Consider the following 57,671-nt stretch of genomic DNA (forward strand, 5'->3'; position numbering starts at 1 on the left):
AGGTCACGAGATGCTGTTCGATGCCCACACGAGGTCGTTTGCAGCGCTGGGTGGTGTGGCGCGCCGCGGGATCTACGACAACATGCGCACTGCCGTCGATAAGGTTCACAAGGGTAAGGGTCGCACCGTCAATGCCCGCTTCGCCGTGATGTGCGCGCACTACCTGTACGACCCCGACTTCTGCAACGTCGCCTCGGGCTGGGAGAAGGGGCGCGTGGAGAAGAACGTACAGGACAGCCGTCGGCGCATCTGGATCGAGGCGGGCCGGCGCCGCTTCGGCTCCTTCGTCGAACTCAATGCCTGGCTGGCGGAGCGATGCCGAGCACTGTGGAACGAGGTGCGCCACCCCGAGCACAGCCAGTTCAGCGTGGCCGAGATGCTCGAGCACGAGCGTCCCCACCTGATGCCCATGCCTGAGCCCTTCGATGGCTACGTAGAGAAGCCTGCCCGGGTGTCGAGCACGTGCCTGGTGTCGGTGGCACGCAACCGCTACTCGGTGCCCTGCGAGCTGGCCGGGCAGATGGTCAGCACGCGGCTGTATCCGGGCAGCGTCGTGGTGGTCGCAGAAGACGCGGCAGTGGCGCGCCACGAGCGCCTGAGCGCCTCTGGCGGCACCCGCTACGACTGGCAGCACTACATTCCGCTCATCCAGCGCAAGCCTGGTGCATTGAGGAACGGTGCGCCCTTCGCAGACATGCCCGAGGCACTGCAGCAACTGCGCCGCGGCCTGCTGCGCCAGGCCGGTGGAGATCGCGTGATGGCGCAGGTGTTGGCCATCGTGCCGACGGCGGGGCTGGACGCGGTGATCGTGGCGGTCGAGTTGGCGCTGGAGAGTGGTCCGCCATCGGGCCGGGTCAGCGTGGAGCACGTCGTCAATGTGCTCGGGCGGCTCACCGCACCGGCAGCACCGCAGAGTGCGCAGACGGCACTGCAGATCGTCACCCCGCCGCTGGCCAACACGGCCCGATACGACGGCTTGCGTGGACAGGAGGTGGACCATGCGTGACGTGACAGTCGAACTCAAGGCGTTGCGCCTGCACGGCATGGCCAGTGCCTGGTGCGATCTGGCGGAGCAAGGTGCCGCGTCCGGCTTGGATGCCTCTCGCTGGCTGGTCGAGCACCTGCTGCAGGCGGAGACCACAGACCGTTCGATGCGTTCGGTCCAGCACCAGATGAACTCGGCGCGCTTCCCCGTGCACCGGGATCTGGCCGGCTTCGACTTCGATGCGTCGGTGGTCGACCAGAAGCTGGTCCACCAGCTCGCGACGCTGGAGTTCACGGAGGCCGCGCACAACGTGGTCTTGGTCGGTGGTCCGGGCACAGGCAAGACCCATCTGGCAACGGCTCTGGGCGTGTCGGGCATCGTGCGCCACAGCAAGCGCGTGCGGTTCTACTCGACGGTCGATCTGGTCAACGCCCTGGAGCAGGAGAAGGCTCAGGGCAAGGCCGGGCGTATTGCGCTGAGCTTGCTGCGAATGGATCTGGTGATCCTGGACGAACTGGGCTACCTGCCGTTCAGCCAGGCCGGCGGTGCGCTGCTGTTCCACCTGCTGTCCAAGCTTTACGAGCACACCAGCGTGGTGATCACGACCAACCTGGACTTCGCCGAATGGTCGACGGTGTTCGGGGACGCGAAGATGACGACCGCCTTGCTCGACCGCCTCACACACCACTGTCACATCGTGGAGACAGGAAACGAGAGCCATCGGTTCCTGCACAGCAGCGCCACCGCGAAGAAGCGCATCAAGGCCAGAGAGCAGACCCGCAAGACAGGCGCCAAGGCCGATCCACCAGACGCCACCGATTGACGACTACCGCTCGTGGCAAGGCGCTACGGGCTTCGCCCTTCGCGCCTTATGAGTTCGATCACAAGAAGCGAAAGGAGGTCACAGAACAAGGCAAGGCATACACTTATCCACAGCCGACCATCACAGCGTCGGCTTCCACCCCTGGCTCACGATTCAAGCGGCGCGGTGGCTCAGTTCTACTTCGGCGCGGACACATCGACCCCAAACCCGAAGGAGTGAAGACCATGAAGACTGAGAAGCCGAGGCTGGACGTTTAGCCGGGCTCGTTTCCGCGGAACCGGTCGGCCTCCGGCGTTCCGCTGTACCAGGTTCGCGCGTCAACGCGCGTTTGAGTCCGTGCCAGTCGCCCAGGCCCAAGTAGTCGAGGCGAGCGGTCGATGAGCGGTTCGGCGCAATCGGGTTTGCCGAGTCGATCTCCGCAGCAAGAAGGCCTTGGACCGCGCCGGCCCAGCCCTACGCGCACGAGGTCGGGCGCGGTCTTGTTATGAAGATTGCAAAAACGCTGAGGTCGCAGATTTCTCGGAGCGCTACTTCTTCCAAAACCCGCGCATCGCCTTCATGCGCTCGTCGCGTTCAGTGGTGAGGTACATCGAGGTTGTGCCGACCGATGCATGACCCAGATTATTTTGGACGACCTGGATCGGAACGGGATGCTGCCCTGCCCTCCCCTGCAACGCGTGCGACCCATGGGAGTGCCGCAGCCAGTGCGTGCTGGCTTTTCTCAGTTGTTGTGCATCTGCCGGTTCAAGATTTTCTGCTGCGTCTGTTAAGAAGGCCTTGATGGCTTGATAGAGCCCTGAGTTCGACCAGGCGGAGGGACGCTCCAGCTCCGAGTCGAACCGTGCAAGCACATGCGTTCCCTGGTTGCTCACGGCCCCCACCTGCCGCTCGAGGCCATGGCGAGCGAGTTCGTCACCCAGTTCATCCACCAGATCGCTGGGTACCGGCACCTGCCGGCTGCGCCCTCCTTTGCCGATCACCGACAGCGCCCAGTCGGCAGCGGCAGCGCCCTCCTCCGTGCGGTACTCAACGCGCTCGAGGTCCTCGCACTTCGCCCGCGTGATCTCCGCCAGGCGCAGCCCGGTTGCATAGAGCCACCGCAAGGCACGTCGCAGGCGTCGCTCTACCTCGGTGTCGCCGCGGTCCTGCAGCAGTGCCTCGATGTGGTCCCACTGTGCGAACGTCAGTGTCCGGTTCGAGCCCAGCGGCCTTTGCGGATTAGACGGTAGCGCCACCGCCGCGAACGGATTTCCCATGAGGTAGCTCTGACTCATCAAGAAAGCAAACAAGCTCCTCAGAATGATCAAGGCTTGGCGCAACGCAACCGGATGCAGTGCCCCTTCAAGCGGCCGCCACATCGGCGACCAGCGCTGATGGTGCCGTGGTCCACACCAGCTCGCCGGCGGATTGGCCAGGAAAGCTCTGTATTCCGTCGCGTCTTCCACCGATAACGACGACAACGCCTTCTTGCGCTCCAGGATTGCCCACAGCAACAGACGCTCCGCCTCCTTGCGATAGGCCCGCTGCGTCGACGACAACTCCCCAGGCTTGTCCCCTGGCTTCTTCGAAGCCAACCACGACCCGATCGCCTCGTGATCGTTGCCCGCCATGAGCAGGCATTTCTCAGGCGGTGCGCGGAAGCGCCCTGCACTCCCGTCGAGCGCCGCAGGCAGCAGGAATTTCTCAAACGGTCTGATCGCTGTGGCTGGCGCCACGACCGCCGCCAACGTCGTCGCCGGCAGCTGCGTCCGGGGCAGCTGCACGTGCGAGCCCACCCGCATGCCTAGGATCTCTTCGTTTGCCTGCAGCCACTCCAGGATGCGCTGCGCCTTGAGCTCGCCGACCCCGGGCACCTGGGCCCACCACCGGGCGCCGATGCCGTTGATGCGCTCGACCAGGGTGAAAAGCGTGGGCACGCCGGCGCGTTCCAGCCGACCTGCCAAGGAGGGATTGAGCCAGGCCGCCACACTGTCGCCGGGACGCGGATCCTGGGCCACGAGCGCTTGCAGCCAGCGCAGCGCCTCGAGTTGGCGCTCGATCACGCGGCCACGACGCGAGGCCTTCGCACCGCCGCCCTGCCCTGCGCCGCCCTTGCTCGGATAAGCGTCTTCGTAGGCCTCGAGCTGCTCGTCCACCGAGAAGTCCTCCAGGCCTTGCGCCGCAGCAAACTCCTCCAGGCTGGGCTGCGCCGGCGCTGGCGAAAACCGATCAGCATCCAGCAGGATCAGGCGCGCCGTGCCCGGCTTTTGCTCCCGCTTGGCCGCGGCCGCAAACTCGTCCCGAATCCAGGCGATCGTGCGCCGCACGGTCCGCAGGTCCGTGTGTTCGCCTTCGAGCCGCAGGTAACGGTCCCAGCTGTCGCGTTCGTCTAGGCCTTGGGCGAGCGAGCGCATGAACGCGAAATGTCCGCTGTGCAGCTTGCGCGGCGGCGTTTTGGGCGTGCGGGGTGACTTCACGCGGGCGACTGCGGGCTGCTGTGGGCGGACGGGTCCGCTTCCCAGAATTTCCACCATGGCCTTGTAGCCGGTGCCTGAGTGCCCTCTGGCCCCTTGGTGGGCCTGGGGCCGCGGCGTCGCCTCTGTTCGACTTCGAGGGCGTGTGCCGGCCCGTAGGCCTTGCGATCACCACGCAGCGCCCGGGCGCGCCATTCCCCGGCTAGCTGGGCGAGTTCTCCGTCTTCAAGGTGAGCCAGCGGCGAATTGGCTGTTTCCGGTGTCATAGGTGAGAACGAAATCAAGTTTCCGGTCCCGGGTGGGCCGCGGAGCGCACCGTCGACCTCAGGGCCCTGCCCTACGGCGATTCTGGCACCGAACTAGCGATTTTCCACGATTCGAGTTGATGATAAATCTTATTATCATCAGTTGACTATCCTCGGGTAATTCCGGTGGTGCGCCGGCGTTCGAAACCTAAGTTGTTGATTTCGGAAGAAAATTTCGTGGTAGCGCCTGATCAGAGTTGATAGGCAGGGCTAGCACAGTCGATTGCAGCCGGCGGGCGGCCATCGCCGCCCAGAGTCGCTAGCGCTATACAGTGCGGCAGCCCTTGTTCTAGCCTCGCCTCTGGCCCTCTAGCCCAGTTGAGGAGGCCTGCGGTTTCCAAAAACGCTCACATTGAGAGCCGCGCGCCGTGCCCTTCTCTGCTCAATTCGGCCCGCGTGTTTTCAGGATTGACTCCTTGAGCGCGTTAGCAAGACTCTCAAGGTCTACCGTAGCGATGGTGTGTGCTGACAGAGTGATTGAGATCTCGCCGCTGCGGCTTCGTTTCAGGCTTCCAATCGGCTTACCAGCTAGCTGAATCTGCAGTCGCCCCTGGGACTCCTCAGACTGGGCATCGATGAGGCGGGATACGAGTTGGGCGGCCGACAGGTGGGATCCCCGCAGGCGTTCTACTCGCTTGAGGAAGCCCCGTCGATCCTTTTCCATGGCCGCGTTGATCTGTTCGGCATGGCGGTGCGTTATGTCCAAGGGACTTCTGAAACACTCGACCACCGCCGGCGGCAGCTGCGCTACGGTCAGCGCTTTTCGAACCCAGGTGTGGCTGACGCCCAGGTTCTCGGCAAGTTGCCGCTGACTGGAAAACAGATGCGCCTCCAGCGCGCGCTGGTACATCACACCCTGCTCATAGTTTGAAAGGTCCGCGCGCTCCCGATTCTCGCGATCCATAGCGGCGAACAGCGCGGCGTCCTCCAGGTCGTCCGTCCAGACAAGTGCGAGAACGGGGATGCCAAGCTCAAGCGCCGCCCGGTGCCGGCGGTGCCCGAAGACAAGCTCATACTGGCCAGGTTCGTCCTTCAGAGTACGCACGAGAATCGGCTGGATATTTCCGCCAGCGTGTTCGATATCGGCTTTGAGGCCAGCAAACTCGCTGGTCTTGAAAGACGCCTCGTGGCGATTCGCCCAACGGCTCGGTCGTATATTTTTTGGGTCCACTTTGAGGGTGGGCTGCGAACCGTCGTATTGACGGAGGCGCTCCCGCAAGGCCGTCAGCTCCCCTTCTACCTGCTGCATCTGCCCCCTGAAGGCCAGCATCTGCCCAGGTCCGGTGCGGGCAGAAGCCATACCTGTGAGGGCGGGAGGAAACCTCGTTTCCACGGTTTCGGGAGCCGACGGTGGCGTGGGTAGTGGCGCTGCAGCAGCTTGTTCGGCGCGGAGCGTGGGTTCTGCCGGGGGCAGGATTAGGCCGGCAGTTAGGGCTTCCAGGCGCTTCCTCGTACTAGACATGAGCGGTGCTCCAAGTAATGACGGGCAAGGTAATCGGGCGTAGAGTGATAAGCGTTCGGCGCAGCGTCTGAGATGCTTGCAGCCGCTCCCATGGGATTAGAGACGCGGTTTCCAATGCCTTTTCGACGGGCCGGGGAAATCGACCCAATTCAGGCATTTTGTCTTCGGTAAACTTTCGTCCCGACAGCGTTGCGCACGAGTGGAAACCCGGTTTCCATGACCTTGGACGCGTCAGGGGGCCCAGTCCACCATCCCTTGCTGCAGGTGAGTGACGGAAACAGCCACCTAGCGCTCGCCGCCGGCGTAGGCTCTCCGTCAACTTCGATGGGTGCCCCCGGCTGGCAGTTGGTTTGCGCCCAGGTGCGGGTGGAAACCAGGTTTCCACATAAGCGACCAGGCTTTCGCCGTGGAAGAACTCGCAGTAGAGCCAACCATCCAGCAGCCCGGGATGCCAATCCACCGCCGACGCAGCCGCCACGGCACCCCAAGACTCAACGCCAAGTGGAAACCAGGTTTCCACCCCCTTCCCGCCTGTCCGGCGTGGCACCGAGATTTTCATGGTCTTGCCTTTCCTGAAGCCGACCAGGCGCCGACCACCGATTGCTCGACGAGTTCCACGAATGCATCGTAGGCGTCCATCGCTCGCTTATAGGTCTTGGCAGCACCCTCGTACTTCTGAACGTCATAGACGGTCGAGAATTCCGCACCCTTGTTACTGGTTACGCTGGTCTTCGGGATCTCCACCGGCAGGGTGTATTCGCCGTAGGTTGCCTGGATCCATTGACGAACCACCGGCATGGCCGGATCAGCCGCGTCGACGCGGCTGAGCAAGACGTGGAGAAAGTCGAAGGCTTTGCCATCGCGGTCCTTGCTCTGCCCGTCTAGATTGCCGCCCAAGTCGGCCAGCAGGGACCAGAACTGTGCCGACGATGCGAAGTCAAGGCCAGACGGGGGCACAGGCACGACGATGCCGTTTGCCGCCCACAGAGCATTGATCGTGACATATGAAAGCGAGGGCGGCGTATCGATGATGATCACATCGTAGAGATCGCGCACAGATTCCAAGCCTTCGTTGAGCACGTCCCAGAACTTGACGCCTGGTTCCTGCATCTGGCGCGCGGGAAGGGCAAACTCTGCAGAGAAAAGGAAAGGTGCAGCGGCGACGAGGTCGAGCCCGTTCCAATAGGTCGAGCGGATCGCATAGCGGATGTCGGCCTCCGAGCCATCGCACAGAGGGCCAATGGTCATGTCCTCCGTCACCTCCGCTTCAGGCAGCAGGCCGTGCAAGGTGGTCAGCGATCCTTGGGGATCAGTGTCGATGGCCAGCACACGATGGCCACGCAGACTCAGACCCTGTGCCAGGACCATTGCGGTCGTCGTCTTCGCCACACCGCCCTTAAAGTTTCCAACCGCGATCGTGATGGCTTTGCGCCCGGCCGGGCGCATCTTGTCCGCCCGATAGGTGCGGGTCCAGCGACGCAGTTCCTCTAGGGTGAAAGTTCGCTTGCCGCCCGAGGGCGTCAGCTGCCCCGAGGGAAGATCGTCTTTTGTGATCCGATAGGCCACATGAGCCTTGTCGACACCGCACAGCGCGGCCAAGTGCGCCGTCGAATAGTTGGGCGACAGCTTGCGGGCCTCCGGAGCGAGCAGCATCCCGCGTATCTGCTCGACCATTGAGCCGGCCCGCGTGGCCAAGGCCGCGATCTTGGCCATGTCGATGGTCGGCCTAGCGCCGGTCAAGAGCTCGGCGGAAACCTGGTTTCCACCCGAGAGAGGGGAGGGTACGGACATGGTGTGTTGCTCATTCAACGAATTCCGGCCATTCTATGAGAATCCGTAGAATGAACAAGAAACGAAGAGAGCACCCATCCGGCACTCTGCGAAGTGTGAGGGAAATTGGGGACCCGCGCTATCGGATGTCTGGAACGCTCCGGTCAGGATGCTACCGGCACGCTGAAGTGCAGGAATACCGATGTGAAACGCACGATGTACGGCCGCTAAACGGCATGGCAGCCACATCAGGACGGAAGAACCCCAAATCCACACACAGTGGAGCCCAACGGATCACACATCAAACGCCAAAGAACCCCAAAGACTCTCACCTCAAACCCCAAAAGCTCTCACGTAGAAACCCAAAGAGTCTCACACGATCGGCGGTAAGTCCCTGTCGGCGTTCAGGATTCCCGACCGTCAACTCTTCAATATCCCAAGTGTTAGATACCAATAGAACCAAGGCTGCCGTAGCCTTATTGTGAATTGACCAAAACACAATACGGGGACATGATGTGAAAAGAATGAAGAACCGTACCGACATGGCCAACGACGAACCTCCCGAAGCCACACGCCGGCGCTCGCTCACCGCAGAAGAGCAAACCGTGGCCAAAGCCAACGAAGCCATTGCGATACGCCCGAAACGGGGACGCCTCACATTGCTCTCGCGCCGCATCTACAACGCTCTGCTGTACCACTCCCAACGCCAAGGTGTGGATGAACCGATCTATCGTCTCGCGCTGAGCGAACTGATCGGCGATGCCCGCTTCAACTCCAACAATACCGAACTTCTCAAGTCACATCTAAGGGATATGCAGGCCACAACGATTGAGTGGTCGACCAGCGGCAGCGAGCTGAAACGCTGGGTGTCGTCACAGCTCCTGGGCACAGTGACCATCGAAGAGCAGGGCAGGGGGCGGGCGTGCATCGTCACCTGGCGCTATCCGGAGGAAATCAAAGAGCGGCTTGTCAAACCGCACCAATACACTCGCGTGCTGCTCGAAATGAGCAGCCAAATGCGGAGCTATTCGGCCGCCGTGCTTTACGAGATCGGAGCCCGCTACCTGACTTCACCGGGCCGCTTGTCCATGCGTGAAGACGTCGTCTGGTGGGCGGCGGTGCTTACCGGGCGCAGCGACATCAAGGAAGTGGACTACCGCTTCCTGAAACGCGACGTGATCAACAAGGCCATCGCGGAGATCGACGCACTTTGCGAAGACTTCGGGCTCGAACTCGTCGAACACAAACGGGGCCGCAAGATCGAAGAAATCCAGTTCCGGATCGTTCCGAAGACGCAACAACGCTTGGATGCCCTCGGCGATCCGACCCGCAACGTTTTCGATCTCGAACTAGTTGGACGGCTCGTTGCGCTCGGGATCAAGCAGGACGAGGCTCAGGACCTGTACGCGACCACCGACGAGGGCCAGATCCGGGCCACCCTGGACCACGTCGACGTGCGACTGCGAAACGCAACGATGCCTGCCTTGAAGTCACCAGCCGCGTACTTCAAGGACGCCCTCAAGAAGGGCTACGCGGGCATTAAGGCCGACGAGGCTGGCCCGCCGGCCACCAAGGCCGCGCCACCGGAACTGGCGTCATCCGAAACGGAGCGACTGAGGCGAATCCGGGAACTTTGGGAGAACGAGCGTATGGGCGAGGCGCGTGCGCTTTACGCCGAGATGCTCGATGACATGAAGAACGATGCCAAGACACGCTTCGAGCAGATCAGGCTGGACTTCATTGCGCCCCCGATCGCGAAGGCCTGGCGGAGGGACGGACCTGACAGCCGGATCGCTGCAATCACCTTCTACAAGTGGCTGGCCCAGGATACCTGGCCGGAAGAGCCCACGGATCGTGTGCTGTTGGAGTTCGCGTTGCAGCGTGGTGTCGCGGGAGTCTGACAGGCACGGGCTTCAACCCAACCCAGAGCTACGGGCAGCACGTCGCTGTTCACACGTAGCAAAAGGCTAACTGGCTGCGCCGGGGAGGCGAGTGGAGAGGCCTCGCACACAAGCGAATGCGTCTGATCTTTCGGCCAAAACGGTGGCGAAAGAACAAGGCATACGTCAGGCCAGCTACCGCAGGAAAATGGTCGACCGGCAGTGTAATGCCCGGACGCATCCGGCTACGAGGCGGGCACGCGCGAGCTCGTCCTCTGCTTTCAATCTGGCTCATCCATCGTGCAAGCCAAACTCCAGCAGAACCGCTCCACGCGTAGGTTAGCTTGACTTTGTCCATGGCTTTATGGGTTCCAGGCCGGCCAGCAGTCGGAGTTCGTTGAACTCCGCTAAAACGGCGGCTTCGACCTTCTCCTGGGGTGCCTTGCTTGTGTCATAGAACATGGTGTGAATGACCGCGAATCGCGCATCGAATGTGCAAACTGCATATATCAGCCAGCTCTCATAGCCCACAGGAGGGCTCAGATCAAGCTCGTCTGGGGTGGGTTCATTATCGAATTCGGCCATCAAGATCTCCACATACGCGTTGTTAGTCGATCGTCATCTTGGCGCCCATGTTCTGGAAGGCGCAGAAGCTCCGCGACGACGGGCTCTGAAGGCGGAGCGGTCGATACACCGCCGCACCGCATGCCGCTGATGAACTCAGGTGGCGAGAGCTACGTTGGGACTAGTTTTCGCATGCGAAAACAGAGCAAATGTCTGCCGCTCCTCGTTCGCGTTGCAGACCTTCATTTTTCGCATGCAAAAGAACATTAGGATAGCCAGCAGGAGCCATAAGCCCGCATTCTTTACACCAGCAGTCATATTCAAGAAAGCGCTAGGCAGAAGTATTGCATGCCCGATAAGCCTCAAGCAGCATAAGAAAAATCGGACGTCGGACAAGGCCTCGGCCCTTATGAAGATAGCCATCCTGAAATCAATTGATCTCAGCGACCCTCTCTGCTCTTGATCGCTGCTTAAGGGGAAAATGCGAGCACCATCATGATCGTGATCGCAATGCCGAAAAATACTTACAGTCATGAGTTTTAGCCTTGCGTTCGGTTTTGCATTAATTATATGCTCTAGAAATTCCAATATTAAGTGCCAGGCGTCTGCTGCTACACCAATTGTGGCGCCTGCAACTCGGGCAGAGAGGCCGATCGAAAATCGTCAAGGTAAAGGAATTTAATAAAGCACTCCAAAAAATTTCATCTTCTGGCTGACTCGAAATTGTTAGATGTCAATGTGCTGATTAAACCAGCGATAGAACGTTGCGTGATGACATTTGACTGCTCCTGCCTCAGTGAGAAATCTAAAAATCGTTGCTTTTGAATATCCTTCGTGGTGAAGCGATGAAATAGTACTCTTGTGTTTTAGAAGGGCCATGGATGCCGCGCGCGCAGGAGGATTTTTGATTAACCACTCATCCAGGCGACTCAACAGTTCTTCGTTCGTCAGTTTGCTCATGATGCCTTTCCAAGAATAGCGGACATTTCGAGAAAATCACCGCGCATAAATTGCTATGGTGCGGCAGTGCGATCTCGGGAAATAAACTTCAATTCAACATTACGAGAACTATTTGTAGTGAAAACTGATTGTTGTGCGAACTTTTTCAGTGCGAGCAGGTAATGGAATATCTCTTTAGCACGCAGGTCTGCTGGAGAGTAATTCAAGGAACTCAGAGCCTTAAGAAATTGAGTTCTATGCGGTGCGAGCTTCCCGCGCACTGCCCGCATTACTGTTCCCGCGGCGCCTCATGCCTAATGGCGCCTCATACTGATCTTCGCGTCGTTTCGCGTCTGGTCTACGTGTGTCTCAGAGCTGTTTGATACAGCTCGTCGGAAGCATGGAGATTCGCACATTCTCGCGCTTAGGCGCATGGGTTATCAATCTTTGGGTCAACTTTTCCGATGCAGTCGCGGAGTTTCGCATCGTTTCGCACTCTGTCTAGATTAATCCATCTTTGTCCAATGTTGTCCAGTTTTTCGCCTTAAGTTCGCATTGTTTCGCATACCGTCCAGCTGCAATCGGACAACTTTCGTGTTCGCCTTTGAGGCACGTTTGGTATGTTTACACTCGGCTACGCCTCAGTAAAATACCGTGCCAAAGGCGTTGCCTTTGAAACCCATGGTGGATCGGCGACGCCTCGGGTACATTGGAGGAAGAGGATTCGATATGACTGACCACCCGAAAGCGACGAGCGACCGATCAGAAATAGAACTTGAAACGTGCTCGCTAGTGCTGGAGAGCGTTTACGATGTTTTGGAGCCGCGTACAGGTACAGGTTCCACCACTGGCTCTCGGGTAGCTTCGTTCCGTCTAAGCCATGAGGCCCATTCACTTCTGTACAAACAAGCGGCCGCGGCGGGTATCTCTACCAGAGCTTGGCTAGAGCAAGCCATTCTGGAAAACAAGACGGAGATCGTTGCGGTGGCCAGACCACATCCTGATCTGAAGTCGCTGATGTTCTACGCAGGCAAAAGTAGCAATAACCTTAATCAGGTGGCACATCATTTCAACCTACAGCGCATGCAAGGGAAAATCTCTTCTGCGACCTGTGAACAGGCGTTAAGGATCCTTAAATCGCTGGAATCAGCCTTCGTTACGGCTGTTGCTCATGCTCGTTCGCGTTAACTCGGCTGCCGCCGGGGTCAAGGACTATCTAGAGACGGGCCGAAAGCGTGGCAGAGAGTTCGACCGCGATCTCATCGACTTGCGACTCCCCCTCACAGGAAACATCGAGCTCCTTGATGCAGTGATCGACACGATCCATACCAAGCAGGAGGGCGATGCAAAATACCTGCACATTACAATAGGTTTCGCTGAGCAGTTTACGAACGCAGAAACATGTGGCCCAGGCCAGATCAATGCGGCTGTCATTCAGGAAGTTGTGGAGGCCTATCGAGCGGCCTTAATGGTCGCCTATGACAGCAGTGAGTACCTCTTCTATTCCGAAGCTCATATTCCCAAAGTCACGCATGACCTGAATGCGCTGACTGGGGAACACGTTACCCGCCTGCCGCATGTTCACATCGTCATCCCGTACAGGAATCTCGAGAGTGATCGGTTTTTGAATCCTTTCGGATGGCTGCAGAACATGACCGTTCCGTTTGCTCTACAGGAGAAAATCAACCGGCGCTTCGGCTTGAAGAGCCCACAAGCATCGCGGCGCGACCCTGCCAGCCCTCAGCATCCGCTTGGAAAACACAACAACTCTTTTGAAGGTCAAAGTCCGAAGCAAATTCGCACTTACCTTGCTTCGCTGGTCGAGAATAAATATGTCAATACCTTTGAAGAGCTGATCGAAGCTGCGAGTCAAATCGGGGTTGTCAGCGTCCGGAAGGGTAAGAGCAGCGAATACCTGAACGTCAAGCCCAGTTGGGCTGATCGAGGAGTCAACATCCAAGGCCTAGATCGAGGCACATTTGACGAAAGCGCTGCAAGGCTCAGGGCAAGCGCAAGACCCGTTCAGATCGATGCGGTATTTGACGAGTGGTGCGCCCGCGGCGCTTTTGAGGCACGGTACGTCAATTCAGCGCGGCTGAAAAAAGCATACCAGGCGATGACGCCCGTGCAGCGCTCTGCGTTCTTGGCAGAGCGCCGTGCCGAGACGGCCCAACGACTGGCAGCGCGCGATCAATCGTTTGAGTTCGAGAGCCACGAGCCAGCGGGTGCGGTCCTTGACCAGGCCATCAATCGCTTTGAAAGCGATGGGATGCCGTCGCCGAGAGCGGAAAATTTCGAGTATCGAGTACTGCAGGTGATCGAGAAGCTGTATGAAAGAGCTAGGGCTCCTGCGCCGATGGCTGCTCGACGTTACGCCGACGCAGAACTCAAAGCGCAGGCAGATCCCCTGGTGGTGCTGCGAGTGGCCGTGATCCGATACGGGATCGACGTCTCGTCGTATACGACGGCCTCTGGCCGCGATGGATCGCCTCGCATCGTGTACGGCGGCAAGCAATACAACCTTGGCGACTTCTTCACGAAGCATCTCAAGCGGCCATGGGCGGAGGCCCGAACGATCCTGATGGAGTGCGTCGAGCAGCCTGTGGATGAAGGCTGCGGGAGAAATGTGAACGTTGAGTCAAGGGTTCCTGCCGGGTCACCTCGTTCGGTGAGCGAGTCGCTACGGCTCGCCGGAGAGGTAATTGCTCGTGCAATGCAAAAATTCGATCCTGTCAGTGCTGCCAAACGCTTACGGCATCGGGCCGACGCGTTCGCTCTTGAAGCTCTTCTTAGACGACTAGACGGCGGCGCCCCCAGAGACGAATCCAGATCATCTTCGCAACCGTCAGACGAGCGTCCTGAAGCGACCGATCTTGCTGCGGTGCACGCCGAGAGCACCCAAGCCATCCGTGACACGCTGAAGCTTCGACGCGAGCGCGAGGCTACGGCGGGAGCGAAGAGTTCGGCGCGCGTTGAACGCGCGCGCGAGCGTCGATCGAAAACGGTGATCGAAACCATCGCCGAGTCAGCTCACGATCGATCGGTGCTCCCAGAGCAATTGAACGCTGAGACGAATCCTGCGATGGTCCTGGCGGCCGCGCACCGGCTCTACAAGGTTGACCCTGCCGATTACTTCATCGGCTCAGGAGCTGATGGATCACCGCGGATCTTTCATAAGAACAAGCAGTACAACCTGGGCGATTTCTTCACGAAGCATCTGAATCGTCCCTGGTCCGAAGCAGAGGGCGTGCTGCGCGACTGCTATCACGCGACCAACTCTGACGCGCTGCCGGCGCCTGAAGCAACATTGTGGCGCCAGTTCACCGAGTGGCGGAGGAGGGAGGTGGAGCGATCTTCCGCGCGTCGCGCGTCGGAGGGAGAGGCTTTGCGGGAGCGCGTCCTGCAGACGCGGGCCAAGTACCAAGAGAGCAAGGCTGCTGCGAAAGCTCTGCCAGCAGGTCAGCGTGCTGCGGAGATGGCACGGGCTCGGGCCGAGCAGTTCATCGCACAGCAAGCCGTCGCATTCGAACGTGCCTCGTCGAGAGATCAAACCCGTGTGCCTAGCCGCAACGCGCACTACCGGGCATTCCTCATGAAGCTTGCGTCTCAAGGTGAAACCGGCGCCCTGGCCGAGTTGCGCCGGATGGCGCCTTATGAACACGAGGCAGACGCGAAGATTTCGGGAGAGCGGAGTCAGGCAGCCTTTTCTTTGCCCTCTTACAGCGTGGACGCGAAGGGAGCCGTCACATACAAGTCCCCCGCGGGCGCGATCGTTCGGGACTCGGTGCACGGCGTGAGCGTGCTGCAAGCAGAAAAGGGCGCCTACGACGCTGCCATCCGTGTTGCCATCGCTCGATATGGTAAGAAGCTTTTGTTGTCAGGCGATGCTCAGTTCATGGCCAATGTTATTGAGGCTGCGAAGCGTACCGGGTTGGATTTGACTCTGTGCGACGCGGCTAAGCCTAACTTTATCCCGACCTTCGTGCGTGGGCGAAATCAAAGAAATTCCCAGGAGCTTGACCGATAAGGTGCCGGAATTTTCTCATCTAGCCAGAGGAATTCCGTCGCACTAGACATCAAGAAACTCCAAACCAGGTCTCGGGCCGGTGGTAGTAGATGTCAGATTCATTCAAAAGATTAAACTGCAATTAGAAGCGCAGTCATATAGCTACAGAGCGCAAGCTGCACCTCGCGCTCTGCAAGACTCAGTTGAAATTTCACTAAATAACACCGAGTCATATCCGGTGACCGGAAAGGGCTACTTCAAAATAACCTAATTTTTGCTATTGGCGTACCACGATCATGTGATCGAAGGCAGGTAGAACTTACCTCTTAAAAAAAGATCGGCGCCCAAGTACTCACTTTGACGATTTTGAAGTATATACTGCGATTTTTCTTAAGGAAAACCATGGTATCCCTCGCACAAATCAACGAGCAGATCAAAAAATCAGAAGAGCAGATGGCTGCGCTGCGCAAGCAAGCAGAAGATATTCGTTCGGTTGAGAAGCAAGGCGTGATTGCTGAAATGATCGCTAAGATCGCTGAGTACGGTCTCTCTGCTTCGGATCTTCGCCTTGCGAGCAGTGCGAAAGGCAGCCAGGGTGCACGTGCTTCCAAGGCGAAGGAAAAGGCTGCGCCGCGCTATCGCAGCCCTTCGGGTGAAACGTGGTCGGGCGGACGCGGACGCAAGCCGGGCTGGATCACGGCGGCATTGGCTGATGGCAAGGATCTTGCCGAGTTCGAAATTAAGTAAACGTCAACTTGGCGTCCTTGCCATACGCCACCAGTGGGTATCGGCTCGAGGTTCAGCGCAGAGTTTCAACGTCCTCAAGGAGAGGAGGGCCCCTGCGATGCTTAGAGTCGTAGGGCGATCGCGCGATATGGCAGGACTCAGACGCTCACCAGAATCCGATGTTTCTTGACCGCTACCCATGATCGTTCAAGGCCGAGGCCAAGAATTTAAACGGTAGCCGGCCTTCGCGTGTTGCTCGACGGCGGCAGACCGCTCGGTGGTTCGATCGACCGGGCTAACTCTAGGGCCCCAAGGGTGGCAGTAGTAAGGCATAGCGCAGCAGATGGGGAGCAGCCTCAGGGGCGAAGTTAAGTTCGACGTAGCCCCCGCCTATGGCAAGGCTTACGCCGCTTACCAATCTCATTTTTTTCGTGACCATTCGGCCGTCGCGTTCCTCAACCTCATAAATTACAACTTTCTTGAAGAGCTTGTCGCTTGCACTTCTCATTTCTTCGAAAGAGCCCGTCGGAGAGATGTTGAAGGTTCTCGCGTACTCACGCGCCAAGATTTTCACCTTCCATCCGGTGTTCGAAAGCGCTGCTCGTGGCTCGAGCATGTCCGGGTCGATCGTTTTCAGGGCGAGGGCAACAAGCCGCTTCTCCGGTAGATCCATGGATTTCAAGGAAGCCGAGATATGACCGTTCCGGATTTTCAGTTCTTCAAGTGACTCGGAGGGAAGAAGATCTGGATCGCTCACTGACGGTGAGGGGAGATCAGGGAGGAGGGCGGTATGGGCTGTGCGCCGCATGGTCATCGGTTTGTTCCAAAAGAACCCAGGTCACAGGTGCTAAGCGTTGGTGAGGGCACCGGTGCGTACAGAAAGCGGCGAGGCCGCACCGTCGCACGTACCTCGGCATGTTGCTAAGTTGAACAACTTGGGTCGATTTGCCCAGTCAATATGCGCCCTAGGGGAAGAACCGTTTTTGGACGGAACTGGGCAAAGGCTTACCGGTCACCAGCTTCAACCGCGAGCAACACGTAGCGACCATCTTCGTCACGATATCCGACACCAACGTGCAGGTCAGAAGCGCGCAAAGTCGCGAAGGCCGCCGTGGCCTTGAGCTCCACTGAGTGCTGATGGCCTGAGAACACGCTTCTCAGCGGACCGATCTTCCTCAAGTCTTCGGCGCGCTCGCTGCGCAGGAACTGAATGAACGCCTGCTGCATGCTTGCCAGGTCAGCGCGAAGGCTGCGGGGATACCCGTCTTCATCCTCGATGCCGTAGATGCTGACGGTGGTTGCGTCTTCGGCGAAGAGGATGCCTTTGAATAGCTTGGTGCCGCCGCCGCTTCGTTTTGCCTGGATGTCCGCAGCCCAGAGCTTCCATGGATCGTCTTCGCCGGGAAAGACGTCGAGAAATTGTGCATTGCTCGCGGAGAAAACGATGGGCCCCATGCTGTCGCTCGGGGATTGTGGCTTGAACTGCTCGCATTCGATCATGACACCTCTTATCGCCGCGATGGCTCGGTCTCGGACATATTGATGGTCACCAGCGATACGGCGACGTCCGACAGGTGGGACTGTCTGTCGCGTCTCTATCTCTGCAGTCAGCCTCAGCACCTCCTAGGGATGATGACTAGCGGACAGCATCTCAAAATATACGATTTTCGCATATTCTAAGATCGCATGGAAGCTCATGGGCAAAGGCCCATGCAGAAGACTCTCTACACACGCGAGTACCAGCAGCTGCTCAAGCTGCTACGGGAAAAGCGCACCTTTGCCAAGGTTAGCCAGGCAGAACTCGCGTTGCGTCTTCACTGGACGCAGGCCGAAGTTAGCAAGTGCGAGACCGGCGTACGGCGGCTAGACGTGATTGAGCTCAAGTTGTGGCTCGATGCGCTAGGTACAAGCCTTGTAGACTTCGTGGGAGAACTCCAAGACGCTTGACTCTCTTACAGGGAGTGAAGGTGCGCAGGACCTGCCGCTGTAGCGACTACTTAGAAAGGTCTTATGAAAGAAGCAAAGTCCGATCCGGACGACCAGAATCGCTACGCTCTCAGCCCGCCACCCAAGTTCGGCGATATGCGGTTAGTAAAGCTTCCAGCACACATTCCTAACGGGGGAGACTGGTCGACACGGGCGGTAGCTGTGACGAACGAGATGTCGGTGAACGAAGAATTTCGGAAGGCCGTGGCCAAGTTTCTGACCTAGCAAGGTACTAGTTCATCTAGTTCGAACGCGCATTGGTGCCCTCATCGAGCTAGTTGCGCACCTTGTCTCGTAGGCTTCAATCCCTGAGGCTCAGCTTTACTAGGCGCCACCCGGAGCGCAAAAGGACTCCCGCCGTCAACGACGCTACCGAAAATCCCGGCTCCGAACCTTCAGGCCCTCCAGGAGGTTGGTGTGGTCGCGCAGCTTCAGCGCCACCAGCGAGTGCACGCCCTTCTCCGATTGCCACGTGCCTTGCACGGTGAGCAGCTGCGAGCCGCGCAGCGCGGCCCGCTGCTCCTCCGCCACGCTGGGCCAGACAATGATGTTCACGGTCCCGGTCTCGTCCTCCAGCGTGGCGAAGATCACGCCGCTGGCGGTGCTCGGTTGCTGGCGGTGCGTCACGATGCCGCTCGCGCGCACTGTCTGCCCGTTCTTCGCCCGCTGGCGCAGCGCTTCGGCTGTCCAGATCCGGTGCACGTTCAGCTTGTCCCGGATGAGCGCGAGCGGATGCCGGCGCAGGGTCAACCCCATGGACGCATAGTCGTCGGCGACCCCGGCGCCCTCCTCCGGCTCTGCGAACGTCACAGGATCCTCAAAGGTCCGAGCCTCTCGAAGCATTTCGGTCGGCCGGGTGTCGATGCCTGCGGCTTCCCAGACCGCTTCCGCCCGATGGCCTGCCAGCGTGGCCAGCGCGTCCGCGGCCGCCAGGCAGCGCAAGTCGTGCGCGTCCAGTTGGGCCCGCATGGCCATGTCCTCCACGCTCTGGAAAGGCGCGGCCGCGCGGGCCGCGATGAGGCGCTGCGCGGCCGCCTCGCGCATGCCCGAGACGAGCGACATTCCCAGCCGGACGGCGCGCAGCCGTTCCTCGAATGTCGTGTCCCACCGCGGCGATGCCGCGGCCGACTGTGCCGGCTCCTCGAGGGCGCTCAGCCAGTCGCTCACCATCACGTCGACCGGCCGCACCACCACGCCGTGCTCTCGCGCGTCGCGCACCAGCTGCGCCGGCGCGTAGAAGCCCATGGGCTGGCTGTTGAGCAAGCCCGCGAGCAGAGCGTCCGGATGGTGGCGCTTCAGCCAGCACGACACGTAGACCAGCAGGGCGAAGCTGGCGGCGTGGCTCTCCGGAAAACCGTAGCTGCCGAAGCCCTCGACCTGCTTGGCGATCCGGTCGGCAAACTCCGACTCGTAGCCCTTGGCCAGCATGCGGCTGATCAGCTTCGCCTGGTGCTCGGCCAGGCCTCCGCGTTTGCGCCAGGCGCCCATCGCCCGCCGCAGCTGGTCCGCTTCGCCGGCGGTGAAGTCGGCCGCCAGCATCGCGATCTGCATTACCTGCTCTTGGAACAGCGGCACGCCCAGCGTGCGTTCGGTGGCCGTCTTGATGTCCTCGCTCGGGTATTCCACGGCTTCCTCGCCGGCGCGCCGGCGCAGGTACGGATGCACCATGCCGCCCTGGATGGGCCCAGGGCGCACGATCGCGACCTGCACCACCAGGTCGTAGAAGCGCTCAGGCTGCAGGCGCGGCAGCATCGTCATCTGCGCACGACTCTCGATTTGGAACACGCCAACGGTGTCAGCCTTCCGGATCATGGCGTAGGTGACGGCGCATTCGGCCGGCACGTCCTGCATGCGCATCGGCGTGCCGCGCTTCTGCGCGATGAAGTCCAGCCCGCGGTGGATTGCAGTCAGCATGCCGAGAGCGAGCACGTCGACCTTGATCAGGCCCAGCGCGTCCAGGTCGTCCTTGTCCCACTGAATCACCGTGCGGTCGTCCATCGCAGCGTTCTCCACCGGCACGAGCCGGCTGAGCTTGTCTCGCGCGATCACGAAGCCACCGGTGTGTTGGCTCAGGTGGCGAGGAAAACCCCGGATCGCGTTGGCGATCGTGAGCCACCGGCGGACCTTCTGGTCGGCGGGATCGAGGCCACTTTCGACTAGGCAGGCATCGCAGATCCACTGGCCTTCGATCCCGTAGGCCGTGCTCGAGAGGCGGTCCACCACCTCGAGCGGGAAACCCAGCGCCTTGCCCACGTCACGCAGGGCGGATTTGGTCCGGTACGACGTCACAACGCCCGTGAGCGCTGCACGGTGCCGCCCGTACTTGTTGTAGATGTACTGCATGACCTCTTCGCGCCGCTGATGCTCGAAGTCGATGTCGATGTCGGGCGGCTCGCGCCGCTCCACGCTGATGAAGCGCTCGAACAGCACGTTCATGCGCGCGGGATCCACCTCGGTCACGTAGAGGCAGTAGCAGACGGCCGAGTTGGCCGCCGACCCTCGACCCTGGCACAGGATGCCCACCGACCGCGCGAAGCGCACGATGTCCTCGACGGTGAGGAAATACGCCTCGTAGCTCAGCAGCGCAATCGTCTTGAGCTCGTGTTCGACCTGAGCGCGCACCTTGTCTGGGATGCCCGCAGGAAAGCGCGTCGACGCGCCCTCGTAGGTCAGCTTTCGCAGATGCGACGCCGGCGTCTCGCCCGCCGGCACGATCTCCTGCGGGTACTCGTAGCGCAGCTCCTCGAGCGAGAAGGTGCAGCGCGCAGCGACTGCAACCGTCTCGCGCAACCAGGCCTCAGGAAACTCCTCGGCCAGCATCGCGCGCCCTCGAAGGTAGCTCTGCGCGTTGGGCAGAAGGCCGAATCCGGCCGTGGCCACCGTGCATCCCAGGCGCACGGCTGTGAGGGTGTCTTGTATCGGCTTCGCGCCGCGCGTGTGCATGAGCGGGCTGCAACTCGCAACGATTCGCAAGCCCGACCGAGCTGCAGCCTCCTCGATCACGTAGAGGTAGTGGTCCTCGTTCAAATCCAGCGTACGCGGCGCAAGCAGCCAGGCACGGTCGGGAAACCAGGTGCGTGCCCACATGGCCTGCGCAAACAGCGCTTCCACAGTGATCTCGCGGTCAGGCAGCAGCAGCACCAGACAGCCCTTCATTCCGGCCAGGTGGACCGCCTTCGTGGTCTTTCCCTCCACGTCGGCGACGTGCGCGACGTAGCTGCCCTTCGCCGCTCGCCGGCGCGCCAACGTGATCAGCTCACACAGGTTCCCGTAGCCCTCGCGGTCCTGGGCCAGCAGCACGACGCGCGCGAACGGCGTGCCGGCGGCCGTGCTCAGCAGCATCTCGCTGCCGACGATGAAGTGCAGGCCGCACTCGCGCGCCTCCAGATGGGCGCGAACGACGCCCGACACCGAGCACTCATCGGTCAGGGCGAGGGCCGAATACATCTTCGCCGCGGCCCGTTCTACGAGATCTTCCGGCTGTGAGGCGCCGACGAGGAACGTGAAGTTCGATCGGCAGTAGAGCTCCGCGAAGGGTGGCGGCTCCGGTAGAATACTGTTCATCCATACAGTATTCGTCACCCCAACTGCCGGCCGCAAGCAGCGTTACACCTTCGTTTGATCGAGGGGATCTGTCGGGTCGGCGCGCCTCTAAACTGGTGAGTCGATCGAGACTCAGGAGACCTGATCATGCTCATCGCCTACCTCGAAACCGCTGCCTTCGCCAACGCAACCATCCTTTGAATAAACATCGCTTGGTTCATAGGAGTCACTTTGCGCGCACGCAAGGGCATCTGCAATAGGCTTCACGTCATCCCAGCGCCGAGGCGGCAGCGGCTGTTAGAAGGCTAGTTGATTGCGACGCGAGCTCGAACGGTGCGACTGGCGCGAATTCGGTGTGACGATGTGCGGCAGAATCCGGCCAGAAGCACTCAGTGGCCAGGGACCGCTTCGCGGACATGTAGCCGGCGGCTGGACGAGGAGCGAGGATTAGCCTTCCCTCGTTACGCTGTAGATCGACGTAAGCCGGTCAGCGAGCTTTCTAAGCAGCAACAGATTCGAAACGTTTGCTGCTGTCTGCTTGCGCAGAGTTCACGCGTCAATGCGCCCCATGAACATGTTTTCGAACTGAGTTTGCAGTTGAAACACCAACCTCAGTCGAAAGCTCCTTCAGGATCCCGCAGCAGGCTGCCGCGTTCGACTCTGCACATTGAGCTCGCAGTATCTTCAACTGCTTCTCGAGCAGTTTCAATTCCCGAATGCGCTCGGCTACATGACCGACGTGGGCATCGAGCAACACGTTGACCCCCTCGCAGTTGGCCTGGGGTGTTTCCTTGAAGCGAAGGAGCGAGCGGATTTCTCCCAGGGCCATGTCGAGCGAACGGCAGTGGCGGATGAATGTGAGGCACTCAATGTGCTCTTCACCATAGCTCCGGTAGTTGTTTTCCGAGCGTAGCGGCGAGGGCAGCAGTGACTCCCGTTCGTAAAAGCGGATGTTTTCAACACTGGTGCCGGTGGCCTTCGCAAGTTCTCCGATCCTCATCCGACCTCCAAAAATGCTTGACTCTATACCCGCTTCAGGGTTTCCAATTCCCCCATGCCCAAATTCCCGCCTGCGTCCCCTGTTTCCTCCGCCGAAGATTGCTGTGGGGCGAAGTCGTGCTCCGCGGCTCCCATCCCCTTGCGCCCTTCGTCTGTGTCTTCCGTCTTAAAGGACGCCCCGGAGCAACTCGCAAGCGGCGGTAACCACGCCTCAGACGCGTGCTGCGCTCCAGCGATCGAGGCTGCACCAGCGGCAGCGTCAATTCCAGCCGGTGCGAGCGTCTTTAGCATTCCCGCCATGGACTGTGCCGTGGAGGAAAGCGACATCCGAAGAGCACTGGACAAGGTCGACGGTATTCGGAGCGTGAACTTTCAGCTAGGCGCACGCACCCTGGCGATCCAGGCCCCAGACGAAGTCGTCGCAGCCGCTGTCGAGGCTATCCGCAAGGCCGGATACGAGCCCACCCCCGTCAAGGTCGGTCCGGAGGACGAAGCTGAGCATGATGACCATGATCACAATCATGGGGCTGGCGTGACGCGCCTGGCCGCAGCTCTGGTTCTTGCCATCGGCGCGGAGGCCTTCCATTTTTTCTCAAGCGATACGCCCGCATTGAGGTACGCCGGCTTGGTTGTCGCCGTGGTTGCCATCTGGCTGTCCGGTGTTGAGACCTATACAAAGGGCATGAAGGCGCTCGTTCGCGGCCGTCTGAACATCAATGCGTTGATGAGCGTAGCTGTCACGGGCGCATTTTTCATCGGCCAATGGCCCGAGGCAGCGATGGTGATGGCTTTGTATGCCATCGCTGAACTGATCGAGGCCCGTGCTGCGGACCGTGCTCGGAATGCCATCAAGGGCCTGATAGCGCTGGCGCCCGAGGAGGCGGATGTTCTCCAGCCCGACAAGACCTGGAAGTCCGTTGCCTCAAGGAGTGTCCCGCTGGAAGCGGTCGTCCGGATCCGGCCTGGTGAGCGGGTGCCACTCGATGGCATCGTCACCGAAGGGCGCAGCGCAGTGAATCAAGCGCCTGTGACTGGAGAGAGCTTGCCGGTCGACCGAACTGTTGGTGATCCGGTGTATGCAGGAACGATCAATGAGACGGCCGAGCTCCAGTTTCGGGTGACAGCCGCCGCCTCCGACACCACCTTGGCCCGGATCATCCATGCGGTCGAGGAGGCGCAAGGCACACGCGCGCCGACGCAGCGTTTTGTCGACCGCTTTGCGGCCATCTACACGCCTGCCGTTTTCGCCATCGCCGTTGCCGTCGCGGTGGCAAGCCCCCTCCTGTTCGACGTTGCGTGGCTGGACGCGATCTACAAGGCGTTGGTCCTGCTCGTTGTGGCATGCCCTTGTGCGCTCGTCATTTCTACGCCTGTCACGGTGGTCAGCGCTTTGGCGTCCGCCGCTCGTCGAGGCATTCTCATCAAGGGGGGAACATACCTTGAAGAGGCGCGAAATCTCAAGGCTTTGGCCCTGGACAAGACAGGCACCGTCACGGAAGGAAAGCCCAAGCTCGTGGAATGGCGGTCACTGCGAGGTGCGAACGACCAGGAGTCGATCGGACGCATCGGAATGAGCTTGGCCGAGCGATCCGATCACCCGGTGTCTAAGGCGATTGCCCAGGGCCTGGCGCTGCCACTGAGCGAGGTTTCGTCGTTCACGGCACTGCCTGGGCGCGGTACGGAAGGGATGGTTGAAGGTCGCAAGTACGTCCTGGGCAACATTCGCCTCATTCAAGAACGAGGCATGGAAACCCCAGAGCTGGAGGCGGAGTTGAGGGCCCATGAGGAGCAGGGCCGCACGGTCACGCTGATGGCGGACGACGAAGGGCTACTGGCCATCTTCGCAGTGGCCGATACGATCAAGGAGTCTTCGAAGCAGGCGGTCGCAGAATTGAAGGCCTTGGGCGTGGCGTCGATCATGCTCACCGGTGACAACGAGGCAACCGCCAAGACGATCGCCGCTCAAGCTGGCATCGATCAGGTGCTCGGCAACCTGCTTCCCGATGCCAAGCTGGAACAGATTCAAAGTCTTAAGACACGCTACGGCATGACCGGCATGACCGGCGACGGGATCAACGACGCCCCGGCGCTCGCCCAAGCTGACATCGGGTTCGCCATGGGTGGCATGGGCACCGACATCGCCATGGAAGCCGCTGACGTGGTCGTGATGAACGATGATCTGCGCCGTATTCCGGAAACCATCCGGCTCTCTCGCAAGACGCACACCGTGCTGATGCAGAACATCTCTCTTGCCTTGGGCATCAAGGCGGTGTTCATGGTGCTCGCCATTTTTGGCATGGCCACCATGTGGATGGCCGTCTTTGCCGACATGGGCGCCACTCTGCTGGTTGTGGCAAACGGTCTGCGACTGATGAAGGTGAAACTCGATGCCTGATCGGACACTGCCGCTCTCACATTACAGATCTGTAACCTTGCCGTAGGACAGGACGCATTTTGGCCACCTACGATTCGTGGGTTGCCATCCGGCCCTTGGTCAGCGTGATTTCCAGCAACGGTTTCAGTGGTCTTCACCCCGCTTTAGTCGACGAGTCGTCGAAAAATTGTCTTAGAGTTCATTAAATGGCTCGCTGGTTGCTCATCGCCCTGTTGTTCCTGTTGCCCGCTCAGTTTTCCGCTGCAGCAGCAGCAGGATATTGCGCGCACGAGGCGATGCCGGCGTCGTTTCATCTTGGTCACCACGTCCATCAGCACACCTCTGAAGGGGACGAATCGGCCGCAACAACGCATGCCGATGCTCCGGATGAAGCCAGTAGCGCGAACCATGGCGACTGCAGCGGGTGTCACACCAATATGGCGCAGCTCGGCACAACGGCCGAGCCCGTTGTTCAACGCGTTTTCAAGCGCGCGTTCCTCTCAGTCCCTGTAGCGCTCTTCAGCTCACAAGTGGAACAGGACATCGATCGGCCCAAATGGTCGCGCACCGGTTAACCCCGGTGCGTCTGTCACTTTCAGAGCCAAATCCCATACTCTGACGGCCGCGCCGGATTCCTTGTCTCGTCCCATGACTGGAGAATTCGATGTGCAGGTTTATCGTGCCGATCGCGCTGTCGATCACGGCATTCGCAAGCGGAGCGCTTGCTCAAGGTAGTTGGGGCGCCCCGCCGCCTGTCGCTGAACAGGCAAGAACAACGGCAAGTGCCAGCGCTGTTCCTTTGACTTTGTCGGCAGCCCTTCAACTCGCGTTGGACAACAATCCCGAGCTTTCATCGGCTCGTCGAGAAGTCGAGGCGACGGAGGGGGCGCGCGTGCAAGCCGGCGCATTTCCGAACCCGACCATGGACGTCGAGGTGGAAGACCTTCGTCGTCAAACTCGCACAACGACCGTGCTGTTCAGCCAGCCGTTGGAGATCGGGGGGAAGCGGGGTGCCCGCATAGAAGCCGCGGAGCGGGCCATTGACATTGCGCGTGCCCAACTCGATGCGAAGCATGCTGACTTACGCGCGAACGTCACCGCGGCATTTTTCGCGACCGCGATTTCTCAGGAGCGCGTCCGCCTCGCAGAAGCATCGCTAGAACTTGCAAGGACGGGCAGCAGTGCCGCCGGCAAGAGAGTGACGGCCGGCAAGGTGTCACCGGTCGAGGAAACCCGAGCCAAGGTCGCCGAGGCGAACGTCAGGCTCGAGCTCGTTCAGGCCCGAGGCGAACTTCAGACCAACCTTCAGCTTTTGCGCGCCCTGACGACACGTCAGGTCGGCATCGATGCGGTCAACGGCGACGTGCTTGCGCTCCCGAACCCAAGCCCACAAGAGTTGCTGGAAGCCCGCATCGTGAATGCGCCATCGCTGCGACAAGCCCGCCTGGAAGTTCGACGGTTTGGGGCCTTGTCGGAACTGGAGAGGGCCAAACGCGTTCCCGACATCACGGTCACTGCCGGCGGAATGCGGGACCAGGAAGCGGGTCGCAACCAGGCTGTCATCGGGATCTCGGTCCCCCTGCCGATCTTCGACACGAACAGAGGAAACATCACGGAAGCCTTGCGTCGTCAGGACAAGGCTGAGGACGACGCACTTGCTTTGGAACTGCGTCTTCGAGCCGATGTGGGTGCAGCGCGGCAGCGGCTTCTGACCGCATCTGCAGAGGTGGACACACTTCAGAAAGAAATACTCCCCGGCGCGCAAAGTGCGTTCGATGCCGCTACCAAGGGCTTCGAACTCGGCAAATTCAGCTACCTCGATGCGCTCGACGCACAGCGCACCCTTCTGCAAGCCCGCTCGCAGTACCTGCGGTCGCTTGCCGAAGCCCACAAGTCCGTGACGGACCTCGATCGCCTCCTTGGCGCCCCTGTTGCCCAAGGCGCCACCGCCTCTACCCCGTAAGGATCAACCATGGTCACCCCTTCAAAGCTTGCGCCCGAAAAGCTCGGCCGCAAGCATCTACTCATCATCGTTGCCATTGTTCTCCTGGGTCTGGTAGCTGGAGCGCTGATGCTTCGCGGCGGCGCCGGAAAGAAAAGCGTCGAGGGCCAAGGGCACAGTGCCGAGGCAGGCGGCGACGACGGCCACGGGCACGGCAAGGAAGCCGCCAAGGGCGGCAAAGACGATGGACATGGCCATGGCAGCGAGGCCGGTGGGCACGAGGATGAGCCTGCGCAAGGACCCAACGGCGGTCAGAAGTTTTCTGAAGGGGACTTTGGGTTGGAGCTCAAGCTCACCGAAGAGGGTGGCGAGCCCAGATTCAAGGCCTGGCTGACGGAGAAAGGCCAGCCCGTGCCGGCAGCTGGCAACGAGGTCTCGGTCACGCTCACCCGTCCTAGCGGCGAACAAGCGGAGATCAAGCTCACGCCTCAGGGCGATTTTCTCGCGAGCAACCAGACCGTTCCAGAGCCGCACGTCTTCGAAGCGACGGTCGCTGTGGTCACGCCGAAGGAACCGTACCTCTTCACTTTCGAGAAGCAGGAGGGCAAGGTGAACCTGACCGACGAGCAGATCAAGGCGGCAAGCATCAGTCTGGCCAACACCGCGCCTGGCGTCATCCGCAGCGCGTTGCAATTTCCCGGTGAGATCCGATTCAACGAAGACCGGACCGCACACGTGGTCCCACGTGTGGCAGGTGTCGTCGAGAGCGTGAGCGCGAATCTAGGCCAGCAGGTGAAAAAGGGCGATGTCCTGGCGGTCATCTCCAGCACGACGGTTTCGGAAACACGATCCGAGCTGCAGGGCGCTCAGCGCCGGCGGGAGTTGGCCAAGACGACCTACGAACGCGAGAAGACTCTTTGGGAGCAGAAGATTTCGCCCGAGCAGGACGTGCTGCAGGCTCAGCAGGCCCTGCGTGAGGCAGAAATCGCGACAGCCAACGCAACGCAGAAGCTCCTGACGCTCGGTGCCTCCCCCAGCAGTACATCCCTCGGCCGCTTCGAGCTGCGCGCCCCATTCGATGGCATGGTGGTCGAAAAGCACATCGCACTCGGCGAATCCGTCAAGGAAGACGCCAATGTGTTCACGATTTCGGATCTCTCCAGTGTCTGGGCAGAAATGAACGTCGCCGCGCGGGACCTGCAGCAGGTGCGTGTCGGTGAAAAGGTGGTCGTTCGAGCCGGCGCATTCGACGCAACGGCCAGCGGCACGGTCTCTTACGTGGGCTCCCTGATCGGTGAACAGACCCGCACGGCGCGGGCCCGAGTGGTGATCCCCAATCCCAAGGGCGCATGGCGCCCGGGGCTGATCGTCAACGTGGAAGTGACCGCCGAGGAGGTGAACTCTCCTGTGACCGTATCCGCCGACGCGGTGCAGACCATCGAGGACAAGCCCGTGGTCTTCCTGAAAGTGCCTGGTGGCTTTGTGCCCCAACCTGTCGAACTTGGGCGCTCGGACGGCAAGCGCGTCGAGATCAAGAGCGGTCTCAAACCGGGGGCCGGATACGCGGCGGCCGGGTCGTTTGTGATCAAGTCGGAGCAGGGCAAGAGCTCCGCGACGCACACGCACTGAGGCAGAACAAGCGCCATGTTTGAACGCATCATTCGCTTCGCCATCGAGCAACGATGGCTGGTTCTGCTCGCGGTCCTCGGAATGGCAGGACTCGGGGTCTACAACTACCAGCGGTTGTCGATCGACGCCGTGCCTGACATCACCAATGTCCAGGTCCAAATCAACACCGGCGCACCGGGCTACTCACCTTTGGAGACGGAGCAGCGCGTCACGTTCCCGATCGAGACCGTGATGGCGGGCTTGCCTGGCCTGCTGCAGACGCGCTCGCTGTCGCGCTACGGGCTGTCCCAGGTCACCGTCGTCTTCAAGGACGGTACCGACGTCTACTTTGCACGGCAGCTGGTCAACGAACGCTTGCAGTCGGCAACCGGCGAGATGCCTGAAGGCATCCATCCTATGGTCGGCCCCATCTCAACAGGGCTCGGCGAGATTTTCCTCTGGACAGTGGAGGCGAAGGACGGCGCCAAGAAGCCTGACGGCACTCCATACACATCGACGGACCTGCGCGAGATCCAGGATTGGATCATCAAGCCGCAGCTGCGCAACGTCACCGGGGTCACCGAGATCAACTCGATCGGCGGCTACGAGAAGCAGTATCAAATCGCTCCGAGCCCTGAGAAGCTCTCTGCCTACGGACTATCGATGGCCGACGTTGTCAGGGCGCTCGAGCGCAACAACACGAACGTCGGGGCAGGCTACATCGAGCGCCGGGGTGAGCAGTACTTGATCCGCGCGCCAGGCCAGGCGCGTGGCGTCGAGGATCTCCGCAACATCATCCTGTCGAGCAACGGCAGCACGCCAGTGCGCGTGCGTGATGTCGCTCAGGTGGACATCGGCAAGGAACTGCGCACAGGTGCTGCCACGGACAACGGTCGCGAAGTGGTACTGGGCACGGTCTTCATGCTCATCGGTGAGAACAGCCGCGTGGTTTCACAGGCTGTCGCCAAGAAAATGGAGGAGATCAATCGCACGTTGCCTGAAGGGATCGAGGCGATCACCGTCTACGACCGGACAGTGCTCGTCGACAAGGCGATCGACACCGTCAAGAAGAACCTTCTCGAAGGGGCCGTACTGGTCATCGCTGTGCTGTTCCTCTTTCTCGGGAACCTGCGCGCGGCGCTTATCACCGCGATGGTGATCCCGCTCTCGATGCTTTTCACGTTCACCGGCATGGTGAACCAGAAGGTCAGCGCCAACCTGATGAGCCTGGGGGCGCTGGATTTCGGCATCATCGTCGACGGGGCCGTGGTGATCGTGGAAAACTGTGTGAGACGTCTGGCGCACGCTCAGGCCAAGCATGGCAGGCCGCTGACACGCAGCGAGCGATTCCACGAAGTCTTTGCTGCATCGCAAGAGGCGCGGCGCGCGCTGCTCTTCGGGCAACTGATCATCATGATCGTGTACCTGCCCATCTTCGCCCTCACGGGGGTCGAAGGAAAGATGTTTCATCCGATGGCCCTCACCGTGGTCATCGCCCTGCTGGGCGCGATGATCCTCTCGGTCACGTTCATTCCGGCGGCGGTCGCGCTCTTCATCGGTAACAAGGTCGCCGAGAAAGAGAACCGTCTGATGCACTGGGCCAAGCAAGCGTACGAGCCTCTGCTGGACCGCGCCCTGGGCGCCAAGGCCGTGGTGCTCACGATCGCGGGTGTTGCAGTGGTGCTTTCGGGCATCCTCGCCACGCGTCTGGGCAGCGAGTTCATTCCAAACCTCAACGAAGGCGACTTCGCGGTGCAGGCGCTGCGTATCCCGGGGACGAGTTTGACTCAGTCGTTGCAAATGCAGCAGCAAATCGAACGGACCCTCAAGGCGAAGTTTCCGGAAATCGAGCGCATCTTCGCGCGGACCGGCACGGCCGAGATCGCGTCGGATCCGATGCCGCCCAATATCTCGGACGCCTACGTCATGCTCAAACCGGTCGACCAGTGGCCCGAGCCACGACGCACCCGTCAGGAGTTGGTAGAGGCCGTCCAGGCGGAGGTGTCGAAGATTCCAGGCAACAACTACGAGTTTTCCCAGCCGATCCAACTACGATTCAATGAACTCGTGTCGGGCGTGCGTGCCGACGTGGCTGTGAAGGTTTTCGGCGACGACATGGACGTGCTGAATTCAACGGCGCGAGAGATCGAGGAGATCCTCAAGAGCATCGAGGGATCAGCGGAGGTCAACGTCGAGCAGACCACTGGTCTTCCGATGCTGACCGTCAACATCGACCGGGAGAAGGCAATCCGCTATGGCCTCAACATCGCCGATGTGCAAGACACGATTGCTACCGCGGTGGGCGGGCGCAACGCTGGAACGCTTTTTGAAGGGGATCGCCGCTTCGATATTGTCGTGCGGCTGCCAGAGCATGTACGTGGTGACCTCGAAGCCATTCGTCGTTTGCCCATCCCGCTGCCGGCTAGCACGGATGCAGCGACGACCACGAGCAAAATCAGCTTCATACCGCTTGCAGAGGTGGCGACGCTCGAACTGGCGCCGGGGCCGAACCAGGTGAGCCGTGAAGACGGCAAGCGCCGCATCGTTGTGAGCTCCAACGTTCGCGGTCGGGACCTCGGTTCCTTCGTCACCGAGGCCGCTGCTGCACTCGACCAGCGCTTAAAGGTGCCGACGGGGTACTGGACCACCTGGGGAGGGCAGTTCGAGAATCTGCAGTCGGCCACCAAGCGCCTGCAGATCGTCGTGCCTGTGGCCCTGCTGCTGGTTTTCACGCTGCTGTTCGCGATGTTTGGCAACCTGAAGGATGGCCTGATCGTGTTTACAGGCATTCCCTTTGCGCTGACGGGAGGCATCCTTGCCCTGTGGTTGCGTGATATTCCGCTGTCAATCACGGCGGCTGTCGGGTTCATTGCCCTGTCGGGGGTCGCGGTGCTCAATGGCTTGGTGATGATCTCGTTCATCCGGAATCTGCGAGACGCTGGCGCGTCGCTAGATCGCGCCATCCATGAGGGTGCTCTCACCCGCTTGCGGCCAGTGTTGATGACGGCTCTTGTTGCTTCTCTCGGGTTCGTGCCCATGGCCATCGCAACAGGAACCGGTGCCGAGGTGCAGCGGCCACTGGCGACTGTGGTGATCGGCGGCATCTTGTCTTCCACCGCGCTCACCTTGCTCGTGCTTCCAGTCCTCTATCGACTCGCGCACCGCCGCGATGAAGAAGATGAGGAAGAAGAGGCTGCCGGCCGGACAAAGCATGCTTGACGCATGAAGTCAAAGCCCTGTTCTGTGAATCAACTCAAGAGGTAAACATGAAAATCGCATCGTTCATCGCCGTCTCCGCACTGGCCTTGTCCATCAATGTCCAAGCAGCAGACGATCACAAGGGCCATACCCATGACGCCAAAGGCGCAGAACACGCGCATGAGGTGAAACCTCAACATGGCGGCGTCGTCAGCGTGGTCAAGGACGTGAACTACGAGCTCGTTACGAGCGCCGATGCCATCGCTCTCTACGTGAGCGACCACGGAAAGCCTTCAGACTTGACCGGTGGCAGCGCGAAGCTCACGCTTCTCTCGGGATCCAAGAAGACCGAAGCAGCCTTGTCGCCAGAGAACGGCGCGCTGCGGGCCCAAGGGGCGTTCAACGTATCAGCCGGTACCAAGGTCGTGGCGCAGGTCACCCTGAAGGGCCAGGCCGCTCAGGCGGTGCGCTTCACGATCAAGTGATGGGATGACAGAACTGTAATGCGCCGGTACGGCATCTGAGGGTCTGGTTTTTTAAAGTTGTCTCAGCCGCGGAGATGAGCGGCAACCTACTAACCAACCATTCAAGGATCCTGAAATGAACGCTTCGACCCTCCGCCTTTCGCTTCTGTCTGTCGTCCTGGCTGCGGCTGCGGCTCCTGCGCTCGCCGGCAACTATGCCGAGGGCGACCCGCGTCCAGTGGCGATCATGTCGACGGCATCGAGCTCGGCTGTCGCTGCTGAAACCCGTGCCTGGGCCCGTACGGCACCGACGTTGGGCTACCCGCAAGGCGACAGCAAGCCGCTCACGGTGCAGGTTACGTCGCGCGCAGCCGTCGAAGCCGACACGATGCGCTGGGTTCGGGCTGGCCTGTCGACGGTGCAGTACAGCGAGGCAGGTGCGGACACCGCGCGCCCTTCGTACCGCCAAGCTGCTCAAGCCTACGCAAATGCACCAGGCGGGCAACGTGACGCCCAAGCGTCCCAGGCGCCTTACCGCGGCAAGGCGCAGTAAGAATCTACGGGGTCGGGCCAAAATCTGACCTCGCTTCCGTGCCAACGCATACACGCTTTTGCTGCACGACATCTAAGCTGGACGTCGCGATCAAGCGACGGGGTGAAGCTTGGTAGACATTTCGCATCAGAGCTTTGTGATCGCTCTGTGGATCTCCATCAGCATTGCAGCTTGGCCGTGGTGGCACCGCATATGAAGGTCAGGCGTCTCGAGTTTTGGTTCGGCTTTGGCCTCTGTGGTGTCGGAGCTGTGGTTGGCATCTGCGAAGAGGAGATTTGCCACAACAAGTGTTGGCTCGATGTGGCCTCGGATTTCTTTCTTCCCGTAGCCTTTCAGTCGTACTCAGGCGCGTTGCCGTTCGTTTTGATAGGGTTGCTTTTTATCGGCGCCTCCTTCAGAAAGATGTGACGGAGGTTGAATTCTCTTTGATCGAAGTCTTCGGGACTGAAGCTCGCCTTGCTGCATTTATGACAACCAGATGACTCGGTTGTAATCGCGAAGCACGATAAATGTGAGACTGGATTTTTAAAGTTGAGATGCCCAGGACCCGTCGGGTCCTGGCTTCAACCAAGGAGACATCCATGTCCAATCGTCAACTTCGTTCCGCACTTGCCCTGTCTGTAATCGCCGCGGCAGCACTGGCACCGCTCACGGTGTTTGCTGCGGGACCGTTCCACCCCGCGCCCACAGAGGCCGGCGTGACTTACCACCCGGATCATGCGAATACGCGCACACGTGGCGAAGTGGTCGCTGAGTTCAATCAGGCCACCAAGCATCGGTCATGGAACACGTCCATGAGCCGTGGCGCGCCGTGGCCTGTCTCGAGTACGGAAACTCCAAAAACGCGTGAGCAAGTCCAGGCCGAGCTCGCGTTCGCGATGAAGCACCCTGCATGGAACGCAGTCAGCCGCGGTGCGTCCTGGCCCGCCGGCATGATCGAAAGCAAGTAGACGCCGTCTCGGGGGAAGAGCCTATGTCCCAGCCCCCGAGGCCTGTTCCTCGTTACGGCGTCGCGTCGCCCAAGCTGAAGCCGATGCGCGTCACGCCGTGTTCGGACGCTGCGAACGTTGTGCCGCCATGCATCCGTGCGATGGCAGCCACGATCGTCAGGCCGAGTCCGTGGTGGCTCGACGAGCCGCTGCGCGATTTGTCGGCGCGGTAGAAGCGCTCGAACAGATGCGGAAGCGAAGCAGGATCGACCGCTTCGCCCTCGTTGACGACGGCAATAGTGACTTCCGCCGGCTCGCGTCGGATCACGACCCGCACCTGGCTCTCAGGCTTCGCGTAACGAATGGCGTTGCTCAGCAGGTTCGATAGGGCACGCCGCAACAGGCCGACATCGACCTGCAGGGTCGCATCCCCGACGATGTCCAATGACAGGGCGGTTTGCTCCAACTCCGCTTCATGAAATTCCCCAACCGCGCGCACTTGCTCCGCAAGGCTGACGGGCGCCGTCCGTCGAGCTTGAGCCCCACGGTCCGCCTTTGACAGGAAGAGCATGTCGGTGACGATCGCCGATAGACGGTGTGCCTCCTCTAGCTGCGAGGACATCGCTTCCCGCAAGGCCGCGACCGGCCGAGGTTGGCTCAGCTCGATCTCCGTCTGAGCAATCATGTTCGCTAATGGCGTACGAAGCTCGTGCGCTACGTCGGCATTGAAGGCTTCCAGCTGCGCATAGGCGCCTTCGACGCGGCCCAGAAGAGCGTTGAACTGCACGATCCATGGCTGCAGCTCACTGGCAAAGGTTTCCACATCGATGCGTCGACCGGGTTTGGCCGGCCCTGCATTTGCCGTCTGCTCGGCCAGCAGTTTCAACGGTTTGAGGCCCCGCCGAACGATGAGCGACCCGGTCAGTGCAACGATCAAGGAGCCAAGGCTCGCAGCGGCCACCAACGTCCATCCCAGCCGGCGCAACAACAAGTCGTCGCCCGTAGAGTCAAGGGTCAGGCGAACCTCGACTGGTTTGCCTTCGAAGGTCATGCCCTCAAGGGCCTGAGCGTGAGAGATCCAGTTGCCTTTGACGTCGGCCTGTTGGGAAAAATAGATCCGATTCTTGCCCGTCCACAAGCTCACGTTGATATCAGGATGCGTCCGAAAATAGTCATCCAGCTTGTGGCGTAGCAGATCAATGTTGGGAGGCGAGCGGGTTTCTGCGACGACGTGGCGTACCAGCTCGTTGTGCCGCTCGAACTCTTCCTCTTGCTTGAGCTGAAAGCTCCAGCGCGTTGCACCATAAACAGCGACGCACGCGATGCTCAAACCTGCGAGCGTCTGGATGGCGAACCACCGGGAAAGGGTGCTCTGAATCGACCTGGTCTTCACGAGGGATCGGCGTCGCGCTGTTCGAGAACGTAGCCCATGCCCCGCACCGTGTGAAGCAGCTTGGTGTCAAACGGGTCGTCGATCTTCGCTCGCAACCGGCGTACCGCAACCTCCACGACGTTCGTCTCACTGTCGAAATTCATGTCCCAGACCTGATCGGCCAGCAACGCCCGGGACAGGACCTGGCCCTGGCGTCGTAGAAGGATCGACAGCAGTGCAAATTCCTTCGCTGTCAGGTCAAGTCGCTTGCCGGCTCGGGTGGCTCGCCGAGTCGTCAGATCGAGTTGGAGATCCGACAGCGCGAAACGTGTGGATTCTTGCAGCATCCCTCGGCGCAGCAGGGCACGGATCCGAGCGAGCAGCTCCGAAAACGCGAACGGCTTGGCGAGGTAGTCATCTGCTCCGCCCTCCAGACCTTTGACCCTATCGGCGACGTCATCGCGCGCGGTGAGCATCAAAACCGGCGTCGACGATGATTTCCGGAGCACTTCCAGAACCTTGAACCCATCGATGCCCGGCAGCATCACGTCGAGGACGATGGCGTCGTAGTTTCCGGTGAGGGCCATGCCCAGTCCTTCGGAACCATCGCGCGACAGGTCGACGTTGAACCCGCTTTCAGTCAGGCCCTTGCGTATGTAGTCCCCGAGTTTCAGCTCGTCTTCGATCACCAAAAGATGCATCCGTCCATCGTAGCTTGGGCCTGACGGGCGTGCGATTACGTTTCTGTCATCTGGGCGGTAGCGATCAGCCACCCACCCGGCGCCGAAACTTGACGTCTTGGATTCTTCAGGTCGGAGCGGGGATGTTCCCGCCCGTTAGATTTCGTCATCGCAACAAGGCTTCGCAGCGTGACAATCCGGGGGCAGCGATGGACTCTTTATAGCGGGACGGTTGTGGCGAACGGTGTTCGCCGCAGGCCGTTTGATCTATCGCTCTTACCAGTGCCATGGGCTCCATGTCTCTGCCCACGACACCACGACACCACGACAAGAACACTACCAACATGTCAAACGGTCATTCACACGCCCCCGTCCTGGGCAAACCTGGTGCGCCTCAGCAACGATCCCTATGGATCGCCTTGGCGCTGACCTCTTCGTTCATGATCGCCGAGGTGATAGGCGGCGTCATCACTGGCAGTCTTGCCCTCATTTCCGACGCTGCCCACATGTTCACCGATACGGCAGCGCTTGCCATTGCACTAGCTGCTATGCAGATTGCAAAGCGCCCTGTCGATGCCAGACGTACGTTTGGGTATCACCGCTTTGAGATCCTCGCAGCCGCGTTCAATGCGCTACTGCTCTTCGGTGTCGCGCTTTACATCCTCTACGAAGCTTGGCAAAGAATCAGTGAGTCCCCGTCGGTCGACTCCCTGCCGATGTTGGTGGTTGCCTCCATCGGCCTGGTGGTGAATGTGATCAGCATGCGATTGCTGGCCTCGGGCAAAGACGGCAGCCTCAACGTCAAAGGCGCGTACCTCGAGGTTTGGAGCGACATGCTCGGTTCGTTGGGGGTGATCGTGGGCGCAATCGTGATCTGGCTCACTGGCTGGACATGGGTCGACTCGCTCATTGCCGTTGCCATCGGCCTCTGGGTGTTGCCCCGAACGTGGGTGCTGCTCCGGGCAAGTATCAACATCCTCTTGGAGGGGGTTCCAGAGGGCGTGGACCTCGCTCGAGTGGAGAAGGCACTTCTGTCTCTTGAGGGCGTTGAGTCGATTCATGATCTGCACGTCTGGGCTATTAGCAGCGGAAAAACTAGTTTGAGCGTTCACTTGGTAAGCCCGGAAGGAGATCCGGAAGCACTCACGCACAGCGCTTCGGAGACGATGGCAAGAACTTTCGAGATCCATCATGTCACGGTGCAGGTTGAGCGAGTGGAATGCTCTCAAGCGAAGGCCGCCCACGGCTACGCGTGAAATTTTCTACTTCAACGTTGCCGCGGATTGCAGCCAATTGATGGAGCAGGTATTTCATGCATCATTCAACACCGGATTTCCAATTTTTTCTGTTAATGACAGTGGTGTACCTGGAGATGATCGCAGCTGCCGCGGTCGTGATTTTTATTGTTCGGTGGTGGCGTCAACGCTCTGACCCGCAAGGACTAAGAAAACGTCGATACGCAAAGCGATTGGCAGCTCGATTTCAAAAAACGCGTGCGCGAAGGCGCAATGCACAGCCTGATTTGAAGCGCGGCAAGTAGCGGGGAAATTTAAAATGGCCTTCGGCTGATGGGCGTGTTTAATCCTGGAGGAGGGCTACGCCAGCGTCTGCTTTTGGGCCTGACAGGGCGCTTAATAGACTTCTGCTTTGGGCCGAGGCTGTGCGTTTCCACACAGCCTCGGCCCGTTGCGGCCGTTCAGCCGCTATCTGGTGCACGCCTGCTTTGCAGTGGCCTCGTCCACATGATTGATGTTCATGGCGTTGCTTACTTCCAGGCATTGCCAGGCATGATGCGCTTCATGAACTCGTCGAACATCGGGACGGTGAACGCCGTGTCGCCATGACTGGGACTCCATACCATTCCTTTTTTGATCAGCGAGCTACGGGTGGGACCAAGGGACGTAACCTCCTCTTGGAAGCATGTCGCGATATCGCCTGACCGATGAGGCCCCGCCCCCAGCTCTGCCATGGCTCGAAGGTACTTTTTCTCCTTCGGCGTGCAGCGGTCGAAGCGCACGAGAAAAAAGCTTTCATCAAGAGTTGCGACGGCCACGGCGGACGCGCGGTCTACATCGTCCACGTCGATGGGCGATTCGCCAGCGGCTAGCCATGTCTTGCTACCCCATGCCTGAAGGAAGTACGGGTAGCCCTTAGTCACTTGCAGGATTCGCTTGAGAGCCTCGTCCGCGATCTCTTCGTTCTCGTCATTGATCGGTTTTTCGATTGCGAGCCGCGCGTCGTTGTCGCGAAGAGGTCCAATTTCGGGAAAGTCGAAAAGCCGTTCTGCGTAGGATTTGGCGTTGCCCAGGAACATCCGCAGTTGTGGCAGGCCTGCTCCCACCAACACAACAGGAAGCTGCTGCTGCTCGGTGCGATGCAGGGCGGTTATCAAGGCCGCGAGTTGGTCTTCTTCGACGTACTGCAATTCGTCGATGAAGATTGCAAGAGCAGTGCCGGCGCTCTTCGCGGCGATGCCTAGTTCTTGGAACAGTGCCTGCAGATCATGTTCGAGGTCGCCATTGTCAGCGAGGCCAGCTTCCGGTTCGTAGTCAAAGCCGATCTCAATGTCATTGAACGTGACCTTCAGTTTCTTGGCGAAGCCTGCCAAAGCCCGTAGTCCGCGAATCGCGGCATCTTTTGCGTTTTCGATGTTGCTGAGACGAAGCAGTGCCGATCGCAATGCCGGAGCCAGTAAAGCTGGCAATGAGCGCCCCTCCGGTGCTTCGAGCCGGACAGTGTGTATTCCGGCCTCCTCGGCGTCTTTGCGGATGCGGTCGAGAAGCACCGTCTTTCCTACACCTCGCAGGCCGACGAGCATTGCGCTTTTGGCGGGACGGCCAATACGAGCGCGCTCAAGCGAGATGCGCAAAGTTTCTCGCAAAGCATCGCGTCCGGCCAACTCAGGAGGCGGCGTGCCGGCGCCGGGCGCAAAGGGGTCTCGGATAGGGTCCATGCCGAGAGGATAGTGGAAATTTTGAAGATTTACAAGAAATCTATAAACCTCCTAAACTTCCATAGATTGAAGCTGTTGTCCTGATATTTGCGGGGCCGAAAACCCTGGTCGGCCGCTCGACGGAGACGCCTCAAGCGCGGCTGCAGGACCGCTCCGCTGAAGCGGTCGTTCAACGGTTAGGGCGCCGCGTCCGCTTTTGGCCGGCTGGAGCTGGCTGCGTGCGGGCGGCCACGCTCTTTAGGACAGGTGCTTCCCAACAAGACCCGGCATTTCGAACATCGTCACCTCGGGCTTGCCCATCACCGCTTGAAGCTTGGCGTCACAAAGGATATTGCGCTTGTTCGCTGGGTTCTGGAGGTTGTTCAGCTTGATGTAGTCCCACAGCAGCTTGGTGACCTCGGTTCGAGGCTGGGGTGCCGAGCCAATGACGGCCGCGAGCTCGACGCTGGGTGTCAGGGGGCGCGTGAACGCCGTTTGCTTCTTGGCAGTGGTCATGTTTGTCTCGGCAAAGCGGCGGATTCTACGAGCGCCCCCAAAGGCTTCGCCGTGCGCGGCTCCGAATGGCGGTTGTGGGTCAGGCCCGCCGGTCAGCAACAGTCCATGCTGTCACGCCCATCGGCCGAAGAGCTATCGGAGACGCGTAGCTGAGAGGTCAGAGCAGCTCGCCTTGAATCGGCGGCGGCTTCGGCGCCGCGCGCTTCGCCAGCATCGCCTTGGCCTTTGGTTCGACGGGATGGCCGGTGGCGATCATGCGTTCAGCCGGGTACTGGCTGACGAACGCCATCGCGCCTTCAGCCGGCGCATCGAGCCACTCGGCCCACTGGGCGCGCGGCAGCAAGACCAGCATCCTTTTCTCGTCCTTGATCCGGTGGTAGTGGCGCAACAGCGGGTGCGTGTCGGCGTTGGTGGTGAGCATCGTGTAGCTCTCGCGCAGCGCCCCACTCTCGTCCTTGTACGTGTCCCAGAGCCCGGCGATGCCGAAGGGCTCGCCGTCGACGGTCGTGAACCGTGTCGGGATGTGCGCCCCGGTGCGCCAGTCGGGCTCCCAGAATGCCTGTGCAGGCACGATGCAGTGCTGGGCCCTGCGCCAGGCGTTGCCGAACGTGAATGACTTGGCCACGCGGTCGTCGCGTGCGTTGTGGGTCGACAGCTTCTCGGCGTCGACCAGCTTGTCAGAGCGCGTGAGCCGAGAAATCAGGCCCCATCGACCGGTGACAGGCTCCACGCGCGGCACGGCGTCGTCGCCGGCGTCCGCAGCCAGCGGCCGCCGCACAAAGTAGCCCTGCTTCCGCGGAAAAAGCTCGTCCTGAATGGGCGAGTCGATCTCGACGCCGACCCCATCGTGATCCACGAAAAGGAAGCGCGAAGGGGGTTCATAGCGAGCACACATTGCCGGAGTATGAAATAGTGCCGTGAGGCAAGGCAGTCGGCCGAGGCGCCGTCATCTATGCGATCAGATCTCTCCGCGCGCTGCACACTGAAGGCAAGCCAAGGGCCCGCCGCCAGTCGCCTTCGGCACAAGGGGGCTATGACGTCATGAAACGGACGGTATCCGTGTCGACCTACTGGTTGCTCTGCTCGCGATTAGCGCCGGGTACCGCGCACGCCGATCTCTCAAGACGCGCAATCGGCGTGCTCAGGGCGACCCCGTCGACGTCCTGGTCGACCCGTAAGGGCCCGCCTCCCAGAGATCGATGTCCCAGAGAAGCGACCACCGGAGCACGCGCTCAAAGGACGCTCTCCCGGGCTTTTGCCTTCTGTCAGGCGGCCACCGCCAAGGAGCGGGGCACCGCTACAAGCGACCGTCGGCACGCTGATAATCGCCAGAAGGACTGTCAACCGCGCGATGGCCGACGTCGGCTTGGCTTGGGCCTACCTTTGCGACAGTCCATTGCGCGATGCCCACGCAAGGCTAAGGCCTGCGGCCGACGCAAGGCCGGTCCCTCAAAGGGAATGGCGGCCGCCCGGCGCGCCATGTGCATCAGTCCGGAGGATTCCGGACCGGTGCCTGCCTCCGTTCTTACGATCCAGCGGGTTGATGCATCTCACTGCGCAACTTTGACAGGGCGGAACGCAGTTCGATCCCTTGCTCGTGGTGGCATCGGTCGCGAGCGGGGACGAATCAAGTGCCTTTACAGGCCAAGTCCTACAAGCGTCACAGACGGTCTGTCGACGAGGGACTGCGGTATCCAAACTAAAACTTAGCTTTCTTCTGACACTAGAGGCGCGGCCATGAGTTCACTTGCGTATCACGCGCGCCGGCATCCAGTTTTCACAGGGATCGGCCTTTTAGTGTTGGTTTTGGTTATCGTGGCCGCGTTGTTTGACTGGAACTGGGTGCGCGCGCCCATCGAGCGATACATTTCCCAGAAAACGCAGCGAACGTTCAAGATGGACGACCTGCACGTGCGCCTAGGCTTCACACCGACAGTGCGGATGAGGAACGTGTACTTCGGCAACGCCAAATGGTCCAAAGAAGAGGCCATGGCGCGTGTCGAGATGGTTGAGTTCTCCATCTCGCTTCGGGACCTGCCCGACAAGATCCTCATCCCACGAGTGGCCCTTACCAAGCCAGACCTGGTCTTCGAGAAACTCAAGGATGAGCGGAGGAACTGGGTGCTAGCCGAGCCATCGGAAAGCTCTTCTCCAAGCAAGCTTCGCATCAGCACCTTGTCGGTCGATGAGGGTCGGCTGAGGTACTTCGATCACGGCGAGCCTTTCAATCTGGAAGTCATCGCCAGCACCTTCGATCCCGCTCAACAAGAAAAGGTAAAGGACGCCGACGCGGCGCCGAGCAACAACCGCTATTCCACGCGTTACGCCTTCAGCGGCAAGTACCACGATGCAGGCTTTTCAGGTACGGCGCTGACGGGCGAAGTACTCAGCTTCCAGGAGTCTGGTGTCCCCTTCCCTTTCAACGGCGACCTGAAGGCCGGCACGACCCGCGTGCGGGTAGAGGGCACCATCGCGGACGCGGCTGACATTTCCGGCATCGATACGCAGCTGCGGATCGAGGGAGAGACGCTTGCCAACCTGTACCCCTTCCTGCTTTTGCCTCTACCCGCTTCGCCGCCCTACAGCCTGCGTGGCCACCTGATTCTCAAAGGCAACCGATACACCATCGACGACCTGGAGGGCAAGATCGGTTCGACCGATATCTACGGCAAGGGAGCGTACGTCGACCAGGAACCACGTCCGCTTCTCACTGCGGAACTTCACAGCAAGCTGCTCAAGCTCACGGATTTGGGGCCGGTGATCGGGGTACAGACCAAAGAGTCGGGCGGAAAGCCCGCCACGTCCCAAGCTGCAACGAACAAACGAGAAACGGCTAAGGCTGCCGACCAAGCCGCAGATCCGAACCACATCCTTCCAGCCGGCAAGTTCGATGGGAGCCGCCTGGAAAAAATCGACGCCGAAGTCACCCTTGATGCGGCCCGGCTCGAGGTACCTAGCGCCCTGCCCCTTGAAAGCCTTCGCGCCTCTCTGCGCCTGAAGGACGCGGTGCTTGACCTCTCTCAACTTGACTTCGGCTTCGCAGGCGGAACGATCGCGTCGCGCGCCAAGTTGGACGCGCGGCAGCCCATCATCAATACCGATCTCCAGGTCGATTTCAAAAAGATTCAGATCGCCAAGCTGTTGCCCAAACAAGAGAAAATCGCCCAAGGTGCAGGCCAAGTCGGCGGTGCGTTGAAGCTCAACGGCCGCGGCAATTCAATCGCCGACGCCGCGGCCAAGGCCAACGGCAGCTTGCATCTGGCAGTGGTCAACGGAAGGATCTCCAACCTTGCTGACGCTGTGAGCGGTCTGAACGGGGGCAAGGTGGTCCAACTCCTCCTGTCCGGTGACAAGACGATCGCAGTGAACTGCGGCGGTGTGGCGTTCGACGTGGCCGGCGGCCAGGGTCGCTCCACGTTGATGGTGATCGACACGGAAGAGACGCAAATCGTCGGCACCGGTTCGTTCGACCTTGCTGCAGAGCGTTTCGACTTCCTTGTTGAGCCTAAGCCCAAGAACCCGGGCATCCTTTCACTACGGACGCCGGTGCGCGCCACAGGCTCATTCAAGAACCCGGAGTTTCAAATTGAAAAGGGGCCCCTACTTGCGCGCGCAGGTGGCGCGATTGCATTGGCTCTCACCGCTCCTCTCGCTGCGCTTCTCCCACTCATCGAGACGGGCCCCGGTGTTTCGACTGATTGCGGCAGAGTGAAACGCGAAGCTGGTTCCATGCCGAAATCTTCTCGTAAAAACAGATAACGTCATCTCTCGCCGGTGGCCACAACGTGCTGCCTCATCTGCATCATCCGCTACAAGGACGCCGAAGGACGTACGAATCTGCTTGCAGACAGGGATGCCGTAGACGGCACGCGCGGTGCCATCGGCAACGCGATCCCTCGGCGCGCAGCGCCGCCGATCAGCTGCGCAGCAGCGCCAGGGCGCCCGACCTGGCCACCGGATCAAAAGAGGCTCGCGCGAGCGCTGCTCGATGACATTTCGCGGTCTCGCGAAACTGTTGGGCGCGAAGCGCTGGCCTGCAGCGCTGGGCACGGCGGCGCGGTCTTGCCATCGCGCGGACGAAAAAAAGCCCGGCGCCCTGGATGGGTCGCCGGGCCTGTGCCCCTTACCCGCTTACTCGGGCTTCACCTTGCGGCGCAGCGGCGCTGGGAGCCAGCGGGTGCCTGCCAACTTCGCTTCTGCATGCGCCACGGCTTCGCCCTTCTTGAACGACGGCATCGCCTTCGCCGACTCGGCGCCGCAGGCCTCGGTCACTGCTTCGATGAGTTGAGCCTTGGAAACGCTGTTGAGGTACTTCGCCGGTGTCGGGGTCCACCAGTTCTGAACGGTACTTACAGTAAGTATTCGCTAGTCCATTGATTCCGCTCGACTTTTAGCTACTTACGATTCCGTGGAAATTTGTGTGTGAAAGCAAATGCACTTGAGAAAGAGAGAAGCCGACACACCCAGCACGCGATATCCACCTCTTGCTGCCGCATCGCTGGGAGCCGCCGGCCTAACAAGGCCGAACAGCGGCCGCCTCAAGCATGTTTTACTTGGCTGCTTGCATTCTGCGGCCTTCGTTGAACCTCAGTTCACTCGATCGAAGCAACAGCCAAGGTAGTACGCGCTGTCTCCGCCTTCTACGAAGGGAATGACGATCTCCTTGCCATCGTTGCGCCACGTGTCTCGTCTCTTGTAGCCGGCCAGGCGAATCTCGCTGAGGATTTCATCTTGATGCTGAATTCGGTAGGGGCAAACTGCGAATCCGATGCTGTTGAGCGTGTACATCGTCTGAAACTCATGGGCAGCCGTGATGTTCAGCATCACCCGGCGAGGCTTACGCGAAAGTGTTGCGAGTATTTGCGACATTCGGTACGGGAGGTACTGAAGGCTTCCCGACAAATACAGCACATCACAACCATCGGCTTGCCGAAAGTCTGTGCAGAACTTCAATTGCGCTGAAGCTTGACGCTCCTTGGCAAGCTGTTCGCCAGTCAACACCACACCTGGCACGTCACACACGGTCCAGCGCATGGACTCGGGATACTCAATGATCCGCTTGAAGGCGTAGTACTTGATTCCGACATGGCCGCCAAGATCGAAGATGCTTGTCATGCCTCGCGCGAAGGCGTCGGAGATCCAGTACACGGACGCGTAGTCCCAGCTGCAGACTTGGTGGCCGTACATCCCCCGAGCCGCTTCAGCGTTGTCATAGCCGACCGCTTTGCTTGGAGGCGCGTGCGCAACCGCATCATCAAAGCTATCGAACGAACCCATGAATAGGTTCTCGTTCACATTGTTCAGAAACTTCTGCTCGTATACCGCTTGCAATTTTTGGGCGTGCGTGAGCTTTGATCGAAAAATGTCCATCAACATCGCAATTTCCTTGGCTGGATGCGCAGAGCTGCGGCCTGCACATGGCGCAGGTCACGCAACATCGGCATCAAATGAGGTAGCGCCCCTTTCAGGCTGACGCAAGGAATGGCCGGTCAGGCAACCAACGCAACGAATGACCCGCGAGCAAGCACGCATGTCATCCCGCGTCGCGCCATGACCGGCTAAGCGCGATCCCTGAGTCGAGGGGGGCGCTTGAGACGTTCGAGATATGGAGCCGACGTCGGCTGAGCTAACCCAAGCGGAAGTTCAGCCTGCTGCAAAAGCGCTGGAAGCGAAAGATCCGCTAAACCTATGAATGCTGCGTGCACGCCGTCCGCCGCAATGTGCCCTTTCGATTCAGGCGACTGATCGACGGCGATGGTGCCGTCTTGGTGATGATGGTGGGCCTGCTTCTCCAAATGAAGAAGGGCATGGGCTTTCTCCCTGGCAGCTGGCGTTGCCCCTCCCTCGTGTGCATGGGCTGCGCCCAACGACACGAAAAGAAGAAGGAGGAACAACACAAAGGCCCGCATCACCATGTAACTGTAGGGTGCAGCGACGCACCTTGCAATACTTTGGCATTAGTTTTATTCGAGGGTGAGTTTCGCGGCCCGACGCCCCATCGCAGCGCTTCCCTCAATGCAGGTCGGACTCAGATGCTCGCCTACGGGAGCACCGGAACGCCGAAAGGCGCGCGCCATTGCAAGTGATCAAGCTGGGTCATGGCCTCTTCTCCCGAACGCGAGGCGAGGTGCGTGTTGTTCGCGGGGCTCGCGCGGCAGCCGCATCAACAGGTACGCCGCCGGGATCACGAACATCGACAGCAGCGGGGCCGTGATCATCCCGCCCACCATCGGCGCGGCGATGCGTTGCATCACCTCGGAGCCCGTTCCGGTCCCCCACATGATCGGGAACAGCCCCGCCAGGATGACCGCAACCGTCATGGCCTTCGGACGCACGCGCAGTACCGCGCCCTCGCGGATTGCATCCAGCAGGTCGGCGGTGCTCGTCTTACCCTGGGCAATGCGATCGTCCCAGGCATGTTTCAAGTACAGCAGCATGATCACGCCGAACTCCGCTGACACCCCCGCGAGCGCGATGAAGCCGACCGCGCCGGCGACGGACAGGTTGTAGCTGAGCAGGTAGAGCAACCAGATGCCCCCGACCAGCGCGAACGGCAGCGCAGCCATGATCAGCAGTGCTTCATCGAAGCGCTTGAAGGTCAGGTACAGCAGCACAAAGATGATCAGCAGCGTGAACGGCGCCACCATTTTCAGTTTCGCCGTGGCGCGCTCCAGGAACTCGAACTGACCGGACCACGACACCGCGTAGCCCGGGGGCAGCTTCACTTCCTTCGCAACCACGCGCTGCATGTCCTGCACCGCCGAACGCAGGTCCCGTCCGCGAATGTCCACGTATACCCAGCCCGACAGCCGCGCGTTCTCGCTGCGCAGCATCGGCGGCCCGTCGGTGACACGGATGTCCGCAACGTCGGAGAGCACCAGGCGCGTGCCGCGCTCGGTGACGATCGGAACGGCACGCAGCTGCTCCAGGGAGTCGCGGATCTCACGCGGGTAACGCACGTTGATCGGGAAACGCTGCAATCCTTCGACCATTTCGCCAATGTTCTCGCCACCTACCGCCGAAGCGATGACCGATTGCACATCTGCGATGTTCATGCCGAACCGCGCCGCCTCGTCGCGCTTGATGTTCACGTCCACGTAGCGGCCGCCGGTGAGCCGCTCGGCCAAGGCGCTCGACACGCCCGGCACGTCCTTGATCACGCTCTCGATCTCGCCGGTGATGCGGTCGACGGTGGCAAGATCGGTGCCCGCCACCTTCACGCCCACCGGGCTCTTGATGCCCGTGGCCAGCATGTCGATCCGGTTGCGGATCGGTGGGACCCAGATGTTGGTCAGGCCGGGCACCTTGACGATGCGGTCGAGCTCCTCAACCAGCTTGCCCTGCGTCATGCCGGCGCGCCACTGCTCGCGCGGCTTGAACTGGATGGTCGTTTCGAACATCTCCATCGGTGCCGGATCGGTCGCCGACTCCGCGCGCCCGGCCTTGCCGTAGACGCTCGCCACCTCGGGAACCGTCTTGATCAGCCGGTCGGTCTGCTGCAGCAGCTCGCCGGCCTTGCCCGTCGACAGGCCCGGCAGAGCCGAGGGCATGTAGAGCAGGTCGCCCTCGTCCAGGCGCGGCATGAACTCGCCGCCGATGTGCTGCAGCGGCCACAGGCTCAGCACCAGCACGACCACGGCGCCCGACAGCGTCAGTTTGGGCCAGCGCAGCACCGCATTCAGCAGTGGTTGATAGACCGCGATGAGGAGCCGGTTCAGCGGATTGGTCTTCTCATCGGGAATCCTGCCGCGGATCAGGTAGCCCATCAGCACCGGGATCAATGTCACCGAGAGTCCGGCTGCTGCCGCCATTGCGTAGGTCTTGGTGAAGGCCAGCGGCGAGAACATGCGTCCTTCTTGGGCCTCCAGCGTGAAGACCGGGATGAACGACAGCGTGATGATGAGCAGCGAGAAGAACAGCGCGGGGCCCACCTCGGCGGCCGAGTCCGCGATCACGCGCCAATGGGTCTCTCCGCGCAGCGTCTGGTCCGGGTGATCGTGCCTCCACTTCTCGATGTGCTTGTGGGCGTTCTCGATCATCACCACCGCTGCATCCACCATCGCGCCGATAGCGATCGCGATGCCACCGAGCGACATGATGTTGGCGTTGACGCCCTGGTAGCGCATCACGATGAAGGCCGCCAGGATGCCGATCGGCAGCGAGACGATCGCAACGAATGCGGAACGCAGATGGAACAGGAAGATGAAACACACCACCGCGACGACGATGAATTCCTCTAGCAGCTTGAAGCCCAGGTTGCGGACCGCTCGCTCGATCAGGTTGGACCGGTCGTAGGTCGGCACAATCTCCACCCCTTTGGGCAGGCTGGCCTGCAGGGTCTGGAGCTTTTCCTTGACGGCGGTGATGGTCTCCAGCGCATTCTTTCCCGAGCGCATCACGATCACGCCGCCGACGGCTTCGCCTTCACCATCGAGCTCGCCGATGCCGCGGCGCATCTCGGGCCCGACCTGGATGCGCGCCACGTCGCCCAGGCGCACCGACACACCGGCGTCGGTCGTCATCAGCGGGATCTTGCGGAAATCCTCCAGACCCTGGAGGTAGCCCGAGGCTCGCACCATGTATTCCGCCTCGCCGAGCTCGAGCACCGAGCCGCCGGTCTCCTGGTTGGCTTTCTGGATCGCCTCCACCACCTTGGTGTGCGGGATCCGGTAGGCGGCGAGCTTCTCGGGATCGAGCACGACCTGGTACTGGCGCACCATGCCGCCGATCGAGGCGACCTCGGCCACGTTGGGCACGGTCTTCAGTTCGTACTTGAGGAACCAGTCCTGCAAGGCGCGCAACTGTGAGGCGTCCTGTGTGCCGCCACGGTCGACCAAGGCGTACTGGTAGATCCACCCCACGCCGGTGGCATCGGGGCCGAGCGAGGCCTTCGCGCCGGCGGGCAGGCGCGACTGCACCTGGTTCAGGTATTCCAGCACCCGCGAGCGCGCCCAGTAGAGATCGGTCCCGTCCTCGAACAGCACGTAGACGAACGAGTCGCCGAAGAAGGAGTAGCCACGGACCGTCTTCGCCCCCGGCACCGACAGCATAGTCGTGGTGAGGGGGTAAGTGATCTGGTTCTCGACAATGCGCGGCGCCTGGCCCGGGTAGCTCGTGCGGATGATGACCTGCACGTCCGAGAGGTCGGGCAGCGCGTCCAGCGGCGTGCGCAGGACGGAATACACGCCCCAGGCGCTGAGTATCACCGTGGCCAGCAGCACGAGGAAGCGGTTGGCGATGGACCACCGAATCAGCTTGGCGATCATGGCTTGCTTCCCGGGGTTGCGGGCGCAGCTGGCGTAGCGACTGGAGGGGCCTTGGAGTCCGCAGAGGTGCCTGCCATGGGAGCCGTTGCCATGGGTGTCACCCGGGTGAGCTGCGGCAGGTCGTCCGTGTCGATGAAGAACTCGAAGCTCGCGCGGTCGCCGGGCTTCAGGCTGCCTGGCGCGCCGCCGGGCGGCAGCTTGAACTCCATGGTCATCGCGCCCCACTTCATTTTCGGGATTGGTTCATGCGAGAAGGTCATCGCATCCTTGGTGATACTTTCCACCTTGCCTTCGCCCACATGCCTTGGCGCCGCAGCAACCGGCATTGCAGGGGTGGCCGTCGCAGGCGCTGCCGTAGTGGGCACGGCGTTCAGGCGTGCCTCGACCCCCTTGAGGCTGGCCTCGGAGTCGATCAGGAACTGCGAGGACGCCACGACGCGCTGGCCGGCCTGCAATCCGCGCTTGATCTCGGTCTGGCCGCCGCTTTCGAGGCCGATCTCGACGTCGACCGGTCGGAATCGGCCGTTGTCCTCCGCCAGCATGACGACCGAGCGCTTGCCGGTCTGGATGACGGCCTCGGTCGGGATCAGCAGCGCCTTGTCGGCACGCACGTCCGTGAACTGCATCGACACGAACATGCCGGGTACGAGCCTGCCGGTCGGATTGGCCAGTTCCACACGTGCCTTCAGGGTGCGCGTCGCCGGATTCACATCGGGAAGAAGGGCCTGCACCTTGCCATCGAAGGTCTCGCCGGGCGCGGCGGGCGTCCTGGCCTGCACCCTGGCGCCGGGGCGCACCAGCGCCGACTGGCTTTCGGGCACTTCGGCGTTGGCCCAGACGGTGGCCAGACCGTTGATGCGAAACAGCGTGGTGCCGGCGCTCACCGTCATGCCTTCGCGCGCGGCAAGTTCCGTGACGACGCCACCGATGGGCGCGACCAGCGTGATGCGAGGCTGGGTGCGGCCGCTGCGCGCGACGAGTTCGATCTGCCCATCGTTCATGCCGACCTGGCGCATACGTTGACGCGCACCGTCGACCAGCGGGGCCAGGTCGGTGCCGCGCATGCGCTGCACCGACAGGAACTCTTCCTGCGCCGCGATCCATTCCGGGACATAGAGCTCAGCCAGCGCTTGGCCTTTTTTCACCTGGTCCAGCGTGGCGCGCACGTTCAGGTGTTCGACATACCCGGTCGCCCGGGCCTGCACGATGACCTGGTCGCGCTCGTTGAAGGCGATGCTGCCGACCGTGGCCACCTGCGGCGACACGGTGCCCTCGGACACCACAGCGGTTCGCACGCCCAGGTTCTGCTGCACGCGCGCACTCACCGTCACACTGTTCTGGTCGCCGTCGCCACCCGCGTAGACGGGCGACATCATCATGTCCATGAAGGGCGATTTGGCGGGCTTGTCGAACCTGTTCCCCGGCACCATGGGGTCGTGGTAATAGAGGATCTTCTTGCCGTTGGCCGGGTCGGTGTCGCCGGCCTTCAGGCCCGCTGCGATGTGGCGCCGCGTCGCGTTTTCGCCGATTTCGTTGGGAGAGGCTGCAGGAGCAGCCGTTGTGCTCGCTGACGGTGTGGCCATCGACGAAGTGCCCCCGGAGGAGGCGGACGATGGTCCCAGGCTCCTGCCGCGCTGTACCCCGAAGGTGTAAGCACCGAAGGCTGCCGCAGCGAGGACTGCTGTCGCGATCAGTCCAAGGAAGAGAGGTCTTGTTATCATTTCTGCGGCTCCTTGGTCTCGCCCGCGGCCGCAGACGGGCCGGTATCGATCGCTGGATGGGTGGCGGGGATCAGGAACTCGAGTTGGGCCCAGAGCGCAGCGGTCTCCATCTCGAGGCGAAGGCGTTCCAGGCGCGTGTCGATCTCCATGCGTCGTGTCTCGAGTGCGGCGCTCAAAGTGCCCGCACCGCCGCGATAGGCAGCCAGCACCGCTTGCGTGCGTTCAGCGGCGAGCGGGATGAGCGAGCTGTCGTACAGGGCGAGCCGTTTGCGGTTGCTCTGCCACTGCTGCAACCATGAGAGAGCCTCGGCGGCACTCTCTCGCGTCGCTTCCTCACGCTGGGCCTGCAGTTGTTCGACCGCCGCCAGCTTGGCCGCGAGTTCCCGATCCTGGCGATTCTTCTGGTCCAACTGCAGTGGGATCGACAGGTTCAGCGACACCATGTTCGAGTAGGCCGCCCCCCGCTGGCTGTACATCAGTTCCACACTCCAGTCGGAGCGCTTGTTGCTTTGCGCGACGTCGGCTTCCGCGCGCGCCACCGCTTCCTGTCGCGCCATAAGCGCGATCGGCGGGTGCTCACCGATCTGGGTCTCCAGATTGCGGGCGTCCAGGCGCACGGAGCCCAGTTCCGGGAGCACCATCGAGGGTTGGGGGGTGCCCGGCCCGACCCAGCGCGCCAAACGCGTCTGGGCCGTGGCGATCTGGCGCTCCTGCGCAAGGATGCGGTCGTCCAGTTGCGCCAACGCGGAGCGCGCCGTGAACACATCGGCCTGTGTGCCGCGGCCACCGCGGTAGGCGGCGTCGGCGCCCTCGATCTGCAGGTTCAGCTCTGCACGTTGGGTTTGCAGCAGTTCTCGCATCCGCCCCTGGTAATAGCGATCAAGCCAAGCGGTCGCGGTGTCGCGCCGCAGGTTGGCCAAGGCTACGGCGCGGCCCGTTTCGGCGACCTCGGCTTCTCGGTCAAAGCGCGCCGCGCGGGCCTGGCGCTTGTCGGAACGGGTGAATTCCTGCATCACGCCGATCGAGCGCATCGTCATGAAGTCGCGCGTGAGGCTGAAGCGGTCGCTTCCGTTGACAGGCAGATTGCTGATGCCGGCCTTGAGCACGGGATCGGGCAGTTGCCCGGCGGCCACGGCCATGGCGCGTGCGGCACCTGCGGCCGAGTCCTGTGCGACGAGCTGTCGCGAGCGCTCCTCCGCTAATCGCATTGCAGCGTCGAGTGAAAGCGTCTGTTGTGCGTGGGCACTCAGGCCGAAGGCACTCGCGCTCAGCGCCAGCGCCAGCGCCACGACCCAGAGGCTAGTGGGACGGAAAAAGTGGCGCGCGGATCGAGCGATCGGCGCAGCCGGAAAGGCAATGGTGAACATGAGATCTCCTGACAAACCTGCGAGTAGGTTGTCGGGCCGCGCCGCTGCGCCCGAGCACAACTCGGCGAACACGGCAAGGCACGACCGACGCGCTGCACCGACCAGCAACAGGCCGTCGGCGCAAGTTCGGTCAGGCGATCAAGTTCGGTAGACGCAGTGCAGGATGGCGTGTGGCGGCGATGCCGCAACCAGTGCACTCAGAGAGGCCGCCGCAGGACGCGGAGGTGACGCCGTCTCAGGCGCCCAGGGGGTCATGGGGTAGAGGGCCGACAGCAACACCGCAGGGACCGTCAGCGTGGAAGCATGGTCGCTCTGCTGTCCGTACTTGCAGTGCTCGGCACACAGATTGCTGGAAGCCGTGTCTGTCGCGCCGATCATGTCCGCACAGGGTGATCCTTGCATGGTTGGGCCACTGGCATCGTCTGTTGCAGCGACAACATCTTGCGCCATCGACATGGACATCGCGGTGGCCGAGCTGCCCGCCAGAGTTGAGGAGAGCGCGGGGCAAGCGTAGGCGGCGATCGCCAACTGCGAGAGCAGCAGCATGCCGATCAGGCCACGGGCCAAGATCCGCACGAGTCCACGCGTCATCGCTGCGCCACTGGCAACGCCAGCACAAGCACGCGCCCAACGCATGGTGCGCTGGCGAGCCGTGTGAGGAGGGTTGCGGTGATGGCCATCGAAGGACGCTTAGAAAGCTGCTGATGGAGTCCGTGCTTGCGAAGTGGTTCCGCGAATTTTAGGCCTGTCGCTCAGTAAAAGAGGTAGGCCGCGGCGACATGTGCGGCTTGCGGTGGACTATAGCGCCGTGTATAGCGCCGTGGTCGACGCTCAAATGCCCAGGCCGCCGACTATGTCCGGCGGCCCCTTACATCAGCGGCGCACGGTCGTGGGAGCGTCTGGCAGGGCATCCTGTTGCGTGAGGCGCTGCGCCGGTGCGCCGAGCGCCGGGCCGCTGCTCAGACGGGCGTACTCAGCGGCGGCTTGCCGGTAGGCGGGTCGGGTCGTGTCCGCACCCGCTTCGCCGTTCGTGGCTGCGGCCAGACCCGAGCGCATCCAGGCTAGCGTGTCCGCCTGGACGACCGCGCGGGAGTTGGATGACACGCTCACGACGGCGCGTGGATTGCCCTCGGGATAGCCTTGATCGGGGGCGTTCTGCAGCCAGCGCTGCGTGTCCGAGGCAACCGCTGCGCGGCTGGTGCTCGACGTCAGGGGCACCGGGCGGGGATCACCTTCGGCATAGTTGCCGGCCAGTGCGGGGCCAGCGATCGCGCCGAGCAGTGCGGCCAGCGTCAGGGAGGTCTTGAGGGAAGTCTTCATGTTCGATCCTTTGGCAATGAGAGGGTTTGCATTTCCGGAGGTGAGAAAGTGCCGAGTAGCTCCGTGGGTTTTTCTCTTTCCGATGCATCAACTCTAGGCCGCTGGTCAGCGAGTTTTCGCACACCCAGATTACTGTTTTGTCATCTGCAGAGTGCGCTATTTCGACACGGCTGCAGACGTTGCCGGTGGGCGTAGCGGGCACGGGCTGGGCGCCGCAACTTTCTCAACACAAGCGCGTTAAGACGCTCGAGCGCTCTGACCGGTGCGGCCGCCGAACACAATTTGAATCCAAGAAGGGCTGGCCAGCATGATGTGCACCAAACCCATACGTAGACATCATCAAGACTCCAAACGACGCACCCGGCGGTGCCATGATTCCGCGCTCAAGGCCGAAGTCCGGGCCGAACATGCTCAGTCCAAGACTTCAGCGGCCGCCATGGCGCTGGGCCATGACTTGAACGCGAACTTGGTGCGCATGTGGCGTCAGCTGGCCGCTGCGCCGTCAGCATGCTAAACGACTGAAAAATACAACCTTTAGACGAGCATTGGAACCTGCCACTCACCTTGATGAAGATGCACGACCTTCCAAGGCAACTCAGGGTCACCACCCTGAAGCATCAGATTGAAACCGGTCGCAAGCTGTCCTCCTTCGTCTTGATGGTTTGGCTGAGGATGTTGAAAGCTGAATCCCGACTCCCGTTGAGTTAAAAGGGCATCGAAAGAGTTTGCCGCTTGAGAAAGAGCAAAGGGCCGCCACTGATTTCCAAAGAAAATCAAACCCCCAAACGTGTACCGAAAGCCACCTACTTCCTTGAACATTAGCGTTTCAAAGCCAAGCAAAACGCCCTCGGGATACTGCGCAGACAAAGATGCTTTCGCCTCTTGAACCAAAGCGTCACTGTCATCTCCAGGAAAATAAGCGATTGGAGCGAACACTAACGGAATTTCGCGCTGCAGGCGATCTGACCAAGTGTATAGTCCGGAACCCAAAAGATTCGAGAGGCCGCTCAGTTCATTTAATTTCCAACCAAGAGATTCCAGCAAGCCTTCCCAAGCTCTAAGCAGTCGATTATCTTGAAATGCGCCATGCGAGCGAATTTCAGTCAGATAGTCAGAAACATTGTCAACGCCAGCCACCTCCTTGACATACGCCTCCAGCTGTTCGAAAGATCCAGGTCCGTCCTCATCTGGCGGCAGCCCATAGCTAAGTTGCACTAAGCGATTGCTACTGGCGTTGACAATGAGCTCGATTTGGAATCTTGCAAAACTGCTTACAAGAGAACTGCTCAAACAAAAAACCGAAACCGCACCAGAATGAAAATCTAATCGCGCATTAATGGCCAACCAAAAACTCACGTCCTGATGCTGCATTTTCGCCATAGAGAATTCGTGCAATTTAAAGAAACCCTCCAATTTTTCAACGAATTGAAAGACATTTCCACTGTAAACAGTCAAGGCAAAACCGGATCGCCGGTTCGGACGTCCCCACGGCTTTTTCTCGCCCTGAAGCCAAACGTAGTCCGCCTCAAGCCCTCCATCCGTCAAAGCAGTTTTCGGGTCGAATTTTCCGGAGACGGTCAGTACAGCATGAATTGGATCACGGGCAGAGCAGATCATCATCTTCCTTCATTCGCCAATGTGGCCTTAGGGTGAATGCATTAAATCAATGACACACTTACTTTGAACCTGGTTAAATTAGGTCTTGACGTAAGCGTTGAAACATGAATTGACATGCGCGGTAGTCGACTTACGCAAGGATCGCTGGCCGCACGCGTCGTCCAGATGAGTAGCGCAGCGAAAAATGTCTATCTGCCTTCTGACCTCATGGAGAAGCTGATTTCATTGACGCCAGATCGAGAGGTAGCGCGGGTCTGACCTCCATGCATTCGCGCGATCGCGGCCACTATCGCCAGGCCAAGCCCATGGTGCTCCGACGAATCGGTGCGAGACCGCTCTGCCCGAAAGAATCTCTTGAAAAGATTGGGTAGCATGTCGGCGGCGACCGGTTCGCCCCGGTTGGCAACTTTGACCCAAATGCCGTCGGGCTGCGTGTCGATCACGATCGCGATCGTGGAGCCAGCCTTCGCATACCGGCTAGCGTTGCTCAGCAGGTTAGACAATGCCCGACGCACCAGCGCGGCGTCGATGCCAATGCTCGCATCGCCGCTGACATGCACCTTCAATCCCGCGTCTTCCAACGTGGCCTCGTGAAAATCCAGCACCGTACGAACTTGATCGGCCAAGCTGACCGGGGCCGACCGACGCGCGACGGTACCTCGGTCCGCCTTGGACAAAAAGAGCATGTCGATCACAATCGCAGAAACGCGCCTTGCCTCTTCCAGCGCTGACAACAAAGCATCCCGCAGTTCCTCGGCCGATCTCGGCCGCGCCAGCTCGACCTCTACCATTCCGATCAGGTTAGCCAGCGGCGTGCGAAGTTCGTGCGCAACGTCCGCATTGAACGATTCCAGCTGCTGATAGGCCTGTTCGGCACGATCGAGCACTGCGTTGAATTGCGTTACCCATGGCGTGATCTCAGATGCATAGGGCGCGGGATCGATGCGCCGCCCCGGATGTGCCGGCCCCGTGGCCGCAGTTTGTTGAACGAGCTTCTGTAGCGGCTTCAGCCCTCGACGCACTAGAAGCGTCCCAGTCAGTGAGATGATTCCGGAGCCTAGAAAGGTTGCACCGACGAGGGTCCAGGCGAGCCGCGCCAACAGCCGGGAATCCTCCTGGACATCGATACCAAGTTGCAGGTGCATGGCTGCATCACCTGATCGCATCTGCGATTCCTGCGTGGACATCCAGAGCCAGCGCGCGGACGTCCGGGAAGGCGTGGATGAGTAGATGATTTCGTTGCCGAGGCGCAGCACCAGACTGATTTCCGCGTGGGTCGAGAAGAAGTCGTCCAGTTTGTGGCGCAGTTCGTCGCGCCCTGCGTCATCGCGCGACTCCTGAATCAGATGCTTGATCAACTCGGACTGACGCTCGAACTCACTGGCCTGCTTGACCTGAAAGCTCCAAGCGGTGACGGCATAGATCGCCACGCACACAAGGCTCAGACCAATCAATGCCTGAGCCGCAAACCAGCGAGACAGGGCGGCTTGGATGGAGCCTGTGCTTTGTGGAGACGCGATGGTTGCGACGTTGGCTGTTCCGTCAGTCGCGTTGCGGCTGACGGTGCCGGAAGGCTCGATAGTTTTCGCGGGGCTCACGGAGCGCTGTCCTGCCGACTCTCAAGCACGTACCCCATGCCGCGTACTGTGTGCAGCAGCTTCTCCTCGAAAGGATCGTCGATCTTGCTGCGCAGCCGCCGGATGGCCACCTCCACCAGGTTGGTGTCGCTGTCGAAGTTCATGTCCCACACCTGCTCGGCCAGCTGCGTGCGCGACAGCACATTGCCCTGGCGGCGCATGAGCAAGCTCAACAATGCGAATTCCTTGGCGGTCAGCTCGAGACGGTGCCCGTTGCGCGTCGCCTTGCGCGCCACCACATCGAGGTTCAGGTCCCTGAGCGCGTAGTTGGACACCTCATGGAGCTTGCCGCGGCGCAGAAGCGCCTGGATTCGGGCAAGCAATTCGGAGAAGGCGAATGGCTTGGCGAGGTAGTCGTCCGCGCCGCTTTGGAGCCCGCGCACCCGGTCGGTTACTTCGTCTCGGGCCGTGAGCATCAGCACTGGCATCGACTTGGTTTTACGCACTGCCTCCAGCACGGCAAATCCGTCGACGCCCGGCAGCATGACATCCAGCACCACCAGATCGTAGTCGCCATCGAGCGCAAGGGCGCGACCTTCGGGACCGGAGCGTGCCAGGTCGACCACGAAGCCACTCTCGGTGAGGCCCTTGACGAGGTAATCGCCCAGCTTTTGTTCGTCTTCGATGACCAGTATTCGCATCGGCTGATGGTACGGCGCGAGGTAGTGCACCTGGATTACTTCTTTGTAATCCAGGTGGAGGGCGATTGGCGGACTCTCTTCCTAGAGTGCCCACATGCCGGTCTACAGGCTGGCATCGCCGGCTTGGTTGCCAGTCCGGTGAGCCAGTGCAGCTCGCGACGTTGAGCAAACCATTGAAGGAGACCCATCATGAAGAATCGTCAAATCCTCTCGTTCGCACTCGCCGTCGGCGTGGGGGGTGCATTCGTCGCGCCGTTTGCGGCCTATGCCGAAGCCCCGTCTCATTTCGCACCGAACGAGGCCGGCGTGGTCTATCACCCGGCCGATGCCGGGCGCGCCAAAACCGAAGCCGAGGCGGCAGCCGACTTGGCCGCAGCACGCGCCAAGCCCGAATGGGCAGGCATGCTGCGCTGGGGATCGCTCGCCTCCACGCCGAAAGTGGGACCGAGCAAGACGCGCGCGGAAGTGGTGGCCGAACTGGAAGCCGCGCAGAAGCAACCCAACTGGGATGCCGCTGCAAGGCTGGGCGCGCCCTTGACGGCGCCCAAGGTGGATACCAGTAAGGTACGCGCACAGGCTCAACCCTGAGCGAGACGCGTAGAACTGGATATACGCACAGGCCACCTGACACCCCCCCCACTTAGAATTCGCTGCATGTACCGGGTTCGCCTGTTCGTTCTTTGGATAGTGATGTTCGCCGTGCCCCTTCAGGGGTACGCGGCGGCAGCCATGGTCTTTTGCGAACCCGGGCACGCCGGCGCTGTGGCCGAAATGTCCGTCGAACTGCCCGGAATGCACGACCATGCCCAACATCCGCATGCGGACGGGCACAGCGACCATCAGCATGAGACGGCGCAGGCAGCCAAGCCACCCGCAAAGGACGGCACCGCCAAGACCGCGAGTGCGGAGCCTGACGCGATACACAAATGTGGCACCTGTGGCGCATGCCACGCCACGGCGCTGACCAACACGCTGGAACTCGCTGTTCTCCACGACCTCCCACACGCCGATCTGGCGGAGCCGGCCATCACGATGGCCACGCTCACGCCGCGCGTTCTCGACAAGCCTCCTCGCACTTAACGCGTTCGTGCGC

General features: G+C 60.9%; 43 protein-coding genes and 1 pseudogene. 19 read left to right on the forward strand and 25 right to left on the reverse strand.

Features of this window, described 5'->3' with window-relative positions:
• Together istA and istB are read left to right on the forward strand one after the other, a co-directional pair.
• On the forward strand, positions 1–1,006 hold a 1,006-nt coding region (istA, locus tag A9977_RS00005), incomplete at its 5' end, for an IS21-like element ISVapa4 family transposase (protein ID WP_183022805.1).
• Positions 999–1,808, forward strand: coding sequence for an IS21-like element helper ATPase IstB (istB, locus tag A9977_RS00010; RefSeq protein ID WP_183022806.1), 810 nt, complete (start codon positions 999–1,001; stop codon positions 1,806–1,808). The genes istA and istB, both read left to right, overlap by 8 nt.
• A 256-nt stretch (positions 1,809–2,064) precedes the next feature.
• Here the strand turns inward: istB and A9977_RS34115 are convergent.
• The 4 genes and pseudogenes from A9977_RS34115 to A9977_RS00025 all read right to left on the reverse strand — a co-directional run.
• Positions 2,065–2,280, reverse strand: a pseudogene (locus A9977_RS34115) (DNA repair exonuclease); the annotation flags it as partial.
• Between the two features lie 55 nt (positions 2,281–2,335).
• The gene (locus tag A9977_RS00015; protein WP_183022807.1) at positions 2,336–4,321 is read right to left on the reverse strand and encodes a phage integrase family protein; all 1,986 of its coding nucleotides are present in this window, start codon (positions 4,319–4,321) and stop codon (positions 2,336–2,338) included.
• A 627-nt stretch (positions 4,322–4,948) separates the two neighbouring features.
• Positions 4,949–5,866: a ParB/RepB/Spo0J family partition protein gene (locus tag A9977_RS00020; RefSeq protein WP_259651742.1), complete on the reverse strand. Its 918-nt coding sequence runs from the start codon at positions 5,864–5,866 to the stop codon at positions 4,949–4,951.
• A gap of 717 nt (positions 5,867–6,583) precedes the next feature.
• Complete coding sequence (locus A9977_RS00025; protein ID WP_183022809.1) at positions 6,584–7,819, reverse strand: AAA family ATPase; 1,236 nt, start codon at positions 7,817–7,819, stop codon at positions 6,584–6,586.
• Positions 7,820–8,322: 503 nt separating this feature from the next.
• Between A9977_RS00025 and A9977_RS00030 the strand changes: the two genes are divergently transcribed.
• Positions 8,323–9,699 (forward strand): replication initiation protein, encoded by a 1,377-nt coding sequence (locus A9977_RS00030; protein ID WP_259651743.1) that lies wholly within the window; start codon positions 8,323–8,325, stop codon positions 9,697–9,699.
• Between the two features lie 318 nt (positions 9,700–10,017).
• On the opposite strand, the gene A9977_RS00035 is transcribed toward A9977_RS00030, so the two are convergent.
• Positions 10,018–10,263 carry a hypothetical protein gene (locus A9977_RS00035; RefSeq protein WP_183022810.1) on the reverse strand — a complete coding sequence of 82 codons (246 nt, stop codon included), beginning with the start codon at positions 10,261–10,263 and terminating at the stop codon, positions 10,018–10,020.
• A 705-nt stretch (positions 10,264–10,968) separates the two neighbouring features.
• Positions 10,969–11,202, reverse strand: a complete 234-nt coding sequence (locus A9977_RS00040; RefSeq protein WP_183022811.1) for a hypothetical protein — start codon at positions 11,200–11,202, stop codon at positions 10,969–10,971.
• A 708-nt stretch (positions 11,203–11,910) separates the two neighbouring features.
• On the opposite strand from A9977_RS00040, the gene mobC reads away from it, so the two are divergent.
• The 3 genes from mobC (at position 11,911) to A9977_RS00055 (ending at position 15,934) form a co-directional block, all read left to right on the forward strand.
• Positions 11,911–12,369: a plasmid mobilization relaxosome protein MobC gene (mobC, locus tag A9977_RS00045; RefSeq protein ID WP_183022812.1), complete on the forward strand. Its 459-nt coding sequence runs from the start codon at positions 11,911–11,913 to the stop codon at positions 12,367–12,369.
• Positions 12,353–15,208 (forward strand): LPD7 domain-containing protein, encoded by a 2,856-nt coding sequence (locus A9977_RS00050; RefSeq protein ID WP_183022813.1) that lies wholly within the window; start codon positions 12,353–12,355, stop codon positions 15,206–15,208. Before mobC ends, A9977_RS00050 begins: the two co-directional genes overlap by 17 nt.
• Positions 15,209–15,589: 381 nt before the next feature.
• The gene (locus A9977_RS00055) at positions 15,590–15,934 is read left to right on the forward strand and encodes an H-NS family nucleoid-associated regulatory protein (RefSeq protein ID WP_183022814.1); all 345 of its coding nucleotides are present in this window, start codon (positions 15,590–15,592) and stop codon (positions 15,932–15,934) included.
• Positions 15,935–16,214: 280 nt separating this feature from the next.
• On the opposite strand, the gene A9977_RS00060 is transcribed toward A9977_RS00055, so the two are convergent.
• Complete coding sequence (locus A9977_RS00060) at positions 16,215–16,670, reverse strand: replication initiation protein (RefSeq protein WP_183022815.1); 456 nt, start codon at positions 16,668–16,670, stop codon at positions 16,215–16,217.
• 248 nt (positions 16,671–16,918) lie between these two features.
• On the reverse strand, positions 16,919–17,413 hold the full coding sequence (locus A9977_RS00065) for a hypothetical protein (protein WP_183022816.1): 495 nt from the start codon (positions 17,411–17,413) through the stop codon (positions 16,919–16,921).
• Positions 17,414–17,623: 210 nt separating this feature from the next.
• Here A9977_RS00065 and A9977_RS00070 point away from each other — a divergent pair, with 210 nt between their 5' ends.
• Positions 17,624–17,860, forward strand: coding sequence for a helix-turn-helix domain-containing protein (locus A9977_RS00070; RefSeq protein ID WP_183022817.1), 237 nt, complete (start codon positions 17,624–17,626; stop codon positions 17,858–17,860).
• Between the two features lie 408 nt (positions 17,861–18,268).
• Here the strand turns inward: A9977_RS00070 and A9977_RS00075 are convergent, their stop codons facing one another.
• Positions 18,269–21,463 carry an error-prone DNA polymerase gene (locus tag A9977_RS00075; RefSeq protein WP_183022818.1) on the reverse strand — a complete coding sequence of 1,065 codons (3,195 nt, stop codon included), beginning with the start codon at positions 21,461–21,463 and terminating at the stop codon, positions 18,269–18,271.
• Between the two features lie 535 nt (positions 21,464–21,998).
• Positions 21,999–22,442 carry a Cd(II)/Pb(II)-responsive transcriptional regulator gene (cadR, locus tag A9977_RS00080; protein WP_183022819.1) on the reverse strand — a complete coding sequence of 148 codons (444 nt, stop codon included), beginning with the start codon at positions 22,440–22,442 and terminating at the stop codon, positions 21,999–22,001.
• A 54-nt stretch (positions 22,443–22,496) separates the two neighbouring features.
• Here cadR and A9977_RS00085 point away from each other — a divergent pair, with 54 nt between their 5' ends.
• The 8 genes from A9977_RS00085 (at position 22,497) to A9977_RS00120 (ending at position 33,530) form a co-directional block, all read left to right on the forward strand.
• On the forward strand, positions 22,497–24,836 hold the full coding sequence (locus tag A9977_RS00085; RefSeq protein WP_183022820.1) for a heavy metal translocating P-type ATPase: 2,340 nt from the start codon (positions 22,497–22,499) through the stop codon (positions 24,834–24,836).
• Between the two features lie 197 nt (positions 24,837–25,033).
• Positions 25,034–25,390, forward strand: coding sequence for a hypothetical protein (locus tag A9977_RS00090; RefSeq protein WP_220811401.1), 357 nt, complete (start codon positions 25,034–25,036; stop codon positions 25,388–25,390).
• An 89-nt stretch (positions 25,391–25,479) separates the two neighbouring features.
• Entirely contained in the window at positions 25,480–26,778 is a 1,299-nt protein-coding gene (locus A9977_RS00095) for a TolC family protein (RefSeq protein ID WP_183022822.1), read from the forward strand.
• A gap of 9 nt (positions 26,779–26,787) precedes the next feature.
• Entirely contained in the window at positions 26,788–28,386 is a 1,599-nt protein-coding gene (locus A9977_RS00100; RefSeq protein ID WP_183022823.1) for an efflux RND transporter periplasmic adaptor subunit, read from the forward strand.
• 15 nt (positions 28,387–28,401) lie between these two features.
• Positions 28,402–31,584 (forward strand): CusA/CzcA family heavy metal efflux RND transporter, encoded by a 3,183-nt coding sequence (locus A9977_RS00105; RefSeq protein WP_183022824.1) that lies wholly within the window; start codon positions 28,402–28,404, stop codon positions 31,582–31,584.
• Positions 31,585–31,631: 47 nt separating this feature from the next.
• Entirely contained in the window at positions 31,632–32,048 is a 417-nt protein-coding gene (locus A9977_RS00110) for a hypothetical protein (protein ID WP_183022825.1), read from the forward strand.
• Positions 32,049–32,163: 115 nt separating this feature from the next.
• Positions 32,164–32,580 carry a hypothetical protein gene (locus tag A9977_RS00115; protein WP_183022826.1) on the forward strand — a complete coding sequence of 139 codons (417 nt, stop codon included), beginning with the start codon at positions 32,164–32,166 and terminating at the stop codon, positions 32,578–32,580.
• Positions 32,581–33,161: 581 nt separating this feature from the next.
• On the forward strand, positions 33,162–33,530 hold the full coding sequence (locus A9977_RS00120; protein WP_183022827.1) for a DUF4148 domain-containing protein: 369 nt from the start codon (positions 33,162–33,164) through the stop codon (positions 33,528–33,530).
• A gap of 52 nt (positions 33,531–33,582) precedes the next feature.
• On the opposite strand, the gene A9977_RS00125 is transcribed toward A9977_RS00120, so the two are convergent.
• Positions 33,583–34,902 (reverse strand): heavy metal sensor histidine kinase, encoded by a 1,320-nt coding sequence (locus tag A9977_RS00125; RefSeq protein WP_183022828.1) that lies wholly within the window; start codon positions 34,900–34,902, stop codon positions 33,583–33,585.
• The gene (locus A9977_RS00130; RefSeq protein ID WP_183022829.1) at positions 34,899–35,582 is read right to left on the reverse strand and encodes a heavy metal response regulator transcription factor; all 684 of its coding nucleotides are present in this window, start codon (positions 35,580–35,582) and stop codon (positions 34,899–34,901) included. The genes A9977_RS00125 and A9977_RS00130 overlap by 4 nt, the downstream gene beginning before the upstream one ends.
• A 323-nt stretch (positions 35,583–35,905) precedes the next feature.
• On the opposite strand from A9977_RS00130, the gene A9977_RS00135 reads away from it, so the two are divergent.
• A complete protein-coding gene (locus tag A9977_RS00135) occupies positions 35,906–36,817 on the forward strand; it encodes a cation diffusion facilitator family transporter (RefSeq protein WP_183022830.1) in 912 nt (303 codons plus the stop codon).
• A 509-nt stretch (positions 36,818–37,326) separates the two neighbouring features.
• Here the strand turns inward: A9977_RS00135 and A9977_RS00140 are convergent.
• From A9977_RS00140 to A9977_RS00150, 3 genes are all read right to left on the reverse strand, one after another.
• Positions 37,327–38,514 carry an ATP-binding protein gene (locus A9977_RS00140; protein ID WP_183022831.1) on the reverse strand — a complete coding sequence of 396 codons (1,188 nt, stop codon included), beginning with the start codon at positions 38,512–38,514 and terminating at the stop codon, positions 37,327–37,329.
• 237 nt (positions 38,515–38,751) lie between these two features.
• The gene (locus A9977_RS00145) at positions 38,752–39,009 is read right to left on the reverse strand and encodes an SWIB/MDM2 domain-containing protein (RefSeq protein ID WP_183022832.1); all 258 of its coding nucleotides are present in this window, start codon (positions 39,007–39,009) and stop codon (positions 38,752–38,754) included.
• 157 nt (positions 39,010–39,166) lie between these two features.
• On the reverse strand, positions 39,167–39,904 hold the full coding sequence (locus A9977_RS00150) for an SOS response-associated peptidase (RefSeq protein WP_183022833.1): 738 nt from the start codon (positions 39,902–39,904) through the stop codon (positions 39,167–39,169).
• Positions 39,905–40,746: 842 nt separating this feature from the next.
• Here A9977_RS00150 and A9977_RS00155 point away from each other — a divergent pair.
• A complete protein-coding gene (locus tag A9977_RS00155) occupies positions 40,747–42,768 on the forward strand; it encodes an AsmA family protein (RefSeq protein WP_183022834.1) in 2,022 nt (673 codons plus the stop codon).
• A 372-nt stretch (positions 42,769–43,140) separates the two neighbouring features.
• Here the strand turns inward: A9977_RS00155 and A9977_RS00160 are convergent, their stop codons facing one another.
• From A9977_RS00160 to A9977_RS00205, 10 genes are all read right to left on the reverse strand, one after another.
• A complete protein-coding gene (locus A9977_RS00160; protein WP_183022835.1) occupies positions 43,141–43,281 on the reverse strand; it encodes a hypothetical protein in 141 nt (46 codons plus the stop codon).
• A gap of 315 nt (positions 43,282–43,596) precedes the next feature.
• The gene (locus A9977_RS00165; protein ID WP_259651744.1) at positions 43,597–44,385 is read right to left on the reverse strand and encodes a TIGR04325 family methyltransferase; all 789 of its coding nucleotides are present in this window, start codon (positions 44,383–44,385) and stop codon (positions 43,597–43,599) included.
• Positions 44,386–45,095: 710 nt separating this feature from the next.
• On the reverse strand, positions 45,096–48,275 hold the full coding sequence (locus A9977_RS00170; protein WP_183022836.1) for an efflux RND transporter permease subunit: 3,180 nt from the start codon (positions 48,273–48,275) through the stop codon (positions 45,096–45,098).
• Complete coding sequence (locus tag A9977_RS00175) at positions 48,272–49,996, reverse strand: efflux RND transporter periplasmic adaptor subunit (protein WP_183022837.1); 1,725 nt, start codon at positions 49,994–49,996, stop codon at positions 48,272–48,274. Before A9977_RS00175 ends, A9977_RS00170 begins: the two co-directional genes overlap by 4 nt.
• Positions 49,993–51,363, reverse strand: a complete 1,371-nt coding sequence (locus A9977_RS00180; RefSeq protein ID WP_183022838.1) for a TolC family protein — start codon at positions 51,361–51,363, stop codon at positions 49,993–49,995. Before A9977_RS00180 ends, A9977_RS00175 begins: the two co-directional genes overlap by 4 nt.
• Before the next feature lie 138 nt (positions 51,364–51,501).
• Positions 51,502–51,954, reverse strand: coding sequence for a hypothetical protein (locus A9977_RS00185; RefSeq protein ID WP_183022839.1), 453 nt, complete (start codon positions 51,952–51,954; stop codon positions 51,502–51,504).
• Positions 51,955–52,236: 282 nt separating this feature from the next.
• Positions 52,237–52,683: a hypothetical protein gene (locus A9977_RS00190; RefSeq protein WP_183022840.1), complete on the reverse strand. Its 447-nt coding sequence runs from the start codon at positions 52,681–52,683 to the stop codon at positions 52,237–52,239.
• Positions 52,684–53,217: 534 nt separating this feature from the next.
• Positions 53,218–54,303 carry a hypothetical protein gene (locus A9977_RS00195; protein WP_183022841.1) on the reverse strand — a complete coding sequence of 362 codons (1,086 nt, stop codon included), beginning with the start codon at positions 54,301–54,303 and terminating at the stop codon, positions 53,218–53,220.
• 185 nt (positions 54,304–54,488) lie between these two features.
• Positions 54,489–55,898: a heavy metal sensor histidine kinase gene (locus tag A9977_RS00200; RefSeq protein WP_183022842.1), complete on the reverse strand. Its 1,410-nt coding sequence runs from the start codon at positions 55,896–55,898 to the stop codon at positions 54,489–54,491.
• Entirely contained in the window at positions 55,895–56,578 is a 684-nt protein-coding gene (locus A9977_RS00205) for a heavy metal response regulator transcription factor (protein WP_183022862.1), read from the reverse strand. The genes A9977_RS00200 and A9977_RS00205 overlap by 4 nt, the downstream gene beginning before the upstream one ends.
• Positions 56,579–56,767: 189 nt before the next feature.
• Between A9977_RS00205 and A9977_RS00210 the strand changes: the two genes are divergently transcribed.
• Together A9977_RS00210 and A9977_RS00215 are read left to right on the forward strand one after the other, a co-directional pair.
• The gene (locus tag A9977_RS00210; RefSeq protein WP_183022843.1) at positions 56,768–57,166 is read left to right on the forward strand and encodes a hypothetical protein; all 399 of its coding nucleotides are present in this window, start codon (positions 56,768–56,770) and stop codon (positions 57,164–57,166) included.
• Between the two features lie 66 nt (positions 57,167–57,232).
• Entirely contained in the window at positions 57,233–57,658 is a 426-nt protein-coding gene (locus A9977_RS00215) for a hypothetical protein (RefSeq protein ID WP_220811403.1), read from the forward strand.
• The last annotated feature ends 13 nt before the right edge of the window (positions 57,659–57,671 follow it).

Source organism: Variovorax sp. UMC13 (assembly GCF_014170375.1).
Taxonomy (GTDB): domain Bacteria; phylum Pseudomonadota; class Gammaproteobacteria; order Burkholderiales; family Burkholderiaceae_C; genus Variovorax.

Excerpts from the sequence above, each read along its gene's own strand:
- istB (WP_183022806.1), top strand. The coding sequence starts at position 999 with ATGCGTGACGTGACAGTCGAACTCAAGGCGTTGCGCCTGCACGGCATG.
- A9977_RS00015 (WP_183022807.1), bottom strand. The coding sequence starts at position 4,321 with ATGGTGGAAATTCTGGGAAGCGGACCCGTCCGCCCACAGCAGCCCGCA.
- A9977_RS00020 (WP_259651742.1), bottom strand. The coding sequence starts at position 5,866 with ATGGCTTCTGCCCGCACCGGACCTGGGCAGATGCTGGCCTTCAGGGGG.
- A9977_RS00025 (WP_183022809.1), bottom strand. The coding sequence starts at position 7,819 with ATGTCCGTACCCTCCCCTCTCTCGGGTGGAAACCAGGTTTCCGCCGAG.
- A9977_RS00030 (WP_259651743.1), top strand. The coding sequence starts at position 8,323 with ATGAAGAACCGTACCGACATGGCCAACGACGAACCTCCCGAAGCCACA.
- A9977_RS00035 (WP_183022810.1), bottom strand. The coding sequence starts at position 10,263 with ATGGCCGAATTCGATAATGAACCCACCCCAGACGAGCTTGATCTGAGC.
- A9977_RS00040 (WP_183022811.1), bottom strand. The coding sequence starts at position 11,202 with ATGAGCAAACTGACGAACGAAGAACTGTTGAGTCGCCTGGATGAGTGG.
- mobC (WP_183022812.1), top strand. The coding sequence starts at position 11,911 with ATGACTGACCACCCGAAAGCGACGAGCGACCGATCAGAAATAGAACTT.
- A9977_RS00050 (WP_183022813.1), top strand. The coding sequence starts at position 12,353 with ATGCTCGTTCGCGTTAACTCGGCTGCCGCCGGGGTCAAGGACTATCTA.
- A9977_RS00055 (WP_183022814.1), top strand. The coding sequence starts at position 15,590 with ATGGTATCCCTCGCACAAATCAACGAGCAGATCAAAAAATCAGAAGAG.
- A9977_RS00065 (WP_183022816.1), bottom strand. The coding sequence starts at position 17,413 with ATGATCGAATGCGAGCAGTTCAAGCCACAATCCCCGAGCGACAGCATG.
- A9977_RS00070 (WP_183022817.1), top strand. The coding sequence starts at position 17,624 with ATGCAGAAGACTCTCTACACACGCGAGTACCAGCAGCTGCTCAAGCTG.
- A9977_RS00075 (WP_183022818.1), bottom strand. The coding sequence starts at position 21,463 with ATGAACAGTATTCTACCGGAGCCGCCACCCTTCGCGGAGCTCTACTGC.
- cadR (WP_183022819.1), bottom strand. The coding sequence starts at position 22,442 with ATGAGGATCGGAGAACTTGCGAAGGCCACCGGCACCAGTGTTGAAAAC.
- A9977_RS00085 (WP_183022820.1), top strand. The coding sequence starts at position 22,497 with ATGCCCAAATTCCCGCCTGCGTCCCCTGTTTCCTCCGCCGAAGATTGC.
- A9977_RS00095 (WP_183022822.1), top strand. The coding sequence starts at position 25,480 with ATGTGCAGGTTTATCGTGCCGATCGCGCTGTCGATCACGGCATTCGCA.
- A9977_RS00100 (WP_183022823.1), top strand. The coding sequence starts at position 26,788 with ATGGTCACCCCTTCAAAGCTTGCGCCCGAAAAGCTCGGCCGCAAGCAT.
- A9977_RS00105 (WP_183022824.1), top strand. The coding sequence starts at position 28,402 with ATGTTTGAACGCATCATTCGCTTCGCCATCGAGCAACGATGGCTGGTT.
- A9977_RS00110 (WP_183022825.1), top strand. The coding sequence starts at position 31,632 with ATGAAAATCGCATCGTTCATCGCCGTCTCCGCACTGGCCTTGTCCATC.
- A9977_RS00115 (WP_183022826.1), top strand. The coding sequence starts at position 32,164 with ATGAACGCTTCGACCCTCCGCCTTTCGCTTCTGTCTGTCGTCCTGGCT.
- A9977_RS00120 (WP_183022827.1), top strand. The coding sequence starts at position 33,162 with ATGTCCAATCGTCAACTTCGTTCCGCACTTGCCCTGTCTGTAATCGCC.
- A9977_RS00130 (WP_183022829.1), bottom strand. The coding sequence starts at position 35,582 with ATGCATCTTTTGGTGATCGAAGACGAGCTGAAACTCGGGGACTACATA.
- A9977_RS00135 (WP_183022830.1), top strand. The coding sequence starts at position 35,906 with ATGTCAAACGGTCATTCACACGCCCCCGTCCTGGGCAAACCTGGTGCG.
- A9977_RS00140 (WP_183022831.1), bottom strand. The coding sequence starts at position 38,514 with ATGGACCCTATCCGAGACCCCTTTGCGCCCGGCGCCGGCACGCCGCCT.
- A9977_RS00145 (WP_183022832.1), bottom strand. The coding sequence starts at position 39,009 with ATGACCACTGCCAAGAAGCAAACGGCGTTCACGCGCCCCCTGACACCC.
- A9977_RS00150 (WP_183022833.1), bottom strand. The coding sequence starts at position 39,904 with ATGTGTGCTCGCTATGAACCCCCTTCGCGCTTCCTTTTCGTGGATCAC.
- A9977_RS00155 (WP_183022834.1), top strand. The coding sequence starts at position 40,747 with ATGAGTTCACTTGCGTATCACGCGCGCCGGCATCCAGTTTTCACAGGG.
- A9977_RS00165 (WP_259651744.1), bottom strand. The coding sequence starts at position 44,385 with ATGTTGATGGACATTTTTCGATCAAAGCTCACGCACGCCCAAAAATTG.
- A9977_RS00170 (WP_183022836.1), bottom strand. The coding sequence starts at position 48,275 with ATGATCGCCAAGCTGATTCGGTGGTCCATCGCCAACCGCTTCCTCGTG.
- A9977_RS00175 (WP_183022837.1), bottom strand. The coding sequence starts at position 49,996 with ATGATAACAAGACCTCTCTTCCTTGGACTGATCGCGACAGCAGTCCTC.
- A9977_RS00180 (WP_183022838.1), bottom strand. The coding sequence starts at position 51,363 with ATGTTCACCATTGCCTTTCCGGCTGCGCCGATCGCTCGATCCGCGCGC.
- A9977_RS00185 (WP_183022839.1), bottom strand. The coding sequence starts at position 51,954 with ATGACGCGTGGACTCGTGCGGATCTTGGCCCGTGGCCTGATCGGCATG.
- A9977_RS00190 (WP_183022840.1), bottom strand. The coding sequence starts at position 52,683 with ATGAAGACTTCCCTCAAGACCTCCCTGACGCTGGCCGCACTGCTCGGC.
- A9977_RS00195 (WP_183022841.1), bottom strand. The coding sequence starts at position 54,303 with ATGATGATCTGCTCTGCCCGTGATCCAATTCATGCTGTACTGACCGTC.
- A9977_RS00205 (WP_183022862.1), bottom strand. The coding sequence starts at position 56,578 with ATGCGAATACTGGTCATCGAAGACGAACAAAAGCTGGGCGATTACCTC.
- A9977_RS00210 (WP_183022843.1), top strand. The coding sequence starts at position 56,768 with ATGAAGAATCGTCAAATCCTCTCGTTCGCACTCGCCGTCGGCGTGGGG.
- A9977_RS00215 (WP_220811403.1), top strand. The coding sequence starts at position 57,233 with ATGTACCGGGTTCGCCTGTTCGTTCTTTGGATAGTGATGTTCGCCGTG.